This is a genomic window from Sphingomonas sp. CCH15-F11 (assembly GCF_001557005.1).
Lineage (GTDB): Bacteria > Pseudomonadota > Alphaproteobacteria > Sphingomonadales > Sphingomonadaceae > Sphingomonas.
In genome coordinates, this window is sequence record NZ_LSKG01000005.1 from 1 (window position 1) to 55,791 (window position 55,791).

Annotated in this window: 55 protein-coding genes and 2 tRNA genes (1 of these 57 only partly in view); 28 read left to right on the forward strand and 29 right to left on the reverse strand. The window is 68.3% G+C overall.

Going from position 1 to position 55,791, the window contains the following annotated elements:
- From AX709_RS00445 to AX709_RS00500, 12 genes are all read right to left on the reverse strand, one after another.
- Positions 1 to 548, reverse strand: a 548-nt coding sequence (locus tag AX709_RS00445) for an enoyl-CoA hydratase-related protein (protein ID WP_066545597.1), incomplete at its 3' end; no start/stop codon positions are given.
- Positions 549 to 681: 133 nt separating this feature from the next.
- Positions 682 to 1,725, reverse strand: coding sequence for an enoyl-CoA hydratase/isomerase family protein (locus AX709_RS00450; protein ID WP_066545600.1), 1,044 nt, complete (start codon positions 1,723 to 1,725; stop codon positions 682 to 684).
- The gene (locus tag AX709_RS00455) at positions 1,722 to 2,102 is read right to left on the reverse strand and encodes a VOC family protein (protein ID WP_156454084.1); all 381 of its coding nucleotides are present in this window, start codon (positions 2,100 to 2,102) and stop codon (positions 1,722 to 1,724) included. The genes AX709_RS00450 and AX709_RS00455 overlap by 4 nt, the downstream gene beginning before the upstream one ends.
- A gap of 17 nt (positions 2,103 to 2,119) precedes the next feature.
- Positions 2,120 to 3,262, reverse strand: coding sequence for an acyl-CoA dehydrogenase family protein (locus AX709_RS00460; protein WP_066545718.1), 1,143 nt, complete (start codon positions 3,260 to 3,262; stop codon positions 2,120 to 2,122).
- Between the two features lie 8 nt (positions 3,263 to 3,270).
- Positions 3,271 to 3,657 carry a hypothetical protein gene (locus tag AX709_RS00465; protein WP_066545606.1) on the reverse strand — a complete coding sequence of 129 codons (387 nt, stop codon included), beginning with the start codon at positions 3,655 to 3,657 and terminating at the stop codon, positions 3,271 to 3,273.
- Positions 3,654 to 4,595, reverse strand: coding sequence for a polysaccharide deacetylase family protein (locus AX709_RS00470; RefSeq protein WP_066545608.1), 942 nt, complete (start codon positions 4,593 to 4,595; stop codon positions 3,654 to 3,656). The genes AX709_RS00465 and AX709_RS00470 overlap by 4 nt, the downstream gene beginning before the upstream one ends.
- The gene (locus AX709_RS00475) at positions 4,592 to 6,088 is read right to left on the reverse strand and encodes a CoA-acylating methylmalonate-semialdehyde dehydrogenase (protein WP_066545612.1); all 1,497 of its coding nucleotides are present in this window, start codon (positions 6,086 to 6,088) and stop codon (positions 4,592 to 4,594) included. The genes AX709_RS00470 and AX709_RS00475 overlap by 4 nt, the downstream gene beginning before the upstream one ends.
- A gap of 90 nt (positions 6,089 to 6,178) precedes the next feature.
- Positions 6,179 to 7,321, reverse strand: a complete 1,143-nt coding sequence (locus AX709_RS00480) for a kynureninase/PvdN C-terminal domain-containing protein (RefSeq protein WP_066545615.1) — start codon at positions 7,319 to 7,321, stop codon at positions 6,179 to 6,181.
- Positions 7,318 to 8,085: a tryptophan 2,3-dioxygenase gene (locus AX709_RS00485; RefSeq protein WP_066545626.1), complete on the reverse strand. Its 768-nt coding sequence runs from the start codon at positions 8,083 to 8,085 to the stop codon at positions 7,318 to 7,320. Before AX709_RS00485 ends, AX709_RS00480 begins: the two co-directional genes overlap by 4 nt.
- A complete protein-coding gene (locus AX709_RS00490) occupies positions 8,082 to 8,966 on the reverse strand; it encodes a general secretion pathway protein GspK (RefSeq protein ID WP_066545628.1) in 885 nt (294 codons plus the stop codon). The genes AX709_RS00485 and AX709_RS00490 overlap by 4 nt, the downstream gene beginning before the upstream one ends.
- The gene (locus AX709_RS00495) at positions 8,963 to 9,532 is read right to left on the reverse strand and encodes a type II secretion system protein GspJ (RefSeq protein WP_066545629.1); all 570 of its coding nucleotides are present in this window, start codon (positions 9,530 to 9,532) and stop codon (positions 8,963 to 8,965) included. Before AX709_RS00495 ends, AX709_RS00490 begins: the two co-directional genes overlap by 4 nt.
- A complete protein-coding gene (locus AX709_RS00500; RefSeq protein WP_066545631.1) occupies positions 9,529 to 10,593 on the reverse strand; it encodes an ABC transporter substrate-binding protein in 1,065 nt (354 codons plus the stop codon). Before AX709_RS00500 ends, AX709_RS00495 begins: the two co-directional genes overlap by 4 nt.
- 98 nt (positions 10,594 to 10,691) lie before the next feature.
- Between AX709_RS00500 and gspN the strand changes: the two genes are divergently transcribed.
- Positions 10,692 to 11,312, forward strand: coding sequence for a type II secretion system protein N (gspN, locus tag AX709_RS00505; RefSeq protein WP_231727374.1), 621 nt, complete (start codon positions 10,692 to 10,694; stop codon positions 11,310 to 11,312).
- 47 nt (positions 11,313 to 11,359) lie between these two features.
- On the opposite strand, the gene AX709_RS00510 is transcribed toward gspN, so the two are convergent.
- The gene (locus tag AX709_RS00510) at positions 11,360 to 12,586 is read right to left on the reverse strand and encodes a type II secretion system F family protein (RefSeq protein ID WP_066482440.1); all 1,227 of its coding nucleotides are present in this window, start codon (positions 12,584 to 12,586) and stop codon (positions 11,360 to 11,362) included.
- Positions 12,583 to 12,738, reverse strand: coding sequence for a hypothetical protein (locus tag AX709_RS18445; protein ID WP_156437829.1), 156 nt, complete (start codon positions 12,736 to 12,738; stop codon positions 12,583 to 12,585). The genes AX709_RS00510 and AX709_RS18445 overlap by 4 nt, the downstream gene beginning before the upstream one ends.
- A 5-nt stretch (positions 12,739 to 12,743) precedes the next feature.
- Here AX709_RS18445 and AX709_RS00515 point away from each other — a divergent pair, with 5 nt between their 5' ends.
- On the forward strand, positions 12,744 to 13,682 hold the full coding sequence (locus AX709_RS00515) for an eCIS core domain-containing protein (RefSeq protein ID WP_066545636.1): 939 nt from the start codon (positions 12,744 to 12,746) through the stop codon (positions 13,680 to 13,682).
- Positions 13,672 to 14,061, forward strand: coding sequence for a hypothetical protein (locus AX709_RS00520; protein WP_066545639.1), 390 nt, complete (start codon positions 13,672 to 13,674; stop codon positions 14,059 to 14,061). Before AX709_RS00515 ends, AX709_RS00520 begins: the two co-directional genes overlap by 11 nt.
- Before the next feature lie 27 nt (positions 14,062 to 14,088).
- Here AX709_RS00520 and AX709_RS00525 read toward each other — a convergent pair whose 3' ends face one another.
- Genes AX709_RS00525 through gspL form a run of 3 tightly spaced genes read right to left on the reverse strand, consistent with a single transcriptional unit; the run spans position 14,089 to position 17,194 of the window.
- Entirely contained in the window at positions 14,089 to 15,615 is a 1,527-nt protein-coding gene (locus tag AX709_RS00525) for a GspE/PulE family protein (protein WP_066545644.1), read from the reverse strand.
- A complete protein-coding gene (gspM, locus tag AX709_RS00530) occupies positions 15,612 to 16,091 on the reverse strand; it encodes a type II secretion system protein GspM (protein WP_066482447.1) in 480 nt (159 codons plus the stop codon). The genes AX709_RS00525 and gspM overlap by 4 nt, the downstream gene beginning before the upstream one ends.
- The gene (gene gspL / locus AX709_RS00535) at positions 16,091 to 17,194 is read right to left on the reverse strand and encodes a type II secretion system protein GspL (protein WP_066545720.1); all 1,104 of its coding nucleotides are present in this window, start codon (positions 17,192 to 17,194) and stop codon (positions 16,091 to 16,093) included. The genes gspM and gspL overlap by 1 nt, the downstream gene beginning before the upstream one ends.
- A 90-nt stretch (positions 17,195 to 17,284) precedes the next feature.
- On the opposite strand from gspL, the gene gspG reads away from it, so the two are divergent.
- The 5 genes from gspG to gspD are packed head-to-tail and all read left to right on the forward strand — an operon-like array spanning position 17,285 to position 21,489.
- The gene (gspG, locus tag AX709_RS00540) at positions 17,285 to 17,761 is read left to right on the forward strand and encodes a type II secretion system major pseudopilin GspG (RefSeq protein ID WP_066482450.1); all 477 of its coding nucleotides are present in this window, start codon (positions 17,285 to 17,287) and stop codon (positions 17,759 to 17,761) included.
- 6 nt (positions 17,762 to 17,767) lie between these two features.
- The gene (locus tag AX709_RS00545; RefSeq protein ID WP_066482453.1) at positions 17,768 to 18,226 is read left to right on the forward strand and encodes a prepilin-type N-terminal cleavage/methylation domain-containing protein; all 459 of its coding nucleotides are present in this window, start codon (positions 17,768 to 17,770) and stop codon (positions 18,224 to 18,226) included.
- Positions 18,223 to 18,600: a type II secretion system minor pseudopilin GspI gene (gspI, locus tag AX709_RS00550; RefSeq protein WP_066482456.1), complete on the forward strand. Its 378-nt coding sequence runs from the start codon at positions 18,223 to 18,225 to the stop codon at positions 18,598 to 18,600. The genes AX709_RS00545 and gspI overlap by 4 nt, the downstream gene beginning before the upstream one ends.
- Entirely contained in the window at positions 18,597 to 19,403 is an 807-nt protein-coding gene (locus tag AX709_RS00555) for a type II secretion system protein N (protein ID WP_066545647.1), read from the forward strand. The genes gspI and AX709_RS00555 overlap by 4 nt, the downstream gene beginning before the upstream one ends.
- A gap of 10 nt (positions 19,404 to 19,413) precedes the next feature.
- A complete protein-coding gene (gene gspD, locus AX709_RS00560) occupies positions 19,414 to 21,489 on the forward strand; it encodes a type II secretion system secretin GspD (protein WP_066482461.1) in 2,076 nt (691 codons plus the stop codon).
- Here the strand turns inward: gspD and AX709_RS00565 are convergent.
- From AX709_RS00565 to AX709_RS00575, 3 genes are read right to left on the reverse strand one after another with little or no spacing between them, the layout of a single operon-like run.
- Positions 21,483 to 21,929, reverse strand: a complete 447-nt coding sequence (locus AX709_RS00565) for a hypothetical protein (RefSeq protein WP_066482794.1) — start codon at positions 21,927 to 21,929, stop codon at positions 21,483 to 21,485. The two genes, gspD and AX709_RS00565, sit on opposite strands and share 7 nt — an antisense overlap.
- Positions 21,926 to 22,384 carry a hypothetical protein gene (locus tag AX709_RS00570; protein WP_066684590.1) on the reverse strand — a complete coding sequence of 153 codons (459 nt, stop codon included), beginning with the start codon at positions 22,382 to 22,384 and terminating at the stop codon, positions 21,926 to 21,928. The genes AX709_RS00565 and AX709_RS00570 overlap by 4 nt, the downstream gene beginning before the upstream one ends.
- On the reverse strand, positions 22,381 to 22,782 hold the full coding sequence (locus tag AX709_RS00575; protein ID WP_066545651.1) for a hypothetical protein: 402 nt from the start codon (positions 22,780 to 22,782) through the stop codon (positions 22,381 to 22,383). Before AX709_RS00575 ends, AX709_RS00570 begins: the two co-directional genes overlap by 4 nt.
- Before the next feature lie 313 nt (positions 22,783 to 23,095).
- On the opposite strand from AX709_RS00575, the gene AX709_RS00580 reads away from it, so the two are divergent.
- Positions 23,096 to 25,588, forward strand: a complete 2,493-nt coding sequence (locus tag AX709_RS00580; protein WP_066545653.1) for a PhoX family protein — start codon at positions 23,096 to 23,098, stop codon at positions 25,586 to 25,588.
- A 99-nt stretch (positions 25,589 to 25,687) separates the two neighbouring features.
- Here the strand turns inward: AX709_RS00580 and AX709_RS00585 are convergent, their stop codons facing one another.
- Together AX709_RS00585 and AX709_RS00590 are read right to left on the reverse strand one after the other, a co-directional pair.
- The gene (locus AX709_RS00585) at positions 25,688 to 26,038 is read right to left on the reverse strand and encodes a hypothetical protein (RefSeq protein ID WP_066482469.1); all 351 of its coding nucleotides are present in this window, start codon (positions 26,036 to 26,038) and stop codon (positions 25,688 to 25,690) included.
- A gap of 23 nt (positions 26,039 to 26,061) precedes the next feature.
- On the reverse strand, positions 26,062 to 26,712 hold the full coding sequence (locus tag AX709_RS00590; protein ID WP_066545654.1) for a TetR/AcrR family transcriptional regulator: 651 nt from the start codon (positions 26,710 to 26,712) through the stop codon (positions 26,062 to 26,064).
- A gap of 126 nt (positions 26,713 to 26,838) precedes the next feature.
- On the opposite strand from AX709_RS00590, the gene AX709_RS00595 reads away from it, so the two are divergent.
- From AX709_RS00595 to dinB, 5 genes are all read left to right on the forward strand, one after another.
- On the forward strand, positions 26,839 to 27,978 hold the full coding sequence (locus AX709_RS00595) for an ABC transporter permease (RefSeq protein WP_066545656.1): 1,140 nt from the start codon (positions 26,839 to 26,841) through the stop codon (positions 27,976 to 27,978).
- A complete protein-coding gene (locus AX709_RS00600) occupies positions 27,975 to 28,685 on the forward strand; it encodes an ABC transporter ATP-binding protein (protein WP_066482475.1) in 711 nt (236 codons plus the stop codon). Before AX709_RS00595 ends, AX709_RS00600 begins: the two co-directional genes overlap by 4 nt.
- 4 nt (positions 28,686 to 28,689) lie before the next feature.
- A complete protein-coding gene (locus AX709_RS00605) occupies positions 28,690 to 29,670 on the forward strand; it encodes an efflux RND transporter periplasmic adaptor subunit (RefSeq protein ID WP_066545659.1) in 981 nt (326 codons plus the stop codon).
- Positions 29,667 to 31,079, forward strand: coding sequence for an efflux transporter outer membrane subunit (locus AX709_RS00610; protein ID WP_066545662.1), 1,413 nt, complete (start codon positions 29,667 to 29,669; stop codon positions 31,077 to 31,079). Before AX709_RS00605 ends, AX709_RS00610 begins: the two co-directional genes overlap by 4 nt.
- A gap of 250 nt (positions 31,080 to 31,329) precedes the next feature.
- Positions 31,330 to 32,415: a DNA polymerase IV gene (gene dinB / locus AX709_RS00615; protein ID WP_269450297.1), complete on the forward strand. Its 1,086-nt coding sequence runs from the start codon at positions 31,330 to 31,332 to the stop codon at positions 32,413 to 32,415.
- Between the two features lie 90 nt (positions 32,416 to 32,505).
- Here dinB and AX709_RS00620 read toward each other — a convergent pair whose 3' ends face one another.
- The gene (locus AX709_RS00620; protein ID WP_066545665.1) at positions 32,506 to 34,116 is read right to left on the reverse strand and encodes an N-acyl-D-amino-acid deacylase family protein; all 1,611 of its coding nucleotides are present in this window, start codon (positions 34,114 to 34,116) and stop codon (positions 32,506 to 32,508) included.
- The gene (locus AX709_RS00625) at positions 34,113 to 36,524 is read right to left on the reverse strand and encodes a penicillin acylase family protein (protein WP_082731558.1); all 2,412 of its coding nucleotides are present in this window, start codon (positions 36,522 to 36,524) and stop codon (positions 34,113 to 34,115) included. The genes AX709_RS00620 and AX709_RS00625 overlap by 4 nt, the downstream gene beginning before the upstream one ends.
- A 526-nt stretch (positions 36,525 to 37,050) precedes the next feature.
- Between AX709_RS00625 and AX709_RS00630 the strand changes: the two genes are divergently transcribed.
- Positions 37,051 to 39,975 carry a TonB-dependent receptor plug domain-containing protein gene (locus AX709_RS00630; protein WP_066545727.1) on the forward strand — a complete coding sequence of 975 codons (2,925 nt, stop codon included), beginning with the start codon at positions 37,051 to 37,053 and terminating at the stop codon, positions 39,973 to 39,975.
- 153 nt (positions 39,976 to 40,128) lie between these two features.
- Entirely contained in the window at positions 40,129 to 41,271 is a 1,143-nt protein-coding gene (locus AX709_RS00635; protein ID WP_066545667.1) for an SDR family oxidoreductase, read from the forward strand.
- Positions 41,272 to 41,299: 28 nt separating this feature from the next.
- Here AX709_RS00635 and AX709_RS00640 read toward each other — a convergent pair.
- Positions 41,300 to 41,389 (reverse strand) — tRNA-Ser (locus AX709_RS00640).
- A 134-nt stretch (positions 41,390 to 41,523) separates the two neighbouring features.
- On the opposite strand from AX709_RS00640, the gene hspQ reads away from it, so the two are divergent.
- Positions 41,524 to 41,895 (forward strand): heat shock protein HspQ, encoded by a 372-nt coding sequence (gene hspQ, locus AX709_RS00645; protein ID WP_066482486.1) that lies wholly within the window; start codon positions 41,524 to 41,526, stop codon positions 41,893 to 41,895.
- 23 nt (positions 41,896 to 41,918) lie between these two features.
- Here the strand turns inward: hspQ and AX709_RS00650 are convergent.
- Positions 41,919 to 41,994, reverse strand: a tRNA-Glu gene (locus AX709_RS00650).
- Between the two features lie 95 nt (positions 41,995 to 42,089).
- Positions 42,090 to 44,648 (reverse strand): TonB-dependent receptor plug domain-containing protein, encoded by a 2,559-nt coding sequence (locus AX709_RS00655; protein WP_082731559.1) that lies wholly within the window; start codon positions 44,646 to 44,648, stop codon positions 42,090 to 42,092.
- Positions 44,649 to 44,998: 350 nt separating this feature from the next.
- On the opposite strand from AX709_RS00655, the gene rplU reads away from it, so the two are divergent.
- The 3 genes from rplU to AX709_RS00670 all read left to right on the forward strand — a co-directional run bounded on the left by rplU (position 44,999) and on the right by AX709_RS00670 (position 46,388).
- A complete protein-coding gene (gene rplU, locus AX709_RS00660; protein WP_066482490.1) occupies positions 44,999 to 45,373 on the forward strand; it encodes a 50S ribosomal protein L21 in 375 nt (124 codons plus the stop codon).
- A 28-nt stretch (positions 45,374 to 45,401) separates the two neighbouring features.
- Positions 45,402 to 45,671, forward strand: coding sequence for a 50S ribosomal protein L27 (gene rpmA / locus AX709_RS00665; protein WP_066482492.1), 270 nt, complete (start codon positions 45,402 to 45,404; stop codon positions 45,669 to 45,671).
- A 180-nt stretch (positions 45,672 to 45,851) separates the two neighbouring features.
- Positions 45,852 to 46,388, forward strand: a complete 537-nt coding sequence (locus AX709_RS00670) for a GNAT family N-acetyltransferase (protein WP_066545674.1) — start codon at positions 45,852 to 45,854, stop codon at positions 46,386 to 46,388.
- A 278-nt stretch (positions 46,389 to 46,666) separates the two neighbouring features.
- On the opposite strand, the gene AX709_RS00675 is transcribed toward AX709_RS00670, so the two are convergent.
- The gene (locus tag AX709_RS00675) at positions 46,667 to 47,533 is read right to left on the reverse strand and encodes a metal-dependent hydrolase (protein ID WP_066482495.1); all 867 of its coding nucleotides are present in this window, start codon (positions 47,531 to 47,533) and stop codon (positions 46,667 to 46,669) included.
- 55 nt (positions 47,534 to 47,588) lie between these two features.
- On the opposite strand from AX709_RS00675, the gene AX709_RS00680 reads away from it, so the two are divergent.
- Both AX709_RS00680 and obgE read left to right on the forward strand, forming a co-directional pair.
- On the forward strand, positions 47,589 to 48,182 hold the full coding sequence (locus AX709_RS00680; protein ID WP_066482500.1) for a TetR/AcrR family transcriptional regulator: 594 nt from the start codon (positions 47,589 to 47,591) through the stop codon (positions 48,180 to 48,182).
- A gap of 135 nt (positions 48,183 to 48,317) precedes the next feature.
- Complete coding sequence (gene obgE / locus AX709_RS00685; protein WP_066545676.1) at positions 48,318 to 49,367, forward strand: GTPase ObgE; 1,050 nt, start codon at positions 48,318 to 48,320, stop codon at positions 49,365 to 49,367.
- A gap of 104 nt (positions 49,368 to 49,471) precedes the next feature.
- Here the strand turns inward: obgE and AX709_RS00690 are convergent, their stop codons facing one another.
- Positions 49,472 to 50,545 carry a winged helix-turn-helix domain-containing protein gene (locus AX709_RS00690; RefSeq protein ID WP_066545678.1) on the reverse strand — a complete coding sequence of 358 codons (1,074 nt, stop codon included), beginning with the start codon at positions 50,543 to 50,545 and terminating at the stop codon, positions 49,472 to 49,474.
- A gap of 87 nt (positions 50,546 to 50,632) precedes the next feature.
- Between AX709_RS00690 and AX709_RS00695 the strand changes: the two genes are divergently transcribed.
- From AX709_RS00695 to AX709_RS00720, 6 genes are all read left to right on the forward strand, one after another.
- The gene (locus AX709_RS00695; RefSeq protein ID WP_156454085.1) at positions 50,633 to 51,208 is read left to right on the forward strand and encodes a hypothetical protein; all 576 of its coding nucleotides are present in this window, start codon (positions 50,633 to 50,635) and stop codon (positions 51,206 to 51,208) included.
- A gap of 33 nt (positions 51,209 to 51,241) precedes the next feature.
- A complete protein-coding gene (gene proB, locus AX709_RS00700) occupies positions 51,242 to 52,342 on the forward strand; it encodes a glutamate 5-kinase (protein WP_066545685.1) in 1,101 nt (366 codons plus the stop codon).
- 5 nt (positions 52,343 to 52,347) lie between these two features.
- Entirely contained in the window at positions 52,348 to 53,247 is a 900-nt protein-coding gene (locus AX709_RS00705) for an SDR family oxidoreductase (protein ID WP_066482802.1), read from the forward strand.
- Positions 53,248 to 53,320: 73 nt separating this feature from the next.
- On the forward strand, positions 53,321 to 53,566 hold the full coding sequence (locus AX709_RS00710; RefSeq protein WP_066482804.1) for an acyl carrier protein: 246 nt from the start codon (positions 53,321 to 53,323) through the stop codon (positions 53,564 to 53,566).
- Between the two features lie 41 nt (positions 53,567 to 53,607).
- Positions 53,608 to 54,876: a serine palmitoyltransferase gene (gene spt / locus AX709_RS00715; RefSeq protein ID WP_066545687.1), complete on the forward strand. Its 1,269-nt coding sequence runs from the start codon at positions 53,608 to 53,610 to the stop codon at positions 54,874 to 54,876.
- A gap of 80 nt (positions 54,877 to 54,956) precedes the next feature.
- Positions 54,957 to 55,791, forward strand: the 5' portion of a protein-coding gene (locus AX709_RS00720) for an ATP-binding protein (protein ID WP_156437833.1). The gene runs 1,169 nt beyond the window's last position; the window shows 835 of its 2,004 coding nt (coding positions 1–835); the start codon lies at positions 54,957 to 54,959; the stop codon falls past the right edge of the window.

The following is a 55,791-nucleotide window of genomic DNA, read 5'->3' on the forward strand; positions in this document are numbered from 1 at the left end:
GCAGCGATCACGCGGCTCACCAGTCCGGCGCGTTCGGCTTCGGCGGCGTCCATCATCCGGCCGGTCAGGCACATTTCCATCGCCTTCGCCTTGCCGACCGCACGCGCCAGGCGCTGCGACCCGCCCATGCCGGGCGAGACGCCCAGCTTGATCTCGGGCTGGCCGAACTTCGCGGTGTCGGCGGCCAGGATGAAGTCGCACATCATCGCCACTTCGCACCCGCCGCCCAGCGCATAGCCCGCGACCGCGGCGATGATCGGCTTGCGCGTGCGGGTGAACTGGTCCCAGCCCGCGAAAAAGTCATGGCCGTACATGTCGGCGAAGCCCCGGGTCTGCATCTCCTTGATGTCCGCGCCCGCGGCGAACGCCTTGGCCGAACCGGTCAGCACCGCGCAGCCGAGCGCCGGGTCGGCATCGAAGGCCCGCATGACGTCGAGCAGCTCTGCCAGCACCTGGCTGTTGAGCGCGTTCAGCGCCTGGGGCCGGTTGAGCGTGACCAGCAGCACGCCGGGGGCGGGCGTTTCGGTCAAAAGGGTTTCGTAAGGCATTCAAATCTCCGCACAATGCAGCTTCACAATAGCCGTTCGGTTCGAGCGAAGTCGAGAAACGCGAGCCGGGCCGAACCGAAGGACGTTTCTCGACTTCGCTCGAAACGAACGGAAGGCAGGGTGCTCTTCGCGCTCAACCCGGCGTCCATTCCTGATCGGCTGGCAGTGGCGCGAAGATCTGGTCGATCAGGTGGTCACTGACCTCGTCGGCACTTGCCGGCTGCCAGCGGGGCGCATTGTCTTTCTCGACGATCACCGCGCGCACCCCTTCGATAAAGTCGTGGCGCTGGCACACGCGGGTCGCGACCGCATATTCCTGGCGCATCTCGTCTTCGAACGTCGGCATGGTCGCGCCGTCGAGCAGCAGCTTGAGCGAGACCTTCATCGTCTGTGGCGATTTGGTCCGCAGCGTCGCCAGCGTCTCTCCCGCGAAGTCGCTCGGGTCGCTCTCAAGCGCGGCGAGCACCTCCTCCAGTCGGTCGCTCGCAAAGAGCCGGTCGATCGCGCTCGCATGCGTAAAGATGCGCGCATGGGCGGGCGGTACCGAAAACTCGTCGAGGATCGCCGCAATGGACTGCGGATCGCGGACGATCTGACGCTTCACCTCCTCCAGGATGTCGCCCGACAGATAATGGGTGGCCAGGCCCAGCGCGAGGCACTCGGAGCCGTCCACGCGCGCGCCCGTCAGCGCCAGATACTGGCCGATCCGCTTGGGCAGGCGCGACAGGTACCAGCCGCCGCCGACATCGGGGAACAGGCCGATGCCGGTCTCCGGCATGGCGAGCCGGGTATTGTCGGTCGCGACCTTGAACCGCGCGGGCTGCGAAATGCCGACACCGCCGCCCATGGTGATGCCGTCCATGAACGCCACAACCGGCTTGGCATAGGTGAACAGCCAGTGGTTCATGCGATATTCTTCATGGAAGAACGCGCGCGCCGCCACGCCGTCGCCCGCGCCCGATGCGGCGATCATCCGAATGTCGCCACCGGCGCAGAAACCGCGGCCCTCGGCATGATCGATCATCACGGCCTCGACCGACGCGTCGTCCTGCCACGCCACCAGCGCCTCGTTGACCGCGGCGCACATCTCGGTCGTCAATGCATGGATGGCTTTGGGCCGGTTCAGCCGGATACGCCCGACCTTGCCGTCGAGCTGGGTGAGCACGTCTTCAGTCATGGCGCACCTTGTCTGTTCGGCTGGATCAGGTCCCACCGATTGCCGAATTTGTCGGCGAGCACGACGACGCGACCATATGGCTCGTGCCGCTCGGGTTCGAGGATGGCGACCCCGTTGGACCGCAGCCGCTCGACATCCGTATCAAGGTCCCCGCTTTCGAGGAAAAAGGCGACGCGGCCTGCGGCCTGACGTCCGATCACCACCCGCTCGGCATCATCCCTGGCCTCGGCAAGCCTGACGCGCATCCCGCCGGGCGTGCTGATTTCGACCCAGCGATGCCCGGAGACGTGCATCCCGTCCTCGGCGAGCGAGAAACCCCACTGCCCGGTATAGTGCGCGACCGCGTCACGCATTTCCGGCACGATCACGGTCACCATGAACAATGCGGGGCCGATCACTGGCGCAACAGGTCGCGGCCGACGATCATGCGCATCACCTGGTTGGTGCCCTCCAGGATCGAATGGACGCGCAGGTCGCGCCAGAAGCGTTCGATCGGATAGTCCATGAGGTAGCCATAGCCGCCATGCAGCTGGAGCGCGTCGTTGACCACCTTCGATCCCGTGTCGGTCGCCAGCCGCTTCGCCATCGCGGCAAAGCGCGTCTTGTCGGGCGCGTTGGCGGTCACCTTCGCGGCCGCGACATAGAGCAGCGCGCGCGCCGCCTCCAGCTCGGTCGCCATGTCGGCCAGCATGAACTGGGTGTTCTGAAAGTCCGCGATTGCCTGGCCGAACTGCTTCCTGTCCTTCACATAGCCGATCGCTTCATCGAGGCAGCGCTGCGCGCCGCCCAGCGAGCAGGCGCCGATGTTGAGCCGCCCGCCGTCGAGCCCCATCATCGCGATGCGAAACCCCTCGCCCTCACCGCCCACGAGATTCCCGACGGGCACGCGGACCTCCTCCAGGATTACCTGGGCGGTGGGCTGCGAATGCCAGCCGAGCTTGCGCTCATTCGCGCCGAAGCTGACACCCGGCATGTCCTTTTCGATCGCCAGGCAACTGATGCCCTTCGGCCCGTCCTCGCCGGTGCGGCACATGACGAGGTAGAGCTCGTTCTCGCCGCCGCCCGAGATGAACTGCTTGGTGCCGGTAACCACGAAATGGTCGCCGTCGCGCACCGCCCTTGTCTTCAGCGCGGCGGCGTCGGAGCCTGATGACGGCTCGGTCAGGCAATAGCTGGCGATCCATTCCATGCCGACCAGCTTGGGCAGGTATCGCGCCTTGAGGGTCGCGCTGCCGAAGCGGTCTATCATCCACGCGGCCATGTTGTGGATCGAGATGAACGCGCTGGTCGACGGGCAGCCATAGGCCATCGCCTCCATGATCAGCGCCGCCTCCAGCCGGCCCAGCCCGATGCCGCCTGATTCCTCTGACACATAGATTGCGGCAAAGCCGAGCTCCGCCGCCGCGCGGATCGTGTCGCGGGGGAAAATGTGCTTCTCGTCCCACTCAGCGGCGAACGGCGTGATGGTATCCGCGGTGAAGCGACGCGCGAGCTCCTGGATCTCGCGCTGGTCGTCGGTCAGATCAAACTGAGTCATGCCCATCCCTATTTCGCTGTTCGCGCGCGGAGCCAAGCCCGCGCCTCGTCCATGTCCAGAAAGACGCGGACATTGTCGCGCTTCATCACCCGTTCGGCCTGGAGCTTGTTGAGCGCGGAGCCGACGACGATCGCGGTCGGCCATGGCTCGCGCCCGGGGCCAGCCACCCGGATCCGCGCCAGCACCGCACCGACTTCCTCCGACTGGACGGGGAACGCGCGCGAATCGCTCAGCGTCCCGGTACATTTTTCGGCCAGGCGCAGGTCGCGGCCCGCATCCTGCAGCGCGGCTTCGAACGCCAGCGCGATGGGCAGCGTCCAGAATCCGCTCAGACGGAGGAACAGGATCGGGTCCCGCGGATCGAACCGAATGTCGAAATGCTCGGCATTGTTCATGGCGCGGCCTCGTGCAGCACACGCTGGCGGAACAGCCTGGCACCGATTTCAGGATCGTCGCGGTCGTACCAGCGGGGTGCGGGCAGCCCCTTTTCCCACGCCAGCATCTCGGTACGCGTCCCGTTGGCGGACGGCGTGTCGGGCGCGAGGCGGGCGATCGGATCGGCAAAGGCGGCGTCGGCGGTGATGATCGTCCAGCCCTTTGCGCGCAAGGCCCTGACAAGATCGGGCAGCCAGAGCGCCGCAAGGTCGGTTTCGTGCATCAGCATGACGTGCGCGGGGGAGCGGCCGAGGGTCTGGCGAGCGAGACCGTCATAATATTCCGCCGCGCCGACCAGGGTCTCGACATAGAGGTCGCGCAGCGCGGCGCGGTCGATTCGCTTGCCGGCTGCCTTGGCCTGCACCGCCAGCATCTCGAAATTCCAGTCCGAACCATCGGTGGTGACATAGGCATTGAGCAGGCCGCGCGCCGCCAGGCCCGCACGCACCGCGTCCCGCTTCGCCTTGTCCTTGCCGCCTTCGTCCAGATAGGGAAAGCGGAACCAGGGACGATAGCCGGGTCGCCCCTTCAGCCACGCCTGCGAACGGTCGATGCCGGCGAGATACGCGTCCGCGCGCGTCGCGCGCAGCGCCGGATGCGCGAAGCTGTGGTCGGCGATGACATGGCCTGCGGCGACATAGGCGGCGATGTGGCGCTCGCCGTCGCCGCGATCGGGCTTGACGACATTGCCCGGGATAACGAAAAACGCCGCTTGCCGCACGCCCGCCGCCTTGAGCGCGGCGATCAGACGCCTGGTTCGCTGGTCGGGGGTCAGGAACGCGCCGGGCTGGCGCGGCACATCGTCAAAGGTCAGCGCGATACGTTTGTCCTGCGCCTGCGCAGGCGCACCGCACGTGAAAAGCGCGATCAGCAGCAGGATGACCCGGCGCACGATCATCCCATCGTCGGGATCACGAACGCGTTGCTGCCGTCGGGCGCGCCGTCGGGCCAGCGTTGCGTCACCGTCTTCACCTTGGTCCAGAAGCGGACACCCTCCATCCCGTGCTGGTTGGTGTCGCCGAACGCGCTGCGCTTCCACCCGCCGAACGTATGATAGGCGACCGGCACCGGGATCGGCACGTTGATGCCGACCATGCCGACATTCACCCGAGCGGCGAATTCGCGTGCAGCATGGCCGTTGCGGGTGAAGATCGCGACGCCGTTGCCATATTGGTGGGCGCTGGGCAGCCGCACCGCTTCCTCGAAATCGGCCGCCCGGACGATCTGGAGTACGGGACCGAAGATTTCCTCGCGATAGCTCGCCATGTCCGGGGTCACTCGGTCGAACAGGCTGGGGCCGATGAAGAAGCCCTGTTCGTGACCCTGGAGCGTGAAGCCGCGGCCGTCGATCACCAGCTCCGCGCCCTCGTCAATGCCGGTCTGGATCCAGTCCTCGACGCGTTTTTTGTGCGCAGCATTTACCACCGGGCCGTAATGCGCCTCCGCATCGGTCGACACGCCCACCCGCAGCGCATGAATTGCCGGAATCAGCTTTTCGCGGAGCCGGTCGGCCGTCTGCGCGCCCACTGGCACCACCACCGGCAGCGCCATGCAGCGTTCGCCCGCGCTGCCGAATGCCGCACCGGCGAGATCGGCGACGACCTGGTCAAGGTCGGCATCGGGCATGACGATGCCGTGGTTCTTCGCGCCACCCATCGCCTGCACGCGTTTGCCCGCAGCGACGCCGCGCCGATAAACATAATGCGCGATGTCCGACGATCCCACGAAGCTGACCGCGCCGATCGCCGGGTGGTCGAGAATCGCGTCGACCATCTCCTTGTCGCCATGCACGACCTGAAGCACGCCCTCGGGCAGCCCGGCCTCGCGCATGAGTTCGGCGAGGCGCACCGGCACGCTGGGGTCGCGTTCCGACGGCTTGAGGATGAAGGCGTTGCCGCACGCGATCGCGACACCGAACATCCACATCGGGATCATCGCGGGAAAATTGAACGGGGTGATGCCGGCACCGATGCCCAGCGGCTGGCGCATCGAGTAGACGTCGATGCCCGGCCCGGCACCCTGGGTATATTCGCCCTTCAGGACGTGCGGGATGCCGCAGGCGAATTCGATGACCTCCAGCCCGCGCTGGATGTCGCCCCTGGCATCCGCGATCACCTTGCCATGTTCGGAGGACAGCATGTGGGCGAGCGCGTCCATGTTCGCCTCGACCAGTTCCTTGAAACGGAACATGACGCGCGCCCGGCGCTGCGGGTTGGTCGCCGCCCAGCCGGGCTGCGCCGCCTGTGCCGCGGCGACCGCTGCGTCGAGCACCGCCTGATCGCCCAGCACGACATGCGCCTGCACCGCGCCCGAATTTGGGTCGAATACCTCGCCACGGCGAGTCGCCGCGCCGCCGGGCTGGCTGACGACGAAATGGTCGATCACATGCATCAAACTCTCCAGCGGGCTTTCGCGTTCGGCCGTTACGGCTCTTAGCTCGGGCTTTTGCCCAGCGGGGGCGGCATTACAAGCCTTGCGCGCTCACAACTTCCGCAAAATCGCGGCAAATTGCTCCACATCGCGTGCGGTCTGGTACAGGCCAAAGCCGATCCGCAGCACGTCGCCGCGCACGTCGGTGATGACGCCGTCTGCCAGCAGCGCCGCCTGCCAGCGTGGCGCGTCGGGATGGCGCAGCGCCATGAAGCGTTCCGTCCCGGTCCCGGGCGGGTTGAGCCATTCGGCCTCGCCGAGCGCGGTCGCGGGCAACCCGGCACGGAGCTGATCGCGCAGCATGATCGCATGCGCGGTGATCGCGCGCGTATCCAGCCCCTCATCCGCCAGCATGTCGCGCACCGCGACGAAGCGGTATAGACCCGACGGATCGAAGGTCGCCCCCATGAACCGCCGCGCGTCGGGAGCAAAGCCGATCCGGCCCGGCGGTACGGCCAGATCCTCGAACTCGGCATACCAGCCGGTGATCCCCGGGCGCGGCACATGGCCCGGCGGCGCGTGCATGATTGCCACACCCTCCCCTGCCATCGCGTATTTATAGCCACCGGCGAGGTAAAAGACCCTGTCGGCAAGGGGGGCTAGGCCGGTTTCGACCGCCATGAAGCCGTGATAGCCGTCGACGACCACCCATGGCCCATCGGGCCGCGCCAACGCCGCCACCGGCGCAAGATCGCCGGCCAGCCGGCCAGTGCCGAACATCACCTGGCTGACCAGAATGATGTCAGGCGCGAAAGCGCCGGTACGCGCGACGATCCCGTCCGTCCCTTCGCCCGCGGGCACGCGCGCCACGATCGCCTCCCCCGATTCCTCCCAGCGCAATGCCTGGCGGCGAAAGCTGTGGAACTCGCCATCGCTGGTCAGGATGCGCACCGGACGGTGCGGCACGCTCAGGATCAGGCGGACGAGGAAATCGTGCGTGTTGCCCGCGAACACGACGGTCGCGGGGTCGGGCAGATTGAGCTCGGCCGCGACGTGCGCCTGTGCCGCCGGCCACAGTTCGTCCAGCACGCGGTCCCATTTGCGATCGGCGAGCCGCGCAGCATCGGTCCAGGCGGCGAGCTGGCCGACATAGCTCGCGTCGGGCCACAGATGGTGGCTGTGCGCGGCGAAGTGCAGCCGTTCGGGATCGGCGGCGATCGCGCGCTGGAACAGATGCTTGTAACTGGCGGTCACAACAGTGTCCGCAGCGACCAGAGTTCGGGAAAGGCACGCTTGCGCAGCGTCGATTCGAGATAGGGGACGCCGGCGGTCCCGCCGGTGCCGCGCTTGCCACCGATGATGCGGCTGACCGTCAGGACATGCTTGTGCCGCCACGCCGCCAGCGCATCATCCAGGTCGACCAGCTTTTCCGCGAGCTGATAAAGCCCCCACCAGCGTTCGGTCTCGCGATACACCTGCGCCCACGCCGCCTCGACCTGGGGATCGGGGACATAGGGCTGCGTCCAGTCGCGCGCCAGCGCGGTGTCGGGAAGCGCAAAACCGGCGCGGGCGAGCGCGGCGTTCGCCTCGTCCCACACGCTCGGCCGGGCAGCGGCGGCGGCGGTCAGCGGCCCGTGGCGCGCGCCCTCGCGGATCCCCAGCATCACTTCGACGGCGCGGAACTGGTCGGATTGGAAGCCCGAGCTGGTGCCCAGCACATGGCGAAAGCGCGTGTAGTCGGACGGGGTCATGGTCGCCAGCACATCCCAGGACAGCGTCATCACCGACTGGATGCGCGAGACCCGCGCCAGGCTTTTATAGGCTTCGACCAGCCGATCCCCGTGGATCAGGTCGAGCGTCAGGGTCAGCTCCGCGATCGCCTGCTTCAGCCACAGTTCCTTGGTCTGATGGATGATGATGAACAGCAGCTCGTCATGACGATCGGAAATCGCATGCTGCGCGGTCAGGATCTGGTCGAGCGCAAGATAGCGATCATAGGTCATCGGGGGTTCGGTCATCCGGCGTCGCGCTCCGATCGCGGCGCAGCGGCGGGGACCGCCGCGTTGCGCCAGCGCGCGACGGGAACGACCTCATCGCCATCGGCACCCCGCCGTCGCTGGATCAGCGTCGCCAGCTGCTGGCGGGTGTCGCCGATCGTCGCCCGCGTCCATACCCAGAATGTGTCGGAGGAAAAGCGCGTGCCGGCGGGCGGCGAGAGCTGGGCATCGGCGAAATCGCTCAGCACCAGCTGGCCGTTGCGTGCACGGATCGCCAGCAGCCGTTCGGCCGCCGCATTGTCGGGAAACAGATAGCGCAGCATCTCCGGCGTGGCGGCATTCAGGTTGATCGCCGTGTCGCCCGGCAGGGCGGTTACCAGCCGCTCCAGCCGTGCCGCGACATCCGGGGCCACCCCCGCCAGCCGCAGCGGGCGCAGATCGCTGACCGGGCCATATTGGCGAACGAACCCGATCGCCTGGATGATCTCGTCGCGCGACAAGCCAGCGTAGGTGCCGATATTCTCGAACATCGTCACCGCACCCGCATCGCCGCTCAGCACGTTGTTGATGTTGAACCGGTCCTGCGCGTCGGCGATCGCAAGCTCGAAAGTGCCGCCGTCGATCTCGACGCGCTGCTGCGCGACGGCACCCCAGGGTTCGCCGCGATAATCGACATCGGCGGCGTCCGCCATGTCACGGCGCAGCGCGGCGAGCGCCGACAATTCGCCGCCGCGCGCGATCGCCGCCGCGCGCGCCGCTTCGCGCCCGCGCAGCCCCTGATCCAGTGCAAGCTCCTCGCGGTTGATCATCAACAGCACCAGCCCCGCCGCGATGGCGACGAACAACAGGACGTTGACCAGGATCATGCCCTGCTCGCCGGGCGAACGGCTTCCATGCGTCATTGTTCGCCCCCGACGCGTGGTCGCGCCGGCAGCGCGACGATCCGGCGCAGCAGGCCCTGTGGCCCGCTGCCCGGGGCAAGCGTCACCTCCATCTCGATCGCGCGCGGCCAGCGTTCGGCACTGTCGGGATCGGGTGGCCATGCCGTGCGCCAATCCTGATCGAGATAACGCCACCGCGCCGCGGCGATCCCGGGAAGCACCAATTGCGGCCGGCCGGCGACCACGCGGAACAGCCCGCCGGCCGCGCTTTGATAGCGAATAGGCAATGGCGGCCCACCCTGACCGGGTGCGACGCGCATGAACGAAACCGCCGCGGCATCGCCGGCAATCGGGCCGTTGGTCACCTGATCCAGGTCGCTCGCCACGGCGAACATCGCGCGATTGACCTGCGCCATGCGATCGAGCCGCGCTTCGGTGCGGCGCTGGACGCCCAGGATGCCGTCGACCATGGCGATGCCCGCCACCGCGATCAGCGCGAACAGGCCGAGCGAGATGACCAGCTCGATCAGCGTAAAGCCGGCGCTGGCATGTCCGGGAAGCTCATGCGTGGTCGGACGCTCGCTCATGTGCCCTGCGCGACAGCGACCTTTTCATACACGCCGTTGGTGGCGGCCAGGATCGCGAACTGGCGCGCGCAGCTGCCATCGGTGCGAAAGCGGACCGGCCCCGTCACGCATTCGAAGCCGCGCGGATTGAGCAGCCCGTCCCGGCTGAGCAGGTCCTGGGCGCGCAACCCGCTGACGATCGTCGCCGCGTCATAGGCGAGCGCCGCGATCGCGCCCGGGTTGCCGCCGTGACGCGCCTCGAACCGGCTGGCGAAGCTGTCGAAACGATCGGGATCGGGGCTGGCCATCCACGCCCCTTCGAGCGCAGCGATCGCCGCCGGCTGATAATCCAGCGCCTGCACGGTCACCAGCAACTGGACGCCGGTGCTGCGCAGGTTGCGCGCCGCCGCCAGCGCGGCTTCGCCGCCGCCGGGCACCAGGACCGCATCGGGCGCGTCGCCGAGGTTGGGCGCGGGCTGGCCGGCAATCACATCGGCCGCTCGGACCGTCATGCCGAGTTCGGCCTGCACCGAGATGGCGGCGGCCGCCGATGCCGCAGACCACGCCCCGCCATCGCCCAGAACCAGCACGTCGCGCACGCCGCGCGAGCGCGCGTAACGCAGCATCGCGGTCGTTGCCTGGCTGGCAGTGATCCCGAACACATGCGCGCCCGGCGCCTGCACCGCCCGATCGTTGGTAAAGGCGAGCACGGGCACGCGCCCGCCCGCCGCCGTGGCGACCGCACCCGCCTCCTCCGACAGCAGCGGACCCAGGATCATCGCGCATTTGCGGCGCAGCGCCGCCTGTGCCGCCTGCGCCGCGCCGGCCGCGGTGCCGCCGGTGTCGAACTGGACAAGCGCGCCGGGCGCATTTTCGACGAGCGAGGCCGCCTGCGCCATGCTAAGGCCCAGCGCCGCGCGCGGACCGGTGAGCGGCAGCAGCAGCGCGACCGGCCGCTTGTCGGGCTTCGGCTTGGCGGCGGGTGCAGTCGCGGCGTGCGCGAGCAAGGGAGTGGACGACAGTGCAGCCGACGACAGCACCAGGCCGGTTTGCAGCAGCTTCAGCGTTTCACGACGGTTCATCACCGGCTCCGGAGTCGGCAAATTTCGAGGGTCGCCGGCGTCTTATCCTGTTCGCCGGGATCGGCATAGCCTCGTATCTGCTCGCGATGGTCGTGACCATGCCCGCCAGCATCATCATCCGCAACAAACCCTGGCGCACGGGCGTGTCGGGCACGATATGGCACGGGGAGGTCGGCGTCGCGGGCGGAAGCACGCTGCGCTGGGACTTCGCACCACTGCGCTCGCTGACCAGTCTCGGGCTCGCCGCGGACTGGCGCGCGACGGGCGTGAACACCGATCTCGGCGGGCGCATCCTCGTCCGGCCCGGCCGTTGGGTGCTCGATGCGGTCAGCGGCTCGGCGGACGCCCGGCTGATCGAGGCCGCGTGGCCCGACCTGGGCTTCACCTGCGATCTGACCATGCAGGTCGAGATGAAGAAACTGGTGCTCGGCAGCGGCGGCGGTCAACGCGCGGAAGGGACGATCGTTACCGATCCCGGCGCCTGCACCCTCGCGCGCGGGGGCACGACGAGCCCGGTCGAGGCGCTGCGCCTGACCGCCGAGCCGATCGGCAATGAAAGCCGTATCCGCCTGACCCCACAGACGCAGCGGCTGAAGACGCTCGTTGATGCGTCGCTCGGCGAAGACGGCACGCTGTCGGTCAGGATGACGCCCGACGGTGCGGCCGCGCTGCCCTTTACCGGCATTCCGGCGGGCGCAAGCATCCGGGGATCGCTGTAGGCCGATCGGCCCGACAGGGTCACTGGTTCGGGCAGGTGTGCCCGCCCCTAAATCTGCACCAGATTGTTGAGGTTGATGATCGGCAGCAGGATGGCGAGGACCATCAGCAGCACCAGCCCGCCCATCACCAGCAGCACCAGCGGCTCGACCAGCGCGACCAGGGTCGAGACCAGCGCGTCCAGCTCGCGCTGCAGTTCGTTCGACGCACGGCCGAGCGCCGGGGCGAGACGGCCGCTCGATTCGCCCGAGGCGACGATCGCCACCAGCATCGTCGGGAACACGCCCGCCTCGGTCATCGCCCCGCGCAGGCTGACCCCCTCGCGCACGCGCGCGGCGACACCCAGCGCCTTCTCGCGCACCCACAAATTGGGCGTGACGGCAGCAGCCGCCTGCAGCGCCTCCACCAGCGGCACCGCGCTTTCCACCAGCGTGGCGAGCGAGCCCGCGAAACGCGCAGCGTTGAACTGGCGACTGAAGCGCGCGAACGGCCGATGCGCGTTGAACCAGCGATGGACGCGCAGCCGGTTCTCCGGCCGCCGGTTCCAGCGCCCGAACAGCACGAAACCAGCCAGCGCCGCGATCACGACGATCAGTCCGTAATTCTGGATGAAGGCGCTCATCGCGATGAGTGCGCGGGTGAGGAAGGGCAAGTCGGCCCCGCGCGAGACAAAGACGCGGACGATGTCGGGCACGACATAGACCATCAGCAGCACCATCATGCCGAAGCTGACCGCCGCGAGCAGCGCGGGGTAAAGCAAGGCGAGCTGCAGCTTCTGGCCATTGGCGTGGCGGGTTTCCACGAACTCGGCCAGGTGGTTGAGGACGTGGGTGAGCTTGCCCGACTGCTCGCCCGCCGCGACCGAGGCGCGGTAGAAATCGGGAAAGGCGCGCGGATACTGGCCGAGCGCGGCAGCGAAGCTTCGGCCGTCGAGGATCGCGCCGCGCACATTGAGCAGCAGCGAATTGATCGCCGGCACTTCGGACTGGGTGGCGACCAGCCGGAGCGATTCCTCGATCGGGATGTCGGAACCGACCAATGTCGCGATCTGGCGCGTGATCGTTGCCAGCTGGCGCGCGTTCGGCCCGCGCCGTCCCAGGCCCGGCAGCCGGATCGCGCCGGCTGCAGGCCCGCGATCATTGGCGGGTTCGACCCGCAGCGGCAGCAGCGCCTGTTCACGCAGCAGCGCGCGCGCCGCGGCGGGCGACGAAGCTTCGATGATGCCCTTTTTTTCCGCACCGCTCCGGTCGGCGGCACGCCAGGCATAGGCAGTCATGGGCCGCAATCCTCACCCGATGTCGACGCGCGCTTTAAGCACAGCCGCATGACGGGCGACAGCCCCGCCGACGGATAGTCGAAGCGACTATTTGCGATCGCGCGGCGGCGGACCAGTGTCGCGGCGACCTTGACCGTGTCGACGGAGGACATTGACGATGACCGCGATCAACAGCGTTTCCCCCGCGATTGCCGACCGCCCTTCGCTGCCGGCGGATCCGCTGCCGCTCGATCGACTGGGCCGCGTCGATACCGATGCAATCGGTCGCGAGATCACGGCGCTGGCAGCGCAGGACCCGGCCGCCGCGCTCGCCCGCTTCAATCAGGCGGCACCTGCCCTCACCCCGGTGCAAACCGGGGAGCTGATGCGCGAAACGATGATCGCCGACATCCCCCTGCCGTCGGTTCCCGAAATCCCGGGCATCCCGACGCTGCCGAGACTGCCCGGCCTGCCGCGCCTGCCCAGCGCCGCGGAGCTCGCGCGCATGGGAACCGACCAGCTGAAGCGATTGGCGGATGCGGTCAGCGAACGACTCGCCGCACTTCCGCACGGTGCCGCCGACGCGCTTGCCGATTCGATGCGGGGCGACCGGGCCCGCCCGCTCACGCCGGACGAGCGTAGCGCCGTTCGCGCCGCCTATGGCAACCGGGTCGACCTCGATAATGTGCGCATCGTCAATGGTGCGGGCTACTCCCCGGCCGCGCATGCGGCGTTCCGAATCGGCGGCAATCCGGCGATCACGATCGGCGACACGATTTACCTGGCACCGAGGTCCTATTCGTCCGACCTTGGTCAGCCCGGCGCGGAGCGTGAGCTGCTGCTTCACGAATTCGCCCATGTCGTACAGTATGAAGAGATGGGCTATGGTTCGTTCGGGGCGAAATATGCCAGCGACCTGGCTGCGCACGGGGGCGACCGCAACGCCGTCTACCGGTATGACGAGCGCCAGACGACCTTTGCGCAGGAGACGATCGAGGGTCAGGCCGAAATGGTCGGCGATTATGCCCGCGTGCGCGAATCCACCCGGCCGGAGGATCAGGCGAAAATCCGCGATCTTGAGCGGCGTCTGGAGGGCACGGGCATCTATGGCCTTTGAGCGTCGGCGAGGCGCCGTCCTCGCCGCGGCCGCGCTGATCGCGCTCGCGGGCTGCCAGCAGGGCGTGGAGATCGACGTCGATCAGCGCGGCGGCGAGGTTCGGCTCAACATCCGGCGCGCATCCGGCGACGACCCGCCCTGCATCGACAGCGTCAGCGTCTATCCCGCCGCCCCCGCCGACGCATTGCCGGTGTGGGACATCAGCCAGGATTCGCGCAGCACCGCCTGCGTGAACGTGTTTGTCTACGGCATGCCCCCCGCCGGCTTCGGCAGCGACGGGGCAGCTCCACTGCGCCCGGGCGCGCGATATCGGGTGAGGGTCGCCGGGATGGGCCTGTCCGGCGCGGTCGAGTTCGACTATCGCCCCGACCCGCGCTGATCCTCGGCGATCCGGCGGACAGGGGTGTCAGGCGTCCTCGCGCACGACGCGGGCAACTTCCTCGACCGTGGTCAGCCCGGCGCGCACCTTGGCGACGCCATCGTCGATCAGGCCGGGATTGCCGCCGGCGCGCGCCGCGCGCTCCAGCTCCGCCTCGCTCGCACCGTCATGGATCATCGCCTGGAATGCGTCCTCGACCGCGACGACCTCATAGACACCGGCGCGACCGCGATAGCCGTCGCCATGGCATGCATCGCATCCCACCGCGCGCCACACCGGCTCGCCGACGCGCAAACCCCCGCCGAGCAGCGCGACATCGCCCTCGCCCGCCGCATCCTGCCGCCGGCAATCGGTGCACAGCTTGCGCACGAGCCGCTGGGCGACCAGCCCGACCACCATCGGCGCGAGCAGATATCGTTCGACCCCCATGTCGATCAGCCGCGTGACCGATCCGACCGCCGAATTGGTGTGCAGCGTCGACAGCACGAAGTGCCCGGTCATCGCCGACCGCACCGCAACCTGCGCGGTTTCCTGGTCGCGGATTTCGCCGACCATGATGACGTCCGGATCCTGGCGCAGGATCGCGCGCAGGCCGCGGGCGAAGGTCATGTCGGTGCGCGGATTGACCTGGGTCTGCGCGATGCCCGGCAGCTCGTATTCGATCGGGTCCTCGACCGTCATCACGTTGCGCTTGCGGTCGTTGAGCCGGGTGAGCGCGGTATAGAGCGTCGTCGTCTTGCCCGATCCGGTCGGGCCGGTGACCAGCAACATGCCGTTGGGCCGCTCGAGCAGCCGGGTGAACACCGCGCGGTCGCGCTCGCTCATCCCCAGGCTGGCGAGGTCGAGCGTCATGCCGCCACGCTCCAGCAACCGCATCACCACTCGTTCGCCATGCTGGGTCGGGATGGTCGAGACGCGCGCGTCGACATCATGGCCGCCGATGCGCAGCGTGACGCGCCCATCCTGGGGGACGCGGCGTTCCGCGATGTCGAGCTTGGCCATCACCTTGATGCGGCTGACGAGCAGCGGCGCGAGCGCGCGCTGCGGCTCGACGATGTCGCGCAGCACCCCGTCGATGCGGAAGCGCACGACCAGCCGGCGTTCCTGCGTCTCGACATGGACATCGGACGCCCCTTCCTTGATCGCTTCCAGCAGGATCGCGTTGATGAGGCGAATGACGGGCGAATCGTCGCGCGTGTCGAGCAGGTCGTCGACCGATGCCGCGCTGTCGGCGAGCGCCGCCAGATCGACCTCGTCCATCTCGAACTCGGCCGCAGCCCCGGCGCGTTCGGCATAGGCCGCGCCCAGTGCCGCATCGAAGACGGCGGCGTCGACTTCCTCGAACCGCGCATCGGGCGCGATCCGCTGGACCTCGAGCAGCGCCTCGAGCGGCGCGTCGGCGCGATGACGGCATGCGAAGCCCGGTCCCCGATCGTCCGCGGACAGGACGACGCCATGGCGGCGCGCATAGGCGTAGGGCAGGCGCGCGGCGGCCGGCGCAGGCGCTTCGTCGGCGGCGGGCTCGGTCAGCGCGAGCGGATCGGCGGGCGTCATCGCGTGAACTCGATCGTCGCGGCGACATGGCCGCTTGTCGGCAGGCGCGTGATGTCGGCGCGGGCGATCCCGACCCCGCTCGACTGGCGCGCATCGGCCAGGAACGCGATCAGCGCGTCATAGCGCGCATCAGCGATCGTCGCGCGCGCGCCGCCGCCGCCGGCAGGAACGATCGCAGCACTGACGCCCGCGCGGCTGGCAGCCGCGGCGACCTGCGCCTCGATCGGCCCGTCGGCCTGGGGCTGCGGCGCGGTCACCAGCGTCCCCGCCGCGCGGATGCGGGCGTTCAGCGTCTCGAAGCCCCGAATATCCGCGATCGCATCGGCGCGCGCGGCCTGCAGCGGCTTCACCACGCCGTAGATCAGGACCGCCAGCCCCAGCAGCGTGGCGAGCACGCCAACGAGCACGCGCTCCCGCAACGATAGTCCCGCCCACCACAGCGACAGGCCCGACAGGCGTTCGCGCCACACGGCCATCACGCGCCCTCCGCCACGATGCGGACCAGGCCGTCGGGCCCTGCGGTCGCCTGTGCACGGACCCCGGCGGTGCGCAATGCCGCGTTGACCCGCTCGGCCAGCCCGGCCTCGCGCGCGTCGAGCTCGACGGTCAGCGTCGTCCCGGCAAAGCGCATCGCGCGCACCGAAAGCTCTGGCGCTACGGGCGCCAGCGCAGCCGACACCCGGCCGAGCAGGGGCAAGAACCGCTCACGCGCCTGCGGCACCGGCAACATCCGGGTCGCGTCGGTCGCGACATCCTCGCTGATGACCGCGCCCGGCGCCATCAACGCGACGAGCGCACGGGTATCGGCCTCGCGACGATCCGCGATCACGCGAAGCATCGCGGTATCCGCCACGGCGATCAGCGTGTGCGCGGCCACGCCCAGTCCGACGATCCAGCCCAGGCGGCGCCACTGACCGGTGCCGCCGATCCGGACCCGCCGGACATAGTTGCCCTGGCGCAGGTCGAGCGGCGGACGCTGCAGTCGCGCCGCCAGCGCATCCGCCTCACCCGCTGCCGGAACCGCGGGCGCCGCGTCCTGCATCGCGCCCGGCAGCGCGTCGCCCAGCCACAAAATCGCCGGCCGCCCCGCCCGATCCCAGGCAGCGGCGAGCAGGCCTGCATTGACCGCGAAGCCAGCCCCGTCGCCGGTGCGCACCCGCGCCCTGCCATCGGCCAGCGCGACCGTCCAGCCGCCGTCGGCCGCCTGCGGCAGCGCCAGCGCATCGGGGACCAGCGCCGCATGGTCGAGCCCCGCCGCTTCGAGGTCGGCGATCCAGGCCGCCATCACCGCATGCCTGACCACCCCAACCAGATAGCGTTGGTCGCCGATCGGTGCCCCCAGCGCCAGGTGGACGCTGTCGACGGGATCGGCGATCTGGTCCTCGACCGCAAAGGGCAGCGCCTCCAGCCGGCGGGCGCGGCTGCGCAGCGGCAGGTCGACCGCGATCACGCGGACCTGCTCGCTCGGCACCAGCACGGTTGCGGGGCCATCGGGATCGACTATGCTCGGCTGCCCGTCCGCCAGCGTCCACACGCCGTCGGCCGGGCCGGCTGCGCGCTCGTGTCGAACGGTGGTCATCGCCGCCGCGGGAAGCCCGGCTGTAACATTGCTTTCATTCATCGAACGCATGGGACGGGGATGCACATAGTTTTGAGACAATTCGACGACATGTTGGTCGATGACACCGTGGCACCCGGCACGGGCGACGGCAAGCGTCCCGCGCACATGCGCAGCGGCGAGGCCGGGCTGACGCTGGTCGAGATCATCGTCGTGCTGGCGATCATCGCGCTCGTGGCGGCATTGATCGTCCCCAACGTGATCGGCCGCCCCGATCAGGCGCGCGTCACCACCGCGACGACGGACATCGCGAGCATCTCGGGCGCGCTCAAGCTCTATCGGCTTGACAACGGCACCTATCCGACGACGTCGCAGGGGCTGAAGGCGCTCGCGGTCCGGCCGGCGACGCCACCGGTGCCGGCAAGCTTTCCCGAGGGCGGCTATCTGTCCCAGACCCCGGTCGATCCGTGGGGCAATCCCTATGCCTACGAATCCAACGGCACGACCTTTTCGCTCATCTCGCTCGGGCGGGATGGCAAGCCGGGCGGCGAAGGACTGGATGCGGACATCGGCGGCGCGCGGAACTGATCGCCGATGCGGGTACGCCACGCCGAAGCCGGGTTGACCCTGATCGAGATGATGATCGTGCTGGCGATCATCGGGGTGATGGCGGGCGCGGTGACGCTGGGCATCGGGGCGGCGACCCGCGCGCCGAATGTCGAGACGGAGGCGCGCCGACTGGCAGGGCGAATCCAGGCGGCCGCGGACGACGCGATGCTGGGCGATCGGATGGTCGCGTTCACCGCCGCCAAGGACGGCTACGGCTTCGCGATCAACAGCGGCAACGGCTGGGTGCAGCGGACCGACGGTGCGCTCGCCTTTCACCAATTGCCGGACGGGATCGTCGTCACGCTGGACCAGCCCCCGCCGATCATCCTGGGCATCGACGGCGGCCGCGCGCAGCTGTCCGCCACGATCGCCAGCGGCGCCCAGCGGTGGCGCGTGACCTATGACGGCCTGACCGCCACCGCACGGCCGGCGACCGGGCGATGAGACCGCGTCGCGCGTCGGAGGCACCGGAGGCGGGATTCTCGCTGATCGAGGCGCTCGTCGCGCTGGCGATCCTGGCGATCGCCACGGTCGGCCTGGTGCGCACCGTCGAAACGCATATCGATTCCACCCGCGCGCTGGAAAGGCGGGCAACGGCGATGTGGGTGGCGGAGAATCGGCTGGCGGAGCTCGAGCTCGGCCTGCCGGAAGCGAATACCGGGGAAGTCGACCTGCTCGGCCAGCCGTGGCGCGTCACGGTCGATCGCCGCCGCACTGGCGACCCCGAGGTGGATCGGGTGCGGATCGAGGTTTTCGCGCGCGGGGAGAAATCTTCGCTTGCCGTGCTCGACGGCTTTGTCGCAGGTGCGGCCTCGTGACCGGGTTTCCGCTCTCCTCGCGCCAGATTCGCACTACGCTCGACATCCTGACGGCGCTGATGGTGATTTCGGTGGCCGTCGCGCTGGCCGGACTGACCTGGCGGATTGCCGGCCATGCCGGCACCGGCGCAATCACCGTGCCGGGCGGTCGGGGTGCGGTCAGCGCGCCCGTCGATCCCGGCCCGATCCTGGCGCTCGCGCCGTTCGGCACCGCCGCCACCGTCGCCGAAGCGGGCCAGCCGACGGGCATTGCGGCGGTGCTGAAGGGCGTGATCGCCGCGCAGTCGCCGGACCTCGCCGCGGCGTTCATCGAGGTCGGCGGCCAGCCCGCGCGCCCCTTTCGCGTCGGTGAAGGGCTGGAAGGCGCCACGATCACCGGGATCCTGCGCGACCGCGTGCTGATCGACAATGCCGGTCGGGCCGAGTTTCTTGCCTTCCCGAACCTGACCCCGGGCGCGTCCGGCCCGGCCGCGGGCACCGCCGCGACCGCGCCCGCTGCGCCGACCGCCGCCCCCGCGCCGACGCGGCCGGGCGGCGCGCCGGGACCCGTCCCGGCCTCGGCTTCTGTCATGCAGGCAATGAAACGCCTCGACGCGCGCCCCGTCGCCAACGGGTTCGCCGTGGGCAGCGCCGCGCCGCCGGGGATGCGGCCCGGCGACGTGATCCAGTCGATCAACGGCGCATCGCTCAGCAGCCCCGCAGCTGCCGAATCCGCGCTTGCCGCCGCGGTCGAATCGGGGCAGGCGCAGGTCAACATCCTGCGCGACGGCAAACAGATTACGATCACGATCCCTCTGGAATAGAGTTGCACCCGTGCGCCAACCCATCCGCTCCGCCATCGCCGCCCTGACGTTGAGCGCCGTCGCGCTCCAGCCGGTGCTGGCGCAGACCGCCGCCGAGCCGCGCGACATTGTCGTCAACATGCGCGGGGTCGAAATCGCCGATGTCGCCGACCAGATTTCGCGCATCACCGGCCGCACGCTGATCCTCGACCCCAATGTGAAGGGGCTCGTGACGGTGACGTCCGCCGATCCGCTGACGGCGACGGGAGCGTGGGAATTGTTCCTGTCGGTGCTGCGCGCCAATGGCTTTGCCGCGGTGCGATCCGGCCGGGCGTGGCGCATCGTGCCCCAGGCGAACGCGATTCGCGACGGCGGGGTCCCGTCGCGGTCGAGCGGCGGCCAGGAACTGGTCACCCGCATGATTCGCCTGGCGAACGTGTCGTCTGCCGACGCGGCGCGGGTCGTCCGTCCGCTCGTGGCGAGCTTTGGCAGCGTCGAGCCGCTGACCAGCCCCAATGCGATCGTCGTGACGGACTATGCCGACAATGTGCGCCGCGTCGAGCAGGTCGCACGCTCGCTCGACGGCGGCGGCGGGTCGACCTTTACCACCATCCTGTTGAAGAACGGCGATGCGGCGCAGGTCGCCGAGTCGCTGCAGGGGGTACTGGGCGAAGGCAACGGCGCGGGCACGACGCGCATCGCCGCGGACGCGCGCAGCAACACGGTCATCGTCCGCGGGACACCGTCAGCGGTGGCCGAAGCGCGGCGCATCGCCCAGGTGCTCGACGCGCCCGGCGGCGCGACGCCGCGAACGCGCCTGTTCCGGCTGAACTATGCAGATGCCGAATCGGTGACCGAAATCCTGCGCGGCGTGTTGGGGATCGACGCGGAAGCGACCAACCCCGTCGCGCGCAGCCTTCAGGGCGGTGCCGGACGCGTCAACCGGCCGTCGGCGGCGGTATCCAACTTGATCGCGCGCAATTCGGCGGCGCAGGCCGCACTGGGCGACGCGGTCGGCGACGGCGAGGGCGGGTCGCAGGGGGGATCGGTGACGCTCCCGTCCGAAAGCGGCGGCGGGCGCGCGGCGACGCCGGCCGGCTTTTCCACCCCCAGTCTGACGGTCCAGCCCGCGCCCGAGATCAACGGCATCGTCGTCCGCGGCACGCCGGCCGCCATCGCATCGGTCGAGGGGATCATCGCCGACCTGGACGTGCGCCGGCCGCAGGTGCTGATCGAGGCGGCGATCGCGGAAATCACCGGCGACGATGCCGAACAGCTCGCGATCCAGCTCGGCACCAGCGGCGCGGTACTCGATCAGGTCGAGGGGGCGGCGACGTCGTTCAGCAACACCGGCTCGCCCTCGCTCGGCGGCATCCTGACCGCGCTGGGCGTGCCGGCGGGCGCGCTGCTGGGCAGCGGGCTGACCGGGAACGTCGCGTTCGGCAATGATTTCTCCATTCTCGTCCAGGCGCTCGGCACTTCGGAAAAGGCCAATTTGCTCTCGACGCCCCAGATCATGGCGCTCGACAACGAAGTCGGCGAGATCACCGTCGGCCAGGAAGTGCCCTTCGTCACCGGATCGATCCTGACCGAGGGGGCGAACGTCAACCCGTTCACGACCATCGAACGGCGCGATGTCGGGATCAAGCTGCGCATCCTGCCGCGCGTCAACGCCGGCGATACGATCCAGCTCGAGGTCGCACAGGAGGCGTCGTCGATCGCGCCCGTCCAGGTGCAGAACGCGACCGACCTGATCACCAACCGGCGCTCGATCACGACCAAGGTGCTCGCCGACAACGGATCGACGATCGTGCTCGGCGGTCTGATCTCCGACGATGAGCGGTCGTCGCGCAGTCAGGTGCCGGTGCTGGGGGACATCCCGCTGTTGGGCGAGCTGTTCAAGGCGCGGCGCGAGTCGCGGACCAAGCGGTCGCTGTTCATCTTCCTGAAGCCGACGATCATTCGCGACGGCGCGGATGCGACCACCGCCGCACAGAGCCGCTATGATCGCCTGCGCCGCGACGAAGCCGAACTGACCAAGCGCGAAAGCCTGCTGATCCGGCGCAAGGCACCCCGGCTGACGCTGGAAATCGACGGCATCTACTGATCGACGGCGGGATCGCCGGGCAGCGGCACGCGCGCGCGCCGGCCCGCCCGTTCGAAATAGGCGGCGTCGATCGTCAGCGACACGAGCCGCCACCCGTCGATTGACTCCCCCACCGCGAGCGCGCGCGCGGCACCCGTCCCGCCGGCTTCGCGCACCAGTGCCACCGCGTCGCGATCGATTCGACCAACCACGCCGACCAGCGCGGGCGCATCGGCGGGGACCCCGTCGCCGCTGACGGATCGATCGGGCGCGAACAGGGGTCGGCTGAACAGGCGGGGCGTCGCTTCAGCCGCCATGGGGACGATACGGATCGGTGGGGCGGGCGCCCTGTGGCGAGCCGGCGCGGCCCCGCCCCGCCCCGCCAGCGCGAGGACCAGCATGGGGACGACGATCGCCGCCAGTGCAGCCGCCGGAAGGGCCAGAGGCTGATCGCGTTTCATCGCCATGGCGCGACCAGCACCGCGTCAAGGGTCAGCCGACCGTCCGCATCGGCAGCGAGCCGCCACGCGCGAAACCGCGTGACCGGGCGGTCGCGCTCCAACTCGCCGACCAGCGCGAGGACCGCCTTCTCTGATCCGGAAAGCCGCACGCGGATTGCCGTCAACCCCGGTGCGTCCTGGCCCGTCGCGACGTCCAGCCGTTCGACCAGCACTCCGCCCGCCCGCGCGCGGCGGCGCGTTTCGTCCGCCAGCATCCCCTGCGCCGCCTTGCGGCCAGCCACGACCCGCGCGCGGCCGGGTTCGACCAGCGGTGTGGAGCGCGGCGGGCCAGCCGCAAGCTCTGCGGCAAGCACCGCGCGCTCTGCACGCACCGTGGCGAGCGCGTTCACCGCGCGCACGGCGGGGAAGCTCGCAAGCAGTCCGGCGACGGCAATGCCCCATACGAGACCCCTCATCGCGATCTGAACCGCACGATGAGCGCGCCGTCGCCACGTCGCTCCGCCACGGTGCGCAGCGGCGGAATGCCCGGTACGGCGCGCAGCCGCGTGCGCAGCCGCGCCGGGTCGGCCGTCAGCACATCGACCGCCAGCATGCCATCGGCAGCGCGCTCGACCGACACGAGGCGGTCGGCATCGTCGAGCGCGCTGCCCAGACGATCAACTTGCTGGACCGCGTGCGGCGCGGCGACCCACTTTGCCAGGTTGCGTCGCGTGCGCGCCTCCCCCGCGCGGGCCAGCCGCATCGGCGCGGCCCGCCGCGCCATCGCGGCCACATCCGCCCGCGCGCCCCGCGTCAGCCATTCGGCACCGATCCACGAACTGAACGGGATCGACGCAAGCAGCAGCGCGATCATCGCTGCGTGCCGATGCGCTGGCGCGCGTGGTGCGGTCGCGCCCGTTCGCCGCCACGGTCGCCCACGAAGACGCGCGCCCAACTGGTCGAACAATGATCGCGGCGCGCCGTCCGTCATCCCGACGTCGCCTAGCCCCTGCCCCCGTGAACACAAGGCGTTTGTCGCCCGCGGGCCAGGCTGTCATGCGAATGTTTTATTTGGTTCACCGTTCTGTCGCTTCACCAACATCATAGTGTCGCAAGATTAGACCAATTCCGGCGTCGGCGCCGCCGCATTCCCGGCTGGCGCGATTCTCGCTTTTGGGGGACACGCCATGCTCGACACGCCCGACAACAGCCTTGCCTATAGCGACGGCGATATCGACACCAACCCCAGCCTGCGCGAAACGCTGAACGATCTGGTCGCCCGGCGCTATTCGCGCCGCGACACGATGCGCAGCGGCACGTCGGCCGCCGCGATCGCGGTGTTCGGCGGCTCGCTGCTCGCGGCGTGCGACGATGACGGCAGCACGGCGAATGCGGAAGCGTTGAGCGTCAGCGCGGGCACGCAGGGCACCGCATCGGCCGGTCGTGTTGTCACGCTGACCGGATCGGCGACCGGCGGCACCGTCACCGGACAGAGCTTTACCCAGGTGTCGGGTCCGACCGTCTCGCTGGCCAATCCGAACAGCAGCAGCGCGACCTTCATCGCGCCGGCGGTAGCGACCAGCACGCCGCTGACCTTCCGCTACACCGCCACCAACACCAACGGCGTCGCGTTCCAGGCGGATACGACCGTCAATGTCGCGCCGCCGTCGCTCGGCTTCCAGTCGGTCGCGCGCAATCGCAACGACGTCGTCACGGTGCCGGCCGGCTATTCGGTGAGCGTGCTCTATCGCATGGGCGATCCGATCGCGGCGGGCGTTCCCGCCTATCGCAACGACGGCACCGACACCAACTTCGCGCAGCGCGCCGGCGATCACGGCGACGCGCTTTATTATTATGGCCTGGCCGCGACCGGCACCGCGCGCGACGACAACAACAGCACACGCGGCCTGCTGGTGATGAACCACGAAAACATCACCGAGCAATATCTGCACGCCAATGGTCCGACCACGCTGGCGGGCGGGGCGCGCCCCGAATCCGAAGCGACGATCGAGATCGACCTGCACGGGCTGAGCATCGTCGAGGTCGTGCGTGGCACCGACGGCCGCTGGAGCTATGTCCAGGCGAGCCCGCTCAACCGGCGCATCACGCCCAACACGCCGATGGCATTCAACGGTCCCGTGCGCGGCAACGCGCTGATCCAGACCGTCTTCTCGCCCACTGGCGTCGCGGGTCGCGGCACGATCAACAACTGCGCCAATGGCTATACGCCGTGGGGCACCAACATCACCTGCGAGGAAAACTGGGCGGGTTATTTCCGTCGCCCGGCTGCCGCCGACAATCCCCGCCGCACCGCGCGCGAAGTGACCGCGCTGACCCGCTACGGGGTGACGAGCACGACCGGCAATTACGGCTGGGCGTCGGTCACGCCCGCCGATCCCGCCAACACCAATTTCCGCAAATGGGACGCGCAGGCGACGGGCGCCAGCGCCACCGCCGACTATCGCAACGAGCCCAATCAATATGGCTGGTGCGTTGAGGTCGATCCCTATGACCCGACCTCCACGCCGCGCAAGCGCACGGCGCTGGGCCGCATGAACCATGAAGGTGCCTGGCCGTCGCGCTTCGTCGCGGGCGTTCGCCCGGCCTGGTACATGGGCGACGATGCCCAGAACGAATATGTCTACAAGTTCGTGTCGGCGACGCCCTGGGCCGCCGCCGATGCCCAGGCGGCCAACCGGCTCGCGATCGGCGACCGGTATCTCGACAACGGCACGCTCTATGTCGCGGTGTTCAATGCGGACGGCACGGGCGCGTGGCGTCCGCTGGTGTTCGGCCAGGGCCCGCTGACTGCCAGCAATCCGACCTATGCGTTCGCCGACCAGGCCGACGTGCTGACGCACGCGCGTCTGGCCGCCGATGCGCTGGGCGCGACGCCGATGGACCGCCCGGAATGGACCGCGGTCAATCCGGCCACCGGCGAAATGTACCTGACGCTGACCAACAACGCCAATCGCCGCGTCCCCGGCGACACGGTGACGTCGAGCCAGCGGCTGGTCGATGCGGCCAACCCGCGCGTCTATGTCGATCCGCCCAGCACGTCGCGCGGCAACCGCAACGGCCACATCCTGCGCCTGCGCGAAACCGGCAACACGTCGGAAGCGCTCACCTTCACCTGGGATATCTATGCCTTTGGTGCGGGGTCGGATCTCGACGCGACCAACATCAACTTGTCGGGCCTGGATGCGACTAATGACTTCTCCAGCCCCGACGGGCTGTGGTTCGGTCGCCCGACCAATCCGTCGGGCCAGGTGATGCCGCTGCTGTGGGTGCAGACCGATGACGGCGCCTTCACCGACGTCACCAACAACCAGATGCTGGTCGGCATTCCCGGCACGGTCGGCGACGGCGGCAGCCGCACGGTGACCAACACCGCAGCGAACGGCACCTCCTCGACCGTGACAACGCTGATCGGTCGTACGCCCGGCACGACGCTGCGCCGCTTCCTGGTCGGGCCCGTCGGCTGCGAGATCACCGGGGTGGATTCGACCCCCGACGGCCGCACCCTGTTCGTCAACATCCAGCATCCCGGCGAAGGCGGCAGCGTCGCCAACATCACCAGCAACTGGCCGGCGAGCCAGACCGGCCCGGCGGCCGGCAGCCGCCCGCGTTCGGCGACGGTGGTGATCACCAAGGACGATGGCGGCGTCGTCGGTTACTGACCCGACGTCGGCATCACAAAATCGGGGGCATGACAAAATCGGGCGACGTCGGCCAGGCCGGCGTCGCCCGATTTGCATTCACCAAACGGCCGTAAGCGATCAGCTTTCGGGTGCGCCCGCGGCCGGCGCGTCGCCGGCGGCGGCGGCACTCACCACGTTTGCGCTGCCGTCCGGGTTGATCTGGATGACATGGCTCGCGCCGTCCTGACAGGTGGCGCGCCAGACGCCGGGGCTGTCGCTGCCGATCGGCACGGTCGCGGTCACGCCCTGGCACGCTATCCCGGCATCGCGGATCGCGCGGATCATCACGCCGTTGCGCTGACCCTCGTTCAGCTTCGCCACTTCGGCCTGATAGTTGAGCGTGGTTTCGGTCATGTCGTTGCGAGCGACGTCGGGCGAAGACTCGCATCCGGCGATCAGGAGCATCGGTGCCATCCAATATCCGCGCATTGCATCCTCCGTTGCAGCGAAACTCAGGGTCGATACGCGCGCAGGAATAGCGCGGTTCCATGCCGGACGCGCGCCTCGATTTCGGCCTTGCTCATCCGGTCGCGCACCCCGAACTTCAATTCGACATCGGCAAAGCCCTTCCACAGCGCCATCAGGTCCTCTGCCGCGCGCGCGGCATCGTCGATTTCCACGAGCCCCGCCTCCCTTGCCTTGCGCAGCACACTCGCCAGTCGCTCGCGACACTGGCCGGGGCCCGCGTCGAAAAAGCGCGATGCCAGCGTGGGGAGATGCGCGATTTCCTGCGGCAGCATCCGGTCGAGCGCGACATGCGCGGAGTCGAACAGAAAGCCCAGGAGATTGCGGCCAAAGGCGTTGAGCAGCCCTTCAAAGTCGCCCTTGCGCGGGGTGTCGGCCAGGATCGCGGCCTCGATCTCGTCGGTGCGCGCCTTGACGACATGTTCGAACAGCGTCTCCTTGTCGGTGAAGCGATTGTAGATCGTGACCTTCGACACCCCGGCGCGGGCGGCGATATGTTCGATCGTCGCGGCGTTGAAGCCGCGTTCGAGAAACGTCGCCAGCGCGGCGGCGATGATTGCATGATGCTTGGCCGGATCGCGCGGCCGTCCCGCCCCGCTTCGTTTCCCCTCGCCCGGCTTGTCGACTACTGCGGCCATTGCCTCGGATCATGCTCCGTTTTCGTTTCGAAAAAAACAATACGTTGACGTTCACTAATTGTGGGGTATGTGAACGCGAGCGTACAGCTTTGAGTCGCTATACGCGCGAACGGGGAAAAAGTCGCCATGATCTGGATCGCGATCCGGATGCTCACGGGGGACCGGGTCAAGTTCATTGGCCTGGTGTTCGGCGTCGCCTTCTCGACGCTGCTGATCACCCAGCAATTGACGATCTTCGTCAACCTGCTGCTGCGCGGCGCGGCGGCGGTGCATGAGGTGTCGACCGCGAACATCTGGGTGATGGACCCGGCCGGGCGGACGCCCGACGTCACGTTGCCGATGCCATCTACCGACCTGCAGCGCGTGCGCGGCGTGCGCGGGGTCGCCTGGGCCACGCCGATGATCCGCTCCGGGGCCAATGTGCGCACGCCCGAAGGCGATCTGGAGCCCGTGTCGGTGATCGGCGTCGACGATTCGACGCTGGTCGGCCTGCCGCGCACGATGCTGCGCGGCACGCGCGAATCGCTGTTCGAGCCCGATGCCGTGTTCATCGACGGGGTTGGCGGGCGCAAGCTTTTCGCGTCGGACGAGGCCGCGATGAACGTCCGGCTCGAGCTGAACGATCAGCGCGCGGTGGTCCGGGGCATCGTTGATGCCAACCCGGCCTTCACCTCGACCGTCATCCTCTACACCCGCTATTCCAATGCGCTGAATTTCCTGCCCGGCACGCGCAACCGGCTGTCGTTCGTGCTGGTGCGCGCCGTCAATGGCGAAGCACCCGCCACCGTCGCCGCGCGCATCCAGCGCGAAACCGGGTTGCGCGCCCGCACGTCCGACCAGTTCGCCCGCGACGGCATCGATTACATCATCCAGAACACCGGCATTCCGATCAATTTCGGCATCACCGTCGCGCTTGGCGTCATCGTCGGCATCGCCATCGTCGGCCTGACCTTCAGCCTGTTCATCCGCGACAACATCAAGCAGTTCGGCGCGCTGAAGGCGATCGGGGTGACCAACGGCAAGATCCGGCTGATGGTCGCCGCGCAGTCGGCGCTGGTCGCGCTGATCGGCTATGGGCTGGGCCTGATCATGGCGGTAATGTTCGTCGTCTCCGGCGCGACCAATTCAGACACGTTCAAGGGCTTTTACACCCCCTATCAGATCCCCTTGATCGCCGCGGGCACGGTGGTGGTGATGATCCTGCTCACCGGCTTCCTGGCGCTGCGCCAGGTGTTGAAGACCGAACCGGCGGAGGTGTTCCGGTGAGCGCGGACATTGCCATTCGCGTCGAGCACGTCGCCAAGGATTTCCCGGTCGGCGACGACAGGATTCGGGTGCTGCACGACATCAGCGTCGACGTGAAGTCGGGCGAGCTGACCTATCTGGTCGGCGAATCCGGATCGGGCAAGACGACGCTGATCTCGATCATCGCGGGCATCCTCTATCCGACCGAGGGGCAGGTGAACGTGTTCGGCACCGACATCTATCGGCTGACCGACACGCAGCTGGTCAAGTTCCGGCTGAGCACGATCGGCTTCATCTTTCAGCAGTACAACCTGATTCCGTCGATCAGCGCCGCCGCCAATGCCGCCGTCCCGCTGATCGCCTCCGGCGTACCGCGCAAGGAGGCGATCGAGCGCGCGCGCGACCTGCTCGACAAGCTCAACATCGGCAACCAGGCCGACAAGCTGCCGCGCCAGCTGTCGGGGGGCCAGCAACAGCGCGTCGCGATCGGCCGCGCGCTCATCCATTCGCCGCGCCTCGTCGTCTGCGACGAGCCGACCGCGGCGCTCGATGCGCGTTCGGGCCGCCGCGTCATGGACCTGCTGCGCGAGGTTGCGCTGGCCCAGGACCGCGCGGTCATCATCGTCACCCACGACAACCGCGTCTTCGATCTCGCCGACCGCATCCTGGCGATGGAGGACGGCCGCATCACCCATGACGGCAAGGAAATGCCGAAGGATCACGGATAAGACCATGGCAAAACTCAGCTTTTCGCGTCAAATCCTGCCCGTCGTCGCGATCGTCGGCATCATCGTCGCCGCGATCCTGGTGGCACGCAGCCAGCCCGATCGCGGCATGACCCAGCCGGTCGAGACCCCGGCCCAGGCCCCTGCCACCCAGCGCGGCGGCAGCGTGGCGGGCTCGGGCGTCGTCGAACCGTCAAGCGAGCTGATCGAAGTGGGGGCCTTCATCCCCGGCGTGGTCGACCGGGTCTATGTCCAGGCCGGCGATCAGGTCGCGGCGGGTCAGCCGCTTTTCTCGATCGACAGCCGCGACGCCCGTGCCGCGGTGAACGAGGCGGAAGCGCGCCTCGAGCGCCTGCGCCGCAGCGTCGGGGCAGCGCGCACGACGCTGAACGTCGCGCGCCGCCAGCTCGCGCTCTACAGCTCCGTCACCGACGAACGCGCGGTGTCGCGCCAGGAGGTCATCGATCGTCAGGGCGTGGTCGAGGACGCGGAGGCGCGGCTCGCCGTGGCGCTCGCCGAAGTGCGCGAGGCGGAGGCGCAGCTCGAGTCCGCGCGCGTCACGCTCGCGCGGCTGACCGTCCGGGCGCCGCGCGCAGCCGAGGTGCTGCAGGTCCGCACGCGCGAAGGGCAATATGCGACCGCCGGGCCGGCGCCGGGCAATTCGGCCGAGCCGCTGATGACGCTGGGGGTTACCCGCCCGTTGCACGTCCGCGTCGACATCGACGAGAATGAGATCGACAAGGTCGCGCTCGAACGCGGCGCGATCATCAGCCCGCGCGGCAACGCCACGAGCCGCATCCAGGCCAGCTTCGTGCGTGCCGAGCCGCTGGTCATTCCCAAGCGGTCGCTGACCAACGCATCGACCGAGCGGGTCGACATCCGCGTGCTCCAGCTGATCTATGCGCTGCCGGCCGAGGGGCATCAGCTGTTCGTCGGGCAGCAGGTCGACGCGTTCGTCCCCGCGCGCCGGGCGAGTGCCGCGAAATGAGCCGCCGGCACCTGTTGAGCGGCCTCTCCGCGACCGCGCTGGCGCTCGCCGCCTGCGCCCCGGTCGAACGGCCGCCGGCGCCCAGCAGCATTGCCCTGCCCGATGCCTTCGCGCTGCTCGATCGCCAGGCCAGCGCGAGCGGCACGCTGCCCGATCTGCTGCCCAGCCAGGACCCGGCCTTTATCGCGCTGAATGCTCGCGCGATGGCGGACGCGCCGGAGCTGGCGATCGCGGTGGCGCGGATCGATGCCGCCCGCGCGGGGCTGCGCGGCGCGGGCGCGGAACGCTTGCCCAACATCACGGCTGGCGGCGATGGATCGCGGCGGCGAATCAGCGCCGCTCAGTTCGCCGGCCTGCCCGACGGCATCGAGATCCAGCGCTATGTCAGCAATTTCAGCGCGTCCGCCGATGCCAGCTGGGACATCGACCTGTTCGGGCGACTGCGCGCCGGACAGCGCGCGGCCGCCGCGCGGCTCGACGCGGCAACGGCGGATGCCGCGGCGGTGCGGCTCGCGCTCGCCACCGATATTGCCCGCGCGGTGCTCGATTATCGCGATCTCGCCGGGCGCACGGCGCTGGTCCGCGACGATCTGGCGAGTGCGGATGCGCTGGCGGAAGTGACGGGCGTGCGCGCCCGGGCGGGCATCGTCCCCGGATTCGACCTGGTTCGCGCCCAGTCGCTCGCCGCCGAAGCGCAATCGCGGCTCGACGCGATCGCGGGCGAGCGTGCCGCGATCATCGGCCGATTGGTCACGCTGACCGGCGCGCCCGCCGATACGGTGCTGGCGGCGCTTGAGCCGGCGCAGCCGGTGCCGGCGATCACCCCCGGCCTGCCGACGCTCGAAGTGCCGTCCGTCCTCTTGCGTCGCCGTCCCGACGTCGCGGCAGCCGAACGCCGCCTCGCCGCTGCCGATGCCGATATCGCAGCCGCCGCGGCCGAGCGCTTCCCGACGTTCAGCATCACCGGCAGCATCGGCCTGCTCGCGCTGGCGTTCGGCGACCTGTTCAGCGAGGAGGCGATCACCGGCTCGCTCGGCGGGTCGATCGCTGGGCCGCTGCTCGATTTCGGCCGCATCGGCGCGCGGATCGACCAGCGCGAGGCGGAAGCGCGCGAAGCGTTCGCCACCTATCGCCGCGCGCTCTTCACCGCGCTGGGCGAAACCGAAGCCGCGCTCGGCGCGCTCGACGCAGCCGCGAAACGGGCGGGCGCCCTGTCGCGCCAGGCCGAACTCGACCGTGACGCCGCGCAGCTGGCACGCGAACGCTATCGCCGCGGCCTCGATACCTTCCTCACCGTCCTCGACGCCGAACGCACCAGCTACGCCTCGCGCCAGTCGGCGATCACCGCCCAGGCGGAAGTCGCGCGCGCACGGGTGGCGCTGTATCGGGCGGTTGGCGGCGAGGGATGAGGGGGCGGTTGCGCACGTCCTTCGATACGCCGCTTCGACAAGCTCAGCGGCTACTCAGGATGAGCGGTGTTGGGCTTATGGTGGAAAGATTTTCCAGACCGCTCATCCTGAACAGCGACTGAGCCCTTTGACGCCGCCTGCGGCGTCGCTCAGGATATACTTCGGCTTTGCCGAAGCCGAAGGCGTGTATCGAAGGACATTCTCGGCACCCCCCTCCCCAACCCCCACGAACCGCGCTATAGAACACAGCGTGAACGAAGCGCCGATCCGCAAGATCATCCATGTCGACATGGACGCCTTCTTCGCGTCGGTCGAACAGCGTGACGATCCCGCGTTGCGCGGCCTGCCGGTCGCGGTGGGTGGCGGCACGCGCGGGGTGGTCGCGGCGGCCAGTTACGAGGCGCGGCGCTTTGGCGTGCGCTCGGCCATGCCGTCGGTCACCGCGCGGCGGCTGTGCCCGGACCTGATCTTCGTCAAGCAGCGCTTCGACGCCTATCGCGCAGTCAGCGAACAGATCCGCGCGATCTTCCTCGACTATACCCCGCATGTCGAACCGCTGAGCCTCGACGAAGCCTATCTGGACGTGACCCACGACCTGAAGGGTATCGGGCTTGCCACCCCGATCGCGCGTGAAATCCGGGCCCGCATCCGCGCCGACACCGGGCTGACCGCGTCCGCCGGCGTCTCCTACAACAAGTTTCTCGCCAAGCTGGCATCCGACCAGAACAAGCCCGACGGGCTGTGCGTGATCACACCCGACCGCGCGCTCGATTTCGTCGCGGGGTTGCCGGTCAAACGCTTTCACGGCGTCGGCCCGAAGACGGCGGAGCGCATGGCGCGGCTGGGCATCCACACCGGGCTCGACCTGCGCGGGGTGGAGATGAGCTTTCTCGAACGGCATTTCGGCAGCAGCGCGCGCTACTACCATGATCTCGCGCGCGGCATCTGTCACCGCCAGGTGCGCGCCGACCGCGAACGCAAGTCGATCGGCGCGGAGGACACCTTCGCCACCGACCTGTCCGACCCCCGCGCGCTCGGCGAAGAGCTCGACCGCATCGGCGCAACGGTATGGCGACGGATCGCGGGCAAGGACGATGTCGCCGGCCGCACCGTCACGCTGAAGGTCAAATATCAGGATTTCCGCATCATCACGCGTGCCCGCTCGCTCGACCGGCCGGTGCGAGACGAAGCCGAGTTCGTGGCGGTCGGCCGTGACCTGCTGGCCAGCGTGTTGCCGGTGCCGAAGCCGGTGCGGCTGCTGGGGCTGACGCTGTCCAACCTGTCTCGGGGCGAGGTGGCGGCCGACCCGATCGCGCCGGAATTGCCGTTAATGTAATGTTTCTCGACTTCGCTCGAAACGAACGGAAACGCGGAGAAGCGTGAAAATGAATCCGTTCGTTTCGAGCGAAGTCGAGAAACGTGCTCCCTACCTCGCCCCACACCCGGCCGGCCGCGGGCGCAGCAACGCCCTGCCCGCCCGCGCGCCGGTCGCCTGGTCACGCGCCAGGGCCAGCACACCGTTGACGAACAGCGCGTCGACGCCGACCGCCGGCACACGCGGATTCACATAGTCGGCGCGCGGCGCGTAGCGATCGGGGTCGATCACGGCGACGTCGGCGAAATAGCCGGGGCGCAGATAGCCGCGTTCGGCGATGCGATAGATGTCGGCGACCGCGCCGCTCGACCGGCGGATCATGGTGGCCAGATCAATCACGCCCCGCTTGCGGACATATTCGGCATAGAGCCGCGGATAGGTCGCGTATTGGCGCGGATGGCCGTTCGACCCGTCCGATCCGCTGACCACCCAGGGCTGACGCATGATCAGGTCGATATCGGCGTCGATCATGTTGAACGACGCGACGCCGGTACCCGCCGCGCGATCGCCGTCGGCACTGGCCACGCGCAGGATCCGGATCGCGGCATCGATCGGGTCGACGCGCCACTGCGTCGCCATCTGCTCCAGCGTCTGCCCGGTCCATGGATGCCCGGCGCTGGTCAGCAACAAGCTGGCGGCCCCGCCGCGCCGGCGCAGATTCTCAGCCATCTCCGCCTTGATCCGCGCCAACGTCGCCGGCGCATCGAACCGGGCGATCATTGCGCGATAGCCCCCATCGACCGCCCAGCGCGGCACGAGCGCAGCGTCGAGGCTGGAGCCCGATGCATTCCACGGATACTGATCCGCCGTCACGTCGATGCCGCTGCGCCGTGCCGCCTCGATCTCCGCGATCAGTTGCGGCGCCTGGCCATGCACGTCGACGCCCAGCGCCTTCAGGTGCGCGAAATGCACCGGCAGCCCGGCCTCGCGGCCGATACGGATCGCCTCGCGCACCGATGCGATCAGGCCGACGGTGTAGCTCGATTCATCGCGCTGATGGGTGTCATAAAGGCCGCCGCGCGACGCGGCTTCGCGGGCAAGCGCGATGACTTCATCGGTCGCCGCAAAGCTTTGCGGCGCATAGAACAGCCCGGTCGAGAAGCCGAGCGCACCCTGGCACATCGCGGCAGCGACCAACGCGCGCTCCTCCGCCAGTTCGGCGGGCGTCGGCGCGCGATCGACTTGGCCCAGCACCTGCGCGCGCACCGCGCCGAAGCCGACGAACGCAGCGACGTTGGTGCCGACCCCTGCGGCCTCCAGCCGCGCCGCATCGGCCGCGACATCCGGGGTGCCGCCGCCGTCGACGCCGTGGATGATCGTCGTCACGCCCTGCGCCAGCCAGGGCAGGTTCTGGCGCCCGACGGGATCGTCGGCACGGATATAGCTGTCGGGGTGGGTGTGCGGGTCGATGAAACCCGGCGCGACGATGCGGCCGGCGGCGTCGATCACCTGCTTGCCGGGTGTTCCGCGCGACGGACCGACATAAGTGATCCGGTCGCCGGTCAGCTCGACATCGCCGACCACCGGCGACCCGGTACCGCCGTCATAGATGGTGCCGCCGCGAATGACGACGTCTGCGGTCGCCTGCGGGCTCGGCGGCACCGTGGCGCACCCGCTGGCGGCCGCCAGCAGCACCAATGCCCAGATCCGATTGCGCTTCATTCCGCCGGTTCCTTGTTCCGTGGCATCAGCGTCGTACGCGCCTGCGCGGCCTTTTCGACCGCATTGCGGCTGAACGGCAGCTTCTGCATCTGCCCGGTGATCCATGGTGAGTAATGATCGCGATAATGCGGCGATGCGGGGTCCGCCGACTGACCGGGCAGGTTGAGGTAGAGGCTGTCGTCCCAGTTGCCGACATCGATCACCTGAAGGTAGCTCGCCCCGCCCGAGGTCCGATAGCCGCGCGACGGCACCCAGCGAGCGTTGACCGTGTAGTTGTCGCCGCCCGACTCCCCGCCCTCGATCGGCGGAAATGCCGCCGCGATGGCGGGAATGCGGGCCAAGGGATGCGCGATGCGCACCTGATGCAGTTTGCCCCAGCGCCACGTCGCGGGGTCCGGTCCCATCAGCTTGACCGCCTCCGCCCATGCGGACGCCAGCGCCTGGTCGAACAGGCGGTCGCGCACCGCCGCCGGGTTCGCGCCCAGCCGGGGATCCGCGTCGCGCATCACCCGGATCAGCTCGCCCGCCGCGATCGACGGCACCAGCTCGCGCGCGGCCGGCGGCACGACCGTGTCGAGAATGCGCGTGCCAAGGTCCGCCCACAGGATGCGGAACAGCGCGGCCGCGGCACTGCCCGCGCCAAGCTGGCCATCCCAGCCGCGCAGCATCGCGGCGGCCGGAGCGGCAGCGTCGCTCACCTTCGCGGGGATCAGCGCGACGAGCTGGCGCGCGGGCGTCGACAGCACGTCCTGCTGCAACGCCGCGCTGTCGGCGATGCCGTGCCGGGGCTGGGCCTCCAGCACCTCGACGATACGCTCATAGCGATAGGGTTCGCGGAAGGAGAAGGCGAGCGGACGTTCGCGCATCGGATAGTCGGGCGGGATGTTGTCCTGGTTGGCGGATGCGAACCAGCCCCGTGCGGGATTATATTCGCGCGGCAGTGCCTCCGCGCCGATGCGCCCCGTCCAGTCATAGCGCCCGTCGCCGGGGGCGGGCAGCAGGCCGTCATGTCCGCCCTTGCGCAGCGGGGCCATGCCGATCACCTGCCAGCCATGATTGCCGTCGATGTCGGCATAATGGAAATTGGTCGGCGACGGGTGCAGCCGGAACGCCTGTTTCAAATCCTCCCAGTCGCGCGCCAGGTTGATCGCGATCATGGCGAAGCCGCCCATCGCGCCGGGCATCATCGTCACGCTCGACATGGCGGTGGCGCGGCGCGCGGCGGCATCGTGGCGCAGCACGGGTCCATGCACCGAATAGCGCATGCGGATCGTCTGCGCCGGCGCGTCCTTGACCGCGATGGTTTCCTCGACGGTCGCGAACCGCTTCCAGCCGCCGGCGTGGCGATAGCGTTCGGGATCGGCCGGATCGAGTTCGAGGATGAACAGGTCGTTCTGGTCGTTGTGCGAATTGGTCCGCCCGAACGCGAAGCGGTCGGTGTGCCCCTGCATGATGCCGGGCAGCCCGGGGGAGCCGCCGCCGATCACGTCCAGTCCCGGGGCGGTCAAATGCGCAACGTGGCGCGGCGCGAAGCCGCCGATGCCCAGATGCGGGTCGTTGGCCAGGATCGGCCGCCCGGTCGCGCTGCGCCCTGGGCCCACCGTCCAGGCGTTCGATCCGGCATTGTCCGGGCCCGCGGATGGCGCGTCCGGATCGCGCACCGGGCTGGGTGTCGCGCCGAAGGGCAGCGCGCCCTCCGCGGTCACGAGGACGCCGAGGTCGCGTTCGGAAATCGACGCGACATCCAGCCCGTCGGGCACACGAAGCCGCCACGCCGGACGGAGCGGCGCGACCAGCGTGTCGAGTTCCAGCATCCCGAGCGCGGCCAGCCGGGCGCGCCGGATTTCGTCGTCGATGTTGCCGATCGAGGCGCCGCGCTGAAGCACCAGATCGCGCACGTCCCATTTCATCGGGCGCGCACCGAGGATGCGATATTCGGCCGGAAGCAGATCGGGGTCGGCGATGACCTCGTCGATCCGCGCATTGACGCCCGCCACATAGCCGCGCGCGCACGCCAGCACCTCGGCCGGCACCTTGGCCAGTTCGGCATCCAGGTCACCGCGATAATGAAACAGGCGTTCGGCGTGATCGTTCGCGACGAAAGCCGGGCCGAATGCCTCCGCCAGCCGCCCCATGGCGCGGCGATGGCCAAGGTCGAGCTGGAACAGGCGGTCGCGGGCCACCGTATAGCCTTGGCCGAAAAACGCGTCGGCCTTCGTCGTTGCGCGGATGTGCGGCACGCCGAAACGGTCGTCGATGATCTCGATTTGCCCGGCGATCCCCGCAACCTGCCGCCGCCGCTCGGGAAGCTTCACGCGCACCCCATTGGTCTGCATCGCGCGCGCGGCTGCGGCCGTGGTGAGGACGAGCGCGGTCCCGCCAAGAAAGATGCGGCGATTCAATTTCATCCGGGCTTCCCCCTGCTCTGGCCCCGTGTTCGTGGCCCGTACCGTCACCGGCGGGCCCATGCCCAAGCGTATCGACCCCAAAGCTATCGCAACCCGACGGCAGGTCATATGGTAAGCGTTGGCCCGGGCATGCCGGAAAGCTATGGTCCATCTGCGCGGCCTGCGTGCCAAACCGCAGTAAGCCGAAACCTTCCATTGCCTTTGGTTATGGTGGATGTAACGCAAAGAAAACCGGCAATGCTTGACGTGCTTCCTTGCCGACCGGCACGATCCGGCACTTGGGGGAGGCCATGCGTCGAATGGGAAATTGCCGGGGCGACCAGATATCGGCTTCACCGCGATCCGCCGCGACGTCGCGGCGGGACTCAAGGGCGGCAGTCACCCCGCATCGCTTTCATGACGATCGAGCACGACGAACCGGAACCGGTTCGTCACGCGTGACGCCAACAGGCGCAGCGACATTGCGGCTCGGTATCCGGCACGCGCGCCGCCCGATACCGTCTCAGGAATTTTAAGGGGAATGAAGATGCAAGCGACCGTCCAGCTTCGCCGCCGCCCGGGGCGCTACGCCCTGCATGCCAGCATCACCGCGATGGCGCTCGTCGCCCTGGCTCCTGCGACGGCGATCGCCCAGACCAGCGACCCCGCCCCCGCGGAACAGGAGGATGACGCACAGTCGCGTGACGATATCGTCGTCACAGGCACCCGCGTCATCCGCGACGGCTTTCAGGCACCGACCCCGCTGACCGTGCTGACCCAGCAGGACATCCAGAACCAGTCGCCGACCAACAATATCGCCGATTTCGTCAACCAGATCCCATCGGTCGCGGGCAGCCTGCGCCCCGCCAATTCCCGCCTGGCGATCAGTTCGGGCCTGGCGGGCATCAACGCGCTCAACCTGCGCGCGCTGGGTGAAATCCGCACGCTGGTACTGCTCGACGGCCGCCGTTCGCCGGGATCGAGCGTCACCGGCCTCGTCGACATCAACACCTTTCCCCAGGCGCTGGTCCAGAGCGTCGAGATCGTCACGGGCGGCGCCTCCGCGGCCTATGGCTCCGACGCGGTCGCGGGCGTGGTCAATTTCGTGCTCGACAAGAATTATGAAGGGCTGAAGGTCGCGATCGACAGCGGCATCACCGGCGAGGGCGACGGGTTCAACTATTCGTTCAGCGTTGCAGGCGGCCTGAAGTTCGCCGGCGGGCGCGGCCACGTGCTGGTGAGCGCCGAGCTCGCCAAGCGCGACGGCATTTTCCAGGTCGATCGTGACTGGAACCAGTTCGGCTTCCGCACCATCCCCAACCCGGCCTTTACCAACACCAACGGCCTGCCCCAGAATCTGGTGGTTTCCGGCGCGGGCACGGCCAACGCCCTGCCCGGCGGCATCATCAACAATTCGGCGGGGGGTGTGGCCAACCGTCTGCGCGGAATTTATTTCGGCCAGGGCGGGTCGGTGAACCAGTTCCAATATGGCGCGCTCAATTCGCCCGCGCTGGGCAGCGCGGGCGCGCCGACCCTGACCCAGGGGGGCGACTGGCAGCTTGCCGACAACAGCCGCAACATCGGGCTGGACGCCGCCGATGACCGCCGCGGCATCTTTGGCCGGGTGAGCTACGAGGTCGCGCCCTGGGCGGAAGTCTATGCCGAGGCCGCCTATAACTGGCAGGAATCGGACTTCAACGCTGGGCCGCAGCTTTCGACCGCCGTGACGCTTCGGTCGGACAACGCGTTCCTGATCAACACGCTGGGTCCGGCGCGCCTGGCCGGCATCACGTCGGTGACGATCGGCACCACCGCGGTCGACCTTCCCGTCCGGCGCAACAACAACCAGCGCGACGTCCAACGCTATACGATCGGCGGCGGCGGCGATTTCGAGATGTTCGGCAAGCGCGCGGTGTGGAGCGCCTATGCCCAATATGGCGAGACCAACACGCGCGAACAGCTTCGCAGCATCATGAACACCAATCGCATCGCCTTGGCGACCGATGCGGTGTTCGCGCCTGCCGGAAATGCCGCCGGCATCGCCGCGGGGACAATCGTGTGCCGATCGACGCTGACGGCCCCGACCAATGGCTGCGTGCCGCTCAACCGGCTCGGCATCAACGTCACGAGCCAGGCGGCGATCGACTATGTGCTCGGCGACCCCTATCGCGAACAGAAGCTGCAGCAGACCGTCGCCGGGGTGAACCTGTCCTTCACGCCGTTCGCGACCTGGGCCGGCGATGTCAGCATCGCGGTCGGCGGCGAGTATCGGCGCGAGGAAGTGTCGGGCTTCGTGCCCACCGAGTTCCAGACCGGCTGGTCGGTCGGCAACTTCCTGCCGACCTTCGGCGACTATGACGTGAAGGAAGCCTATTTCGAAACCGTCGTGCCGCTGGGCGGCGGCGTCGAGTTCAACGGCGCGGTGCGCGCGACCGACTATTCCACGTCCGGCTATGTCACGACATGGAAAGTCGGCACGACCTGGCAGCCGATCGAGGATCTGCGCTTCCGCGTTACCCGGTCGCGCGACATCCGCGCCCCCAACCTGAACGAACTGTTCCAGGCGGGTACGTCGCGGACCAACACGCTGACCGATCCCTTTCCCGAACCCGACCGCGTCGGCGTGACGTTCCGCGAAACGACGACGGGCAACCTCAACCTCGATCCCGAAATCGCGGATACGACCAGCGTCGGCGTGATCTTCACCCCCCGCTTCCTGCCCGGCTTTTCGGCTTCGATCGACGCGTATCTGATCGAGCTCGAGGGCGCGATCGGCCAGTTCTTTGCCCAGGACATCATCAACCGCTGTTTCGAGGGCCGCCAGGAATTCTGCGCCGCCTTCGGCCCCGACCCGACCGGCGACCGCGAGCTGTTCTTCCGCGCCAGCCCGTTCAACTTTGCCAGCATCACCAATCGCGGTATCGACATCGATGCGAGCTACCGCATCCCGCTCGACACCTTCTTCGCCAACAGCGAAGGCACGTTCACGCTGCGCGGCCTGGCCACCCGGTATATCGACAATATCACCGACAGCGGCGTCAGCATCCCGGTCGACACGGTCGGGGCGAATGGCGGCGGCGGTCTGCCCGAGTGGATCTTCCGCTTCAACGCGGTCCTCGACACCCCGAGCTACACGATCACCGGCACCGCCCGCGGCGTGAGTTCGGGGACCATCTCCAACAACTTCATCGAATGCCAGACCACCTGCCCAACCGGGCGGCCGGCGGCGATCGTCTCGCAATTCCCGACGATCGACGACAACAGCGTCTCCGGCCTGTTCTACGTCGACCTCAACCTGACCGCGAAACTCAACATCAACAATCAGGGCGATGGCCAGGTCTTCCTGAACATCACCAATCTGTTCGACCGCGCGCCGCTGCTGCTGCCCGAGGGCGGCCTGTCGGCCAATACGACCTATTCCGACCTGCTCGGCCGCGCGTTCCGCGTGGGTATCCGACTGCAGACCAAGTAACGTCGTGCGGCGGGGGGCCTGACCCGGCACCCCGCCGCCCCGTCGGACCAAGCGCGTCCAAGCGTGCCCATCACGCCCGGCGCGAAGAGCCCGGGGAAACATGGCCTCCCCGCCGCGTTGAAGGGTGAACAGCCCCGCGCGGAAAGGATTGCCATGCCCATCGCCCTCAAGCCGATCGCCGACCAGACGATCGTCATCACCGGCGCCTCATCGGGCATCGGCCTGGCCACGGCACGTCGTGCCGCGCGCGCCGGGGCACGCGTGGTGCTCGCCGCGCGCAACGGCGACGCGCTGCGTGAGATCGTCGAGGGGATCGCCCTGTCTGGTGGCAAGGCGGCCTGGGTCGCGGTCGACATGGCCGACGACGATGCGCCACAACAGATCGCCGCCATCGCCGATGCCGAGTTCGGCGGCTTCGACACCTGGGTGAATAACGCCGCGACCGCAATCTACGCCCGGCTTGACGATACGACGATCGACGAGCAGCGCCGCGTCTTCGACGTCGGCTATTTCGGCGTGGTCCGCGCATCCCTGTTTGCGGTCGACCGGCTGAAGGCGCGGGGCGGCGCATTGATCAACGTCGGATCGGTCTTGTCCGAGCGGGCAGTGCCGGTGCAGGGTGCCTATTCGGCCATGAAGCATGCGGTGCTGGGCTTTACAGAGGCGCTACGCACCGAGGTGGGCGCCGATGGCCTGCCGGTGTCGATCACGCTGATCAAGCCGCATGGCATCGACACGCCCTACCCCGAGCATGCGCGCAACAAGATGGACCGGCCAGCCCGCATTCCGCCCGTCGTCTATGACCCCGAGCTGGTCGCCAAGGCGATCTGCCACGCCGCGACGACGCCGCGACGGGAACTGGTCGTGGGGGGCCAGGGATTTCTGCTGACGCTGGGCGGCAACCTGTTCCCCGCGGGCGCGGACTGGTTCACCGAGCGCTTCATGACCGAACGCGGCCAGTCGATCGACCAGCCGCCCGAGGACGGCACCCGCGACAACCTGTTCGAGCCCCGCAAGGATGGGCGCGAGCGATCGAACCAGGATATTTTCGTGCGCAAGACCAGCCTTGCGCTCGAGGCGCAGTTGCGTCCGATGCTGACCGCGGCCGCCGCGATCGGCGCGGCCGGCGCGCTCGCGTGGATCATGCTCCGCCCCACACGGCCCGGCGCGCGCACGCCGGCCGCGGAGCGGGCCGTGCCGGGTGCGCACCAGCCGGACGGAACCGACAGCTCGGCATCGTTCGACGCACGCATCGCCGATGAAATGACGATCCCGGACGCTGTCCCGGCGGCCTAGTCAGGCCGACCCGTTTTCACGAGAGAAGTGGCGGAGAGGGTGGGATTCGAACCCACGGTACCCGTAAAGGCACAACGGTTTTCGAGACCGTCCCAATCGACCACTCTGGCACCTCTCCGCAGCGAGGAATTCCGCGCATTCCGTCGTAAACGAACCACGCGCCGGTCGATCGAGCGGCGGCGCATAACCGAAAGGTCAGGGGCAGGCAAGCGTGATGCTTGTGTCATCGTCGCCAAAGCCTACATTGCACATATGGTCCAGGAACATTCCCACGCCGACTCCGCCGCGCCGGTCCCACCCATCACGCACGCCCGGTTCGCGATCGGCGATGTCGTGCGCCACCGGATGTTCGATTTCCGCGGCGTGATTTTCGATGTCGATCCCGTGTTCGGCAATACCGAGGAATGGTATCAGTCGATTCCCGAGGATATCCGCCCGCGCAAGGATCAGCCCTTCTACCATATCCTCGCCGAGAACGCGGAATCGAGCTATGTCGCCTATGTCAGCCAGCAGAACCTGGTGACCGACGACAGCGACGAGCCGGTCGACCACCCCGCCATCCATGGCCTGTTCGACGATTATGCCAATGGGCGTTATCGGCTGAAACGCCTGCATCGCCACTGATCGCGCGCGGCGGCTGCGCCGGCTGGTGACCCCTACGGGACTCGAACCCGTGTTTTCGCCGTGAGAGGGCGACGTCCTGGACCGCTAGACGAAGGGGCCGTCGTGCAGAGGCGGCGAGTTGGCCGTGCCACCGCGCTTTGTCAAGCACCTCCCCTGCCCCGGCGGATCGCACGACCCGGCCGGGGCAGTCGCGATCAGAATTCGAAATCGAGGCGCGAATAGAGGAACCGGCCGTTGAAGCCGAAGGGCGAGAGGCTGGAATAGGGCAGGAAGAAGCTGTTGGCGGTAAACGGCGCGCGTTCCGGCAGACGGTCGGGATAGACATCGAACACATTGTCCGCGCCGACCGTGAAGCGCACGCCCTCATGCACCTTCAGCGTCACCTGGAGGTCGGTCAGCCATTTCGGCGTCAGCGTGAAATCGGCGGGCGCATCCCCCTTGCCAACGGTGATCGCTCCGGCGCCCGCGGTGAACACCTCGCCGAAGCGGTTGGCGCGGATGACCGCATTGACCGGGCCCAGGCTCCAGTCGAGCGAGAGGTTGAGCTTGTTGGTCGGCTGGCCGTCGGTCAGGCGAAAGGATTCGACCCGACCGAAGAGCAGCAGCCCCGGCAATGACGGCAACACCGCGCGATCGATGATCTTGGTGTCGTTATAGTTGTACCCTGCAGTCAGGCGGAAATCGCCGAGCCCGAATTCGGGCAGACGGTAGGTCGCAACCACGTCGATGCCCTGGGTGCGCGTATCGACGCCGTTCACGAAGAAGCGCGCGGAGGTGACGTTGTTGATGCCGGCCGATTGCAACAACGCGACCACGGCCGCGCCAGTGAGATTTTCGGTCAGCGTCACCCGGTCGCGAATGCGGATGTTGTAATAGTCGACGGTCAGCGTGAAGCCGGTGAATGGATCGAGCACGAGGCCGCCGCCGAGATTGAGCGACTTTTCCGCGTCGAGGGGTTGCGCGCCCAGCGCCCGCGCAACCGGGCTGGCCACCGGGAACGTGCCGACTTCGATCAGGCCCAAGCCCTGGACATTATTGGTCGAGGTGGCGGTGAAGAATTGCTGGGACAGGCTCGGCGCGCGGAAGCCGGTCGAGGCGGACCCGCGAATGGCGACGCCGGGAACGACTTCCCACCGCCCGGCTGCCTTCAGGTTGAAGGTATCGCCGAAATCCGAATAATTTTCGTAGCGCGCCGCGAGCTGGAAGGTCAGGTCGGTGATCGGGTCGAAATCGGCTTCGGCATAGACCGCCCAGCTGTCACGGGTCGCATCGACCGCGTTGGTCGGCTGGAAGCCCGGAAACACCTGGGCCCCGCCCGCCGCGCCGTTGGCGACGAACGGCCCGTTGACATAGCTGGCGAGCTCGCCCTGGCGGATCTTGAAATTCTCGTTGCGATATTCGGCACCGAGCGCGATGCCGAAGCGCTCGAACAGGTCGGTGTCGAGCGTGCGCGACAGATCAAGGTTGATCACCGTCTGGCCCGCCGCCAGCCCGCCGGCATCGAACGCACGCGGGCTGACCAGTCCGCCGAGCGAGGTGTTGAAGCTGTTCTCGACCCGGTAATTGAGCTCGTCCGAGCCATAGATGACCGACAGGTCGGCCTTGAACCCGCCGACATCGCCGCGGATGCCGATCGCGCCCGAAACGTCCTCGATCTCGCTCGCGATCAGCGGCAGGAAACCGTCGGGATAGAAGGGGACGAAACTGGTCGTCGACGCCGCGAAGTCGCGGTTGCGCGCGTCGTTCGGCCGGCGGAAGAAGCCGGCGCCGGTGCCGTCGCGGATGCCGTAGGTGCCGAACGCGTAAAGCTCGAACGCGCCCAGCTCGTAGCCGGTATTGACCACGAAGTTGAAATCTTCGGCCTGGCCGTCGCCGAAGCCGTGATTGAAGCGATCGAAGGTCAGCTCGCGCGGGTCGCCGATCGTCGGATATTGCCGGCGCGGGTCGGCGCCCGAACGCTGGGTGCGGTCGCGGTCGCGGAACTGCGCGGTGACGTTGAGGTAGCCGCCCGGCCCGACCGGCACGCCGATATTGGTGGCGATCGTCACCGTGTCGCCGTCATTCCGATCGCGCTCGTCGGTGAAATTGAGTGCCAGGATGTCGTTGGTGCCGCCGCCCGCGGTGACCACCTGGGGCAATCCGTTCGGCCCGGTCAGCACGCCGTCATAATCGCGCACCCCGTCCATGGTCGTGATGTACTTGCCGTAGGTGACCGAGCCGCGAACGCCGGTGGCGCGGCTGAGCTGAAGGTTGATGACGCCGGCGATCGCGTCCGACCCATATTGTGACGCTGCACCGTCGCGCAGCACTTCGATCCGCTCAATGGCGATCGGCGGAAGCTGGTTGAGATCGACTGCCGACGACCCACGCCCGACCGAACCGTTGAGGTTGAGCAGTGCCGCAGAATGGCGACGCTTGCCGTTGACCAGCACCAGCACCTGATCGGGCGACAGGCCGCGCAACGTGGCGGGCCGCAGCGAATCGGTGCCGTCGGTCAGCGACGGCTGGGGGAAATTGAACGACGGGACGAGCTGGTTGAGCACGCGGTTGGTTTCGGTCGCGCCCGAGCTTTTCAGGCTTTCGCCGCTGATGACGTCGATGGCGACCGGGCTGTCGGTGCTGGTACGCTGGGCCGCGCGGCTGCCGGTGACGATAATTTCATCAGTGGGTGCTTCCGCCTCCTGCGCGAACGCGCTGGTCGCGGCAGTCATCGCTGTCGAAACGGCAAGGCAAGCGATCGCAAGACGGCGCATGTGATTCCCCTTGAAAGATTTTGGCCGGGACCTCCGACCGTTCCCGACAGCAACTTGCGCAATCGATTCACGTAATAAAAGTGAAACCGGATCGCGCGCCCAAGAAACAATCTTACCGTTGCTGCAATGCAACAGTGACGCCGTGCGAGTCGGGCGGCGGCACGGGCGCGGCGACTGTGGCGCCCGATCCGGAAATTTGCAGGACGCGTCCGCGCGACGTCCAGATCAACGGTTGACTTCGCGCGCGGTCTGACCTAGCTGGCGCGTTCCGTTTCGCGGAGCCGGGCATGCCGGGCTCGTGCGGAGCTGTGCACAATTCAATCGCACGACATAAAGAGAGTTTCAGGATCATGTTCGCAGTCGTACGCACGGGCGGCAAGCAGTATCGCGTTGCCGAGGGTGACAAGATCGTCGTCGAGAAGCTCGACGGCGATGCCGGCGCCACGGTCACGCTGGGCGACGTCCTGCTCGCGGGTGAAGGCAGCGAACTGAAGCCGGTCGCCGGCCTGACGGTCTCGGCGGAAATCATCGCGCAGGCGAAGGGCGAGAAGGTCATCGTCTTCAAGAAGCGCCGCCGCCACAATTACCGCCGCAAGAACGGCCATCGCCAGCAGCACACGATCCTGAAGATCGTCGCGATCGGCGAAGCGAAGAAGAAGGCGGCGAAGGCCAAGAAGGCGGATGCGGCCCCGGTCGAGGCGGAAGCCCCGGCGGCCCAGGCCTGAAACCCAAGCGAGACGAGGAGTATAGGCAATGGCACATAAGAAAGCAGGCGGCTCGTCGCGCAACGGTCGCGATTCGGCAGGCCGCCGTCTTGGCGTGAAGAAGTTCGGCGGACAGGAAGTCGTCGCCGGCAACATCATCGTGCGCCAGCGCGGCACCAAATTCTATCCGGGCACCAATGTCGGCATGGGCAAGGACCACACCCTGTTCGCGCTGACCGACGGCCGCGTCGCCTTCCATGAGGGCCGACTGGGCCGCAAGTTCGCGTCGGTAGAAATGATGGCGGAAGCCGCCGAATAACATCGGGCAACCAACCGGGTTGTCCACCAGGGCGACCCGGTCCCCGCGTCAAGGCGGGGACAACGCACAAGGGAGACGGGTCGCGGCCTGGCTCCCTTTTTTCTTGCTCCCTCAACCCGTTCGTGTCGCATCCCCGTCATCCGCGGGGGGCATGGCACGGCGCAAAAGAGGAGAGTGCCGATGTTCGTGCGTACCCGCAGATTGACGCTGCGTCCCGGCTGGATCGAGGACGCGCCCGAGCTGGCCCAGGCGATCGCGCATTGGGAAGTGATCCGCAACCTGGGCCGTGCACCCTGGCCCTATGGGCTCGCGGACGCGGAGGCGTTCCTCCGCCAGCCGCGGCGGACCTGCGAGGCCAGCTTCGTGATCCTCGCGCATGAAGGCCCCTGCCCCCGCCTGGTCGGCGGCATCGGCTTCGGTCCCTATGACGATCGTCCGCATGAAATCGGCTATTGGCTGACGCCAAGCGCCTGGGGGCTCGGCTATGCGACCGAGGCGGGCCGTGCAGTGATCGACATCGCGCGCACGCTGCGGGTGCCACGATTGCAGGGCGGCCATCATCTCGACAACCCGGCATCGGGCGCGGTGCTGCGCAAGCTGGGGTTCGTGCCCACCGGCACAGCAATGCGCTATTCGCGCGGCCGCGATGCGGAGGTGCCGTGCGCCGAATATGCGCTGGCGCTCAGTGACGAGGATGATGCGCGAATGGCGGCGTGAGGCGGCTCATGAGGTCCGCCCGACGCCCAAGCGGATCGCGCGGGTCAAGCGACCCCATATAGCTGCCGGCTGACCTTATCGTCACCCCGGCCCTGTGCAGGGGTCCACCGTGCCGCAAGGCCCCGTCGCACGCCAGTCGGTACCGAGCCAAGGCGCGGGGCAAGGGGAGCGCGACGATGATCCGCCAGTGCGGGTTGCGCGGTGGACCCCGGCACGAGGCCGGGGTGACGAGGAAAGAGTGGCTGGGTTTCCGGACAATCGCCAGTCCCGGTCAACCTCTATGCCGCCGCCAGCTCCGGCGTCGGCTGCCCAAGCCGCGCGGCTTCATAGTCGCTGTCGGCCAGCGCGATCAGCTTGCGGTCGTCATGGTTCCACGGGTGGAAGCCCGGCATGAAATAGGCGAACCATGCGCCCAGCACCTTGCGCGCCATGCCGGGGCGGCCAAAGGCATAGCGGAACACCCGCCATTTGACGCCTGCACCAGTCAGACCGTCCTGCGCGAGCAGGTCGAGCATGCCCTCGGTACGGCCGCGAAAAAACTTGATCGTCGCCATCACCATCACCAACGACTTGACCCACCAGCGGCGGAAGCGCGGCCAGTCTCGGGTCGCGTGCAACCAGGTGTCATAGGCCACGCCCTTGTGCTCGATCTCCTCGATCGCGTGCCAGCGCCACAGCGCGGCGGCTTCCGGGTCGGCGCCTGCGAGATGGCGGGGATTGGCGATCAGCTGGTGCGCGATGATCGCGGTGAAATGTTCGAGCGCCATCGTCGCGGCGAGATTGGCGATCGGCGGGCGCCCCTTGGTGATCGCCAGCTCGCGGTCGACCCGCGCTTCGAGACGCGACACGTCATAACCCTGGTCGGTGACGTGGCGGTTGAACGCGACATGCTCGCGGGTGTGGATAACCTCCTGCTTCACGAACGCATTGATCTCGCGCTCAAGCCGGGGCGGTGTGCCGTCGCGGAACTTGCGCACGCTGTCGATGAAAAAGCCCTCGCCCTTGGGAAAGGTGACCGACAGCGCGTTGTAGAACGCGGTGGCGACGGGGTCGTCGCCATGCCACCACCGGCGGACGTTCGTATTGCGCCCAAAGCGCCGGTCGCGCGGACGGATTTCCAGGTCTGCCGGAGTCTTTGCGTTCATCACGCTTTTCCTTCACTAATCCGATACCCGCAATATCTGGCCATTACTTACACTGATGTCAATAGCCCGCCGCCGTCTCACGCCCGAGGAATCCCGTGACGCCGCGCTCGATGCTGCGCGCACGCTGCTGATCGAAATGGGACCGCAGGCCGTGACACTGAAAGCGGTGGCATCGCGGATCGGGCGCACCCATGCCAATCTCCTTCATCATTTCGGCTCGGCGTCGGGGCTGCAAAAGGCGCTGATCGCGCACCTCGCCGACACGATCACGACGCGGATCGGCGCGGCGGCGATGAAGGCGCGGGAGGGCGATCACGATCCGCGCGAAGTGGTCGACCTGACCTTCGACGCGTTCGACCGCGAGGGGGCGGGCGCACTCGCGAGCTGGATGATTCTCTCGGGCAACGAGGACGCGCTCGATCCGATCCTGGAGGCGATCCACCGGCTGGTCGACGAGCTCGCCGCCGATTCCCATTTCGCCGAGCAGCATTCGATCCATGAGGAGACGTTGCAGCTTGTGCTGATGGCGCTGGGCGACGCGCTGCTCGGCGGCCCGATGGCGCGCGCGCTCGGCCTGCCGCGCGAAAAGGCGCGCGAGCTGGCGGCCGTCGCACTGATGCGCTCGCGACATCCGGATCATCAGGTCTAAGCCTACGTCGCCCCGGCGAAGGCCGGGGCCTCTGGCCAATTACGGTGTGCCCGGATTTCACAGAGGTCCCGGCCTCCGCCGGGACGACGCCGTGGCCCCTATCGCCAAACGCGGCAACGGTTTACACGCCCGCCCATGCATTTCCTCGATCAAGCCAAGATTTTCGTGAGGTCCGGCGCGGGCGGCCCCGGCGCGGTGAGCTTCCGCCGTGAGAAATTCATCGAATATGGCGGCCCCGACGGCGGCGACGGCGGCAAGGGCGGCGACATTGTGTTCGAAGCGGTGGCGGGCCTCAACACGCTGATCGACTTTCGCTACACCCAGCATTTCCGCGCCCCGCGCGGCAAGGGCGGATCGGGATCGAACAAGACCGGCGCGGGCGGCAACGATCTGGTCATCAAGGTGCCGGTGGGTACGCAGATCCTGGCCGATGACGAGGATCGCACGCTGCTGGCCGACCTGACCCGGGTGGGCGAGCGCATCGTGTTCCTGCGCGGCGGCGATGGCGGCCGCGGCAATGCGAGCTACAAGACCAGCACCAACCGCGCGCCGCGCCAGCACGGTACCGGCTGGCCGAGCGAGGAAGCGTGGGTGTGGCTGCGGCTCAAGCTGCTGGCCGATGCGGGACTGGTCGGCCTGCCCAATGCCGGCAAATCGACCTTCATCAACCAGGTGACCAACGCCCAGGCCAAGGTCGGCGAATATGCGTTCACCACGACCCGGCCCCAGCTGGGCGTGGTGCGGCACAAGGGATCGGAATTCGTCATCGCCGACATTCCCGGCCTGATCGAGGGTGCCGCCGAGGGTGCCGGCATCGGCGACCGGTTCCTCGGGCATATCGAACGCTGCCGGGTGCTGCTCCACCTCGTCGACGCCAATGACGAAAGCGTGGCGGAAAGCTATCGCATCGTCCGTGACGAGCTGGAGAATTACGGCGAGGGCCTGGTCGACAAGCCGGTGGTGGTCGCGCTCAACAAGATCGACACGCTCGACGACGAACTAATCGCCGCACTGTCCGCCGAGCTGGAAGAAGCGAGCGGCGGCGAAGTCATCCCGATTTCCGGGGTCAGCGGCACCGGCGTCGACTGGGTGCTCGACAAACTGCTCGAGATCATCGGCCCCGAACCGGGCAAGGTTGCTGAGGATGACGAGGGCGAAGACGCCATCGAGTGGTCGCCGGTCTAAAGCGGCACCGCCCCATCATTACCAAAATTCCGTTCGTTTCGAGCGTCGTCGAGCAAGGTCTTGATTAGGCCCGACGTGTCTCGACCTCGCTCGACACGAACGGATCAAGCTGCGGATGAGTCGTTCCGGTCACCCAACTGTCGGCGCGCAACCGCCATCGCGGCCAGCACCCCCGCGCCGAACACCACGCCTTCCAGCGTCGATGTCAACGCGTTGCTGAGCGGGCCGAAGCCGGTATCGCCGAGTGGCCCGGTGATCCGCGCCGGGTCGAGCCGCGCCGCGGGAAAGCGTGCCGCCATTTCGGCCAGGCTGCCCGCCATCAAGCGCCCACCGAGCAGCGCAATGGCCAGCCCCCCCGCCCCGCCAGCGATCGCGCCGGTCGCGATTGCGCGCCGCCACGACGCCGTGCGGGCCGTCCAGGCGCCAAGCCCCAGCGCCGCGCCGATCATCACACCCTCGCCCGCGCCGGCGATCGCGCCCGGGCTTTGGCCGATCAGCAGCTGAAACGCGTCAATGCCGAGCAGCTTGGCGAGCGCGCCGATGATCAGTCCTCCGCCCGCGCCGCCCGCAACCCAGGCCCAAAGCGGGCGATGCGCGGATATGGCCAGCGCAAGGCCGAACCCGACGCCGGCGCCGCCCGCCGCCCCGACCAGAATGCAGGCGCTGACCAGCACCAGCAGCACCGACAAGGCACCGGTGCCGGGCGCAAGCGGCAGCGACGCGGCGATCAGGCCATAGCCCAGCCCTCCGGTCATGCCGGCGAGGCCACCGCCAACCATGCCCGCCGCACCCAGCCGCACCGCCCGCGTCCAGCGATCCTCACCCTGGCGGGCCTGCACCGGCGCAGCTTCCCCGGCACCTTCGATTCGATCGACCGAGGCAACGAAGCGATAGCCATGCTTCGGCACGGTCTCGATACAGCGGGGGTTGGCGGCATCGTCCTCCAGCACCCGCCGCAATGTGCGCACGCACTGGGTCAGCGCTTCATCGGTGACGGGCACGCCGCGCCAGACCTCGGCCATGAAGCGGTCTTTGCTGACCAGATTGCCCGCCTCGCCGACCAGCAGCAGCAACGCGTCGAAATACCGACCGCTGAGCGCCACATCGTCCCCGCCGCGCGACAGGCGCCGTTCGCGCGGATCGACCAGAAACTCGCCAAAGCGGAACCGCGTCGTCATTTTTCAGCGCGATCTCATCGCTTGCTCATGCCGCTCATCGCGCATTGCCCTAGCCGCTTGCAGGTCAACATGCACGGAGGAAACGAAATGACGCAAGCAAACGGTCGGGCGCGCACGCGCGTCAACATCTGGCGGCTGGTCGGCTGGGGCGGTGCAGCGGGCCTGTTGCTGCTCCCGCTCGTCGCGATGCAGTTCACCCGCGAAGTCGATTGGACGCTCAGCGACTTCATCATCATGGGCATCCTGATCGGCGGCATCGGCCTGCTGATCGAGGCGGCGATGCGCGCCAGCGGCAATGCCAGCTATCGCATCGGGGCGATCGTGATGATGATCGGCTGCTTCATGCTGATCTGGGTCAATCTGGCCGTCGGCATCATCGGTGCCGAAGGCGGGCCGAACATCCTCTACGCGCTCGTCCCCACCGTGCTCGCCGCCGGCGGCATCATCGGCCGCTTTCGCGCACACGGCATGTGCCGGGCACTTGTCGCCGCGATTGTGGTTCAGGTGGTCATCGGCGCGGGCGCGGTGGCGATGGGCTGGGGCAAGGATACGCCGATCTGGCCGCGTGACATTATCGGCGGGACGGTGATCTTCACGGTCGTCTGGGGCACCGCTGCTGCGCTGTTCGCGCGCGCCGCGCGCATGGAACGCGCCACAGGCTGACAGTGGGGGCCGGGCGCGCTAGACGCGGCGGTCATGCCGTTGTTCGCGCCCGCCGACTGCCCCCGCCTGATCGTGAAGATCGGATCGGCGCTGCTTGTCGATGCCGATGGCGTGCGGCGCGACTGGCTGGCCGGCATCGCCGCGGACATTGCCGATCGTGTGCGCGCGGGCCAACAGGTTGCGGTCGTCTCGTCGGGCGCGATCGCACTCGGCGCGCGGCGACTTGGGCTGGCAAAGGGCGGCCGCGCCAGCCTGGAGGACGCGCAGGCCGCTGCCGCCACCGGACAGATCGCGCTGAGCCAGGTCTGGGCGGAGGTGCTCGGCGCACAGGGGCTGACCGCGGCGCAGATGCTGGTGACGCTCGACGACCTCGAGGACCGGCGGCGCTACCTCAACGCGTCCGCGACGCTCGACCGGCTGCTGGCGCTGAACGCCGTCCCGGTCATCAACGAGAATGACAGCGTCGCCACCGCCGAAATCCGTTTCGGCGACAATGACCGCCTGGCTGCGCGCGTCGCCCAGGCGGCGGGCGCGACCGGCATCATCCTGCTGTCCGACATTGACGGCCTGTATGATCGCAACCCCGATCTGCCCGGCGCAATGCATATCGCGCGGGTCGAGCGGATCGACGCCGCGATCGCGGCGATGGCGGATCGCGGGTCGGCGAGCGGCATGGGATCGGGCGGCATGGTATCGAAAATCGAGGCAGCCCGGATCGCCTGTGGCGCCGGCGTGGCGCTCGTGATCGCGTCTGGACGTGTCGACCGCCCCCTCTCGACGGCCGCGCGCCACACGCTGTTCGTCCCCGAAAAGCGCACGCGCGCCCGCAAGGCCTGGCTGGCCGGACGACTGACCGCGCGCGGCACCATCGTCGTCGACGCGGGCGCAGCCCAAGCCCTCGCTGCGGGCCGCAGCCTGCTCGCCGCCGGCGCGATCGCGGTGCACGGCGCTTTTTTCCGCGGCGACGCGGTGACGATCGAGGGTCCCGCCGGTCCGATCGCACGCGGCCTGAGCGAATATGATGCGCGCGAGGCGCTGAAGCTGCTTGGCCGGCGTAGCGAGGAGCATGGCGAGATCCTGGGCTATGCGCCGCGATCGGCGCTGGTCCATCGCAGCCACATGGTCCTGTTGTGACGCGCATGCTCGCGATCACCGGCGGCACGGGCTTTGTCGGCAAGCGGCTGATCGATCGCGCGCTGGCGGACGGGCATCACGTCCGCGCACTCACCCGGCGCCCGCAACCGGCGCGCGCGGGTGTGACCTGGATCGCGGGCGCGCTCGACGACCCCGACGGCCTGGCCGGGCTGGTTGCGGGTGTGGACGCGGTCATCCACGTCGCCGGCGTCGTCAACGCACCAGACCGGGCGGGGTTCGTCGCGGGCAATGTCGACGGGACGCGCGCGATGGTTGCCGCCACCGAAGCCGCCGGCGTGCGCCGCTTCGTCCATGTCTCCTCCCTGTCGGCGCGTGAGCCCGCGCTGTCGATCTATGGCTGGTCGAAGGCGGAGGGCGAGCGGATCGTGGCGACGAGCACGCTCGACTGGGTGGTTGTACGCCCGCCCGCAATCTATGGCCCGGGCGACCTGGAGATGCTCGAAATGTTTCGCCTCGCCCGGCGCGGGGTCGTGCCGCTGCCCCCGCCGGGGCGCTTTTCGGCGATCCATGTCGACGACCTCGCCCGGCTGCTGCTCGTGCTCGTCGCCAGCGGCGATGCCGGCATGGTGCTGGAACCCGATGACGGGCGCGCGGGCGCATGGACGCATGTCGACTTCGCGCGCGCGCTGGGGCGTGCGGTGGGCCAGCCCGTGCTGCCGCTGTCGCTGCCGCGGGGTGTGCTGGCGATCGCGGCGCGCCTCGCGCGGCGGTTTCAGGGGGATCGCGCCAAGCTGACCCCCGACCGGGTCGCCTATTTCTGCCACCCGGACTGGGCGGCTTCCGCCGATCGGCGCCCGCCCGCGCAGCTGTGGCAGCCGGCGATCGCGACCGAACAGGGACTGGCCGAAACCGCGCGATGGTATCGCGCGAACGGCCTGCTATAAGCGCGCACCATTTAGGCCGAAAAGCCGCCGCATTTTGCGCGCAGGGCAAAAGCCAGTCACCATGAGGATCAAGATGAGCGATCGTGCCGCCACATTCGACACCGTCACCCGGCTGGTCGAGCCCTTCAACAAAAAGGGCGTCGCGTTGAGCGAGACCACGACGTTCGCCGGCGACCTGGAGTGGGACAGCCTGACCGTGATGGATTTCGTCGCGTCGATCGAGGACGAGTTCGACATCATCATCACCATGAACATGCAGGCGGAAATCGAAACCGTCGGCCAGCTGGTCGATGCGGTCGAAAAGCTGAAAAGCGCCTGACGCCCCGCCGCGTACCCGCCCATCACACGGACCCCCAAGCCATGACCGAAGCCGCCGCCACCGCCCATGCGATCCCCGAGGAGATCGCCACGCTCGCGCCCGAACGCGATCTGTTCAGCAAGTTCGACGCGCTGATTGCCGAACGCCAGGCGCTGCTGGACTCGGGCGTGCGCGATCCGTTCGCGATCGTGATGGATCAGGTCACCTCCCCCACCCAGGCGGTGATCCGGGGCAAGGAAACCATCCTGCTCGGCACCTACAACTATATGGGCATGACGTTCGACCCCGACGTCATCGCCGCGGGCAAGGCTGCGCTCGAACAGTTCGGATCAGGAACAAACGGCAGCCGGATGCTCAACGGCACGTTCCGCGATCATGTCGATGCGGAGGAAGCGTTGAAGGAATTCTATGGCGCCGATCACGCCATGGTATTCTCGACCGGCTATCAGGCCAATCTGGGCATCATTTCGACGATTGCGGGCAAGGGCGAGTATATCATCCTCGATGCCGACAGCCACGCGTCGATCTATGACGGCTGCGCCATGGGCAACGCGGAGATCGTCCGCTTCCGCCACAATTCGGTGGAGGATCTCGACAAGCGGCTGGGTCGCCTGCCCGCGGAGCCGGGCAAGCTCGTGGTGCTCGAGGGCGTGTATTCGATGCTCGGCGACATCGCGCCGCTGAAGGAAATGGTCGCGGTCGCGCGCAAGCACGGCGCCATGGTCCTCGTCGACGAAGCCCATTCGATGGGCTTTTACGGCACGCATGGCCGTGGGGTATACGAGGCGGAGGGTCTGACGCTCGATGATGACGTCGATTTCGTCATCGGCACCTTCTCGAAGTCGGTCGGGACGGTCGGCGGCTTCTGTGTGTCGAACCATCCCAAGTTCGAGGTCATGCGGCTGGCCTGCCGCCCCTATATCTTCACCGCATCGCTGCCGCCGTCGGTGGTTGCGACCGCCGCGACGTCAATCCGCAAGCTGATGCACGCGACCGCGAAGCGCGAGCGGCTCTGGGCCAATGTGCGGCGGCTTCACGCGGGGCTGGTCGCGCTGGGCTTCGAGCTGGGCACCGCGCAACCGGACAGCGCGATCGTCGCTGTGATCCTGAAGGATCAGCAGCAAGCTGTGATGATGTGGCAGGCAATGCTCGAAAGCGGTGTCTATGTGAACATGGCGCGCCCGCCCGCGACGCCCGCCGGCACGTTCCTGCTGCGCTGCTCGCTGTGCGCCGAACACAGCACCGCTCAGATCGAGACGGTGCTCGAACGCTTCGCGCAGGCGGGGCGCGCGGTCGGCGCCATCGCCTGACAGGCTGCAGCGACCGGCATCACCCACCCCCAGATGGGGATTTACTTTGCAGGCCGGCCGGGAAAGGCTAGCTTGCGCGCATGACGATGTTCGTCACAGGGGACCAGGGCATTGGGGAGCAGCTCAAATCGGGCTGGCGCACCGTCCTGCTGGTCGTCATCGGCATCCTCGGCATATTGGTAATCGCCGGCTTCGCCTTCACCCTGACCCAGTCGAACCGCGCGCGCGACCGCGCACTGGGCCTGCAATCGGGCAGCTACGAACTGATGATCCGTGCGCGCAGCCTGTCCGCCAGCGTCGCGCGGGCGGAGGCGGCGCTCGGGCGCTACGTGATCAGCGGCGACAATACGCTCGGCGTCATCTATAATGATGCGTGGCGCGATGCCAGTTTTCAGCTCGACCGGTTCGCGCGCGAGGCCGGGCGTAATCCCGCGCAGCGCCAGGTGATCCGCGACCTGCGCAGCGCGTTCATCGCGCGCGGTAACGAGCTGTCCGAAATCGCGCTCCACACGCGTTACAAGCAGAATGATCAGGCGCTGTCGAAATATTACCAGGCGCGCGACACCGCCAGTCTGGCCGCGATCGGCAGGCTGCTCGACCGGGTCATCGCAATCGAACGCCGCCAGCTCGCCCAGCGCACTTTCGCGGCGGAGGCGACGCTCGATCGTTCGGCGCAGGTCGCGAGCGCGCTTGCGGGCTTCGGACTTCTCCTCCTGGTCGGCACGGCCGTGCTCGGCTGGCTGGTCGTCAAGGCGGTCGGCGATCGCGCCACGGCGGCGGCCGAAGCGGAGATGGCCCGCATCCGTGCAATCGAGCTGGAGGAAGCCGTCGAAGCCGCGACCGACCAGTTGCGCCAGGAGGCGCGCGAGCGTGCCCAGGCCGAAGCCAAGTTGCGCCAGATGCAAAAGATGGAGG

Coding starts and splice junctions, on each gene's coding strand:
- AX709_RS00675 (WP_066482495.1), bottom strand. CDS start 47,533: ATGAACGCAAAGACTCCGGCAGACCTGGAAATCCGTCCGCGCGACCGG.
- AX709_RS00465 (WP_066545606.1), bottom strand. CDS start 3,657: ATGAACAATGCCGAGCATTTCGACATTCGGTTCGATCCGCGGGACCCG.
- AX709_RS00585 (WP_066482469.1), bottom strand. CDS start 26,038: ATGCGCGGATATTGGATGGCACCGATGCTCCTGATCGCCGGATGCGAG.
- AX709_RS00455 (WP_156454084.1), bottom strand. CDS start 2,102: ATGGTGACCGTGATCGTGCCGGAAATGCGTGACGCGGTCGCGCACTAT.
- AX709_RS00620 (WP_066545665.1), bottom strand. CDS start 34,116: ATGAAGCGCAATCGGATCTGGGCATTGGTGCTGCTGGCGGCCGCCAGC.
- gspN (WP_231727374.1), top strand. CDS start 10,692: ATGCCCGCCAGCATCATCATCCGCAACAAACCCTGGCGCACGGGCGTG.
- gspL (WP_066545720.1), bottom strand. CDS start 17,194: ATGACCACCGTTCGACACGAGCGCGCAGCCGGCCCGGCCGACGGCGTG.
- AX709_RS00575 (WP_066545651.1), bottom strand. CDS start 22,782: ATGATCGCGCTGCTGCTTGCGTCGATCCCGTTCAGTTCGTGGATCGGT.
- AX709_RS00625 (WP_082731558.1), bottom strand. CDS start 36,524: ATGAAATTGAATCGCCGCATCTTTCTTGGCGGGACCGCGCTCGTCCTC.
- AX709_RS00590 (WP_066545654.1), bottom strand. CDS start 26,712: ATGGCCGCAGTAGTCGACAAGCCGGGCGAGGGGAAACGAAGCGGGGCG.
- proB (WP_066545685.1), top strand. CDS start 51,242: ATGCCGTTGTTCGCGCCCGCCGACTGCCCCCGCCTGATCGTGAAGATC.
- AX709_RS00510 (WP_066482440.1), bottom strand. CDS start 12,586: ATGACTGCCTATGCCTGGCGTGCCGCCGACCGGAGCGGTGCGGAAAAA.
- AX709_RS00545 (WP_066482453.1), top strand. CDS start 17,768: ATGCGGGTACGCCACGCCGAAGCCGGGTTGACCCTGATCGAGATGATG.
- AX709_RS00655 (WP_082731559.1), bottom strand. CDS start 44,648: ATGCGCCGTCTTGCGATCGCTTGCCTTGCCGTTTCGACAGCGATGACT.
- AX709_RS00525 (WP_066545644.1), bottom strand. CDS start 15,615: ATGACGCCCGCCGATCCGCTCGCGCTGACCGAGCCCGCCGCCGACGAA.
- AX709_RS00630 (WP_066545727.1), top strand. CDS start 37,051: ATGCAAGCGACCGTCCAGCTTCGCCGCCGCCCGGGGCGCTACGCCCTG.
- AX709_RS00495 (WP_066545629.1), bottom strand. CDS start 9,532: ATGAGCGAGCGTCCGACCACGCATGAGCTTCCCGGACATGCCAGCGCC.
- AX709_RS00475 (WP_066545612.1), bottom strand. CDS start 6,088: ATGCATGTGATCGACCATTTCGTCGTCAGCCAGCCCGGCGGCGCGGCG.
- AX709_RS00490 (WP_066545628.1), bottom strand. CDS start 8,966: ATGACGCATGGAAGCCGTTCGCCCGGCGAGCAGGGCATGATCCTGGTC.
- obgE (WP_066545676.1), top strand. CDS start 48,318: ATGCATTTCCTCGATCAAGCCAAGATTTTCGTGAGGTCCGGCGCGGGC.
- AX709_RS00690 (WP_066545678.1), bottom strand. CDS start 50,545: ATGACGACGCGGTTCCGCTTTGGCGAGTTTCTGGTCGATCCGCGCGAA.
- spt (WP_066545687.1), top strand. CDS start 53,608: ATGACCGAAGCCGCCGCCACCGCCCATGCGATCCCCGAGGAGATCGCC.
- AX709_RS00605 (WP_066545659.1), top strand. CDS start 28,690: ATGGCAAAACTCAGCTTTTCGCGTCAAATCCTGCCCGTCGTCGCGATC.
- rplU (WP_066482490.1), top strand. CDS start 44,999: ATGTTCGCAGTCGTACGCACGGGCGGCAAGCAGTATCGCGTTGCCGAG.
- AX709_RS00580 (WP_066545653.1), top strand. CDS start 23,096: ATGCTCGACACGCCCGACAACAGCCTTGCCTATAGCGACGGCGATATC.
- AX709_RS00705 (WP_066482802.1), top strand. CDS start 52,348: ATGCTCGCGATCACCGGCGGCACGGGCTTTGTCGGCAAGCGGCTGATC.
- AX709_RS00485 (WP_066545626.1), bottom strand. CDS start 8,085: ATGACCGAACCCCCGATGACCTATGATCGCTATCTTGCGCTCGACCAG.
- gspG (WP_066482450.1), top strand. CDS start 17,285: ATGTTGGTCGATGACACCGTGGCACCCGGCACGGGCGACGGCAAGCGT.
- gspI (WP_066482456.1), top strand. CDS start 18,223: ATGAGACCGCGTCGCGCGTCGGAGGCACCGGAGGCGGGATTCTCGCTG.
- AX709_RS00450 (WP_066545600.1), bottom strand. CDS start 1,725: ATGACTGAAGACGTGCTCACCCAGCTCGACGGCAAGGTCGGGCGTATC.
- hspQ (WP_066482486.1), top strand. CDS start 41,524: ATGGTCCAGGAACATTCCCACGCCGACTCCGCCGCGCCGGTCCCACCC.
- AX709_RS00470 (WP_066545608.1), bottom strand. CDS start 4,595: ATGATCGTGCGCCGGGTCATCCTGCTGCTGATCGCGCTTTTCACGTGC.
- AX709_RS00670 (WP_066545674.1), top strand. CDS start 45,852: ATGTTCGTGCGTACCCGCAGATTGACGCTGCGTCCCGGCTGGATCGAG.
- AX709_RS00695 (WP_156454085.1), top strand. CDS start 50,633: ATGACGCAAGCAAACGGTCGGGCGCGCACGCGCGTCAACATCTGGCGG.
- AX709_RS00565 (WP_066482794.1), bottom strand. CDS start 21,929: ATGAAACGCGATCAGCCTCTGGCCCTTCCGGCGGCTGCACTGGCGGCG.
- AX709_RS00635 (WP_066545667.1), top strand. CDS start 40,129: ATGCCCATCGCCCTCAAGCCGATCGCCGACCAGACGATCGTCATCACC.
- AX709_RS00680 (WP_066482500.1), top strand. CDS start 47,589: ATGTCAATAGCCCGCCGCCGTCTCACGCCCGAGGAATCCCGTGACGCC.
- AX709_RS00460 (WP_066545718.1), bottom strand. CDS start 3,262: ATGACTCAGTTTGATCTGACCGACGACCAGCGCGAGATCCAGGAGCTC.
- AX709_RS00610 (WP_066545662.1), top strand. CDS start 29,667: ATGAGCCGCCGGCACCTGTTGAGCGGCCTCTCCGCGACCGCGCTGGCG.
- rpmA (WP_066482492.1), top strand. CDS start 45,402: ATGGCACATAAGAAAGCAGGCGGCTCGTCGCGCAACGGTCGCGATTCG.
- AX709_RS00570 (WP_066684590.1), bottom strand. CDS start 22,384: ATGAGGGGTCTCGTATGGGGCATTGCCGTCGCCGGACTGCTTGCGAGC.
- AX709_RS00520 (WP_066545639.1), top strand. CDS start 13,672: ATGGCCTTTGAGCGTCGGCGAGGCGCCGTCCTCGCCGCGGCCGCGCTG.
- gspM (WP_066482447.1), bottom strand. CDS start 16,091: ATGGCCGTGTGGCGCGAACGCCTGTCGGGCCTGTCGCTGTGGTGGGCG.
- AX709_RS00710 (WP_066482804.1), top strand. CDS start 53,321: ATGAGCGATCGTGCCGCCACATTCGACACCGTCACCCGGCTGGTCGAG.
- AX709_RS00515 (WP_066545636.1), top strand. CDS start 12,744: ATGACCGCGATCAACAGCGTTTCCCCCGCGATTGCCGACCGCCCTTCG.
- AX709_RS00500 (WP_066545631.1), bottom strand. CDS start 10,593: ATGAACCGTCGTGAAACGCTGAAGCTGCTGCAAACCGGCCTGGTGCTG.
- AX709_RS00595 (WP_066545656.1), top strand. CDS start 26,839: ATGATCTGGATCGCGATCCGGATGCTCACGGGGGACCGGGTCAAGTTC.
- AX709_RS18445 (WP_156437829.1), bottom strand. CDS start 12,738: ATGTCCTCCGTCGACACGGTCAAGGTCGCCGCGACACTGGTCCGCCGC.